At 57.9% G+C, this 57,671-nt stretch carries 54 protein-coding genes (1 of these 54 running past the window's edge); 38 read left to right on the plus strand and 16 right to left on the minus strand.

The genetic code is table 11. From position 1 onward, the window contains the following. Positions 1–460 precede the first annotated feature (460 nt). From UB23_RS27570 to UB23_RS27585, 5 genes are all read right to left on the minus strand, one after another. On the minus strand, positions 461–1,609 hold the full coding sequence (locus UB23_RS27570; RefSeq protein ID WP_045062739.1) for an HlyD family secretion protein: 1,149 nt from the start codon (positions 1,607–1,609) through the stop codon (positions 461–463). Next, positions 1,606–3,273, minus strand: a complete 1,668-nt coding sequence (locus UB23_RS27575; RefSeq protein ID WP_045062740.1) for an MFS transporter — start codon at positions 3,271–3,273, stop codon at positions 1,606–1,608. The genes UB23_RS27570 and UB23_RS27575 overlap by 4 nt, the downstream gene beginning before the upstream one ends. 340 nt (positions 3,274–3,613) lie before the next feature. Continuing rightward, a complete protein-coding gene (locus UB23_RS27580; RefSeq protein WP_045062743.1) occupies positions 3,614–5,065 on the minus strand; it encodes an MmgE/PrpD family protein in 1,452 nt (483 codons plus the stop codon). Positions 5,066–5,246: 181 nt separating this feature from the next. Continuing rightward, positions 5,247–5,438, minus strand: coding sequence for a hypothetical protein (locus UB23_RS29690; RefSeq protein WP_152644330.1), 192 nt, complete (start codon positions 5,436–5,438; stop codon positions 5,247–5,249). 44 nt (positions 5,439–5,482) lie between these two features. Next, on the minus strand, positions 5,483–6,403 hold the full coding sequence (locus UB23_RS27585; RefSeq protein ID WP_045062867.1) for a LysR family transcriptional regulator: 921 nt from the start codon (positions 6,401–6,403) through the stop codon (positions 5,483–5,485). 66 nt (positions 6,404–6,469) lie between these two features. Between UB23_RS27585 and UB23_RS29695 the strand changes: the two genes are divergently transcribed. From UB23_RS29695 to UB23_RS27610, 5 genes are all read left to right on the plus strand, one after another. Next, positions 6,470–6,862 (plus strand): hypothetical protein, encoded by a 393-nt coding sequence (locus UB23_RS29695; RefSeq protein WP_152644331.1) that lies wholly within the window; start codon positions 6,470–6,472, stop codon positions 6,860–6,862. Beyond that, positions 6,859–7,512, plus strand: coding sequence for an NADPH-dependent F420 reductase (locus UB23_RS27595; RefSeq protein ID WP_045062745.1), 654 nt, complete (start codon positions 6,859–6,861; stop codon positions 7,510–7,512). Before UB23_RS29695 ends, UB23_RS27595 begins: the two co-directional genes overlap by 4 nt. Positions 7,513–7,619: 107 nt before the next feature. Then, positions 7,620–8,189 (plus strand): isochorismatase family protein, encoded by a 570-nt coding sequence (locus tag UB23_RS27600; protein WP_045062747.1) that lies wholly within the window; start codon positions 7,620–7,622, stop codon positions 8,187–8,189. Between the two features lie 354 nt (positions 8,190–8,543). Continuing rightward, positions 8,544–8,873 carry a hypothetical protein gene (locus UB23_RS27605; RefSeq protein ID WP_045062749.1) on the plus strand — a complete coding sequence of 110 codons (330 nt, stop codon included), beginning with the start codon at positions 8,544–8,546 and terminating at the stop codon, positions 8,871–8,873. A gap of 254 nt (positions 8,874–9,127) precedes the next feature. Further along, on the plus strand, positions 9,128–10,558 hold the full coding sequence (locus UB23_RS27610) for an IS1182 family transposase (RefSeq protein WP_045062751.1): 1,431 nt from the start codon (positions 9,128–9,130) through the stop codon (positions 10,556–10,558). A 415-nt stretch (positions 10,559–10,973) separates the two neighbouring features. On the opposite strand, the gene UB23_RS27615 is transcribed toward UB23_RS27610, so the two are convergent. Next, positions 10,974–11,723 carry a glucose 1-dehydrogenase gene (locus UB23_RS27615; RefSeq protein WP_045062754.1) on the minus strand — a complete coding sequence of 250 codons (750 nt, stop codon included), beginning with the start codon at positions 11,721–11,723 and terminating at the stop codon, positions 10,974–10,976. A 205-nt stretch (positions 11,724–11,928) separates the two neighbouring features. Here UB23_RS27615 and UB23_RS27620 point away from each other — a divergent pair, with 205 nt between their 5' ends. Next, positions 11,929–12,810, plus strand: a complete 882-nt coding sequence (locus UB23_RS27620; protein ID WP_082069263.1) for an AraC family transcriptional regulator — start codon at positions 11,929–11,931, stop codon at positions 12,808–12,810. 16 nt (positions 12,811–12,826) lie between these two features. Here the strand turns inward: UB23_RS27620 and UB23_RS27625 are convergent, their stop codons facing one another. Genes UB23_RS27625 through UB23_RS27635 form a run of 3 tightly spaced genes read right to left on the minus strand, consistent with a single transcriptional unit; the run spans position 12,827 to position 14,964 of the window. Then, positions 12,827–13,804: a saccharopine dehydrogenase family protein gene (locus UB23_RS27625; RefSeq protein ID WP_045062757.1), complete on the minus strand. Its 978-nt coding sequence runs from the start codon at positions 13,802–13,804 to the stop codon at positions 12,827–12,829. After that, positions 13,801–14,202, minus strand: coding sequence for a VOC family protein (locus tag UB23_RS27630; protein ID WP_045062760.1), 402 nt, complete (start codon positions 14,200–14,202; stop codon positions 13,801–13,803). Before UB23_RS27630 ends, UB23_RS27625 begins: the two co-directional genes overlap by 4 nt. A gap of 18 nt (positions 14,203–14,220) precedes the next feature. After that, a complete protein-coding gene (locus UB23_RS27635; RefSeq protein ID WP_045062762.1) occupies positions 14,221–14,964 on the minus strand; it encodes an SDR family NAD(P)-dependent oxidoreductase in 744 nt (247 codons plus the stop codon). Positions 14,965–15,102: 138 nt separating this feature from the next. Here UB23_RS27635 and UB23_RS27640 point away from each other — a divergent pair, with 138 nt between their 5' ends. The 3 genes from UB23_RS27640 to UB23_RS27650 all read left to right on the plus strand — a co-directional run bounded on the left by UB23_RS27640 (position 15,103) and on the right by UB23_RS27650 (position 17,562). After that, positions 15,103–15,996: an AraC family transcriptional regulator gene (locus UB23_RS27640; protein ID WP_045062868.1), complete on the plus strand. Its 894-nt coding sequence runs from the start codon at positions 15,103–15,105 to the stop codon at positions 15,994–15,996. Between the two features lie 460 nt (positions 15,997–16,456). Next, positions 16,457–16,666: a hypothetical protein gene (locus UB23_RS27645; protein WP_045062764.1), complete on the plus strand. Its 210-nt coding sequence runs from the start codon at positions 16,457–16,459 to the stop codon at positions 16,664–16,666. A 266-nt stretch (positions 16,667–16,932) separates the two neighbouring features. Then, complete coding sequence (locus tag UB23_RS27650) at positions 16,933–17,562, plus strand: hypothetical protein (RefSeq protein ID WP_045062767.1); 630 nt, start codon at positions 16,933–16,935, stop codon at positions 17,560–17,562. A gap of 266 nt (positions 17,563–17,828) precedes the next feature. Here UB23_RS27650 and UB23_RS27655 read toward each other — a convergent pair whose 3' ends face one another. Further along, positions 17,829–18,986 carry a UvrD-helicase domain-containing protein gene (locus UB23_RS27655; protein ID WP_045062768.1) on the minus strand — a complete coding sequence of 386 codons (1,158 nt, stop codon included), beginning with the start codon at positions 18,984–18,986 and terminating at the stop codon, positions 17,829–17,831. After that, positions 18,979–20,640, minus strand: a complete 1,662-nt coding sequence (locus UB23_RS27660; protein WP_045062769.1) for an ATP-dependent nuclease — start codon at positions 20,638–20,640, stop codon at positions 18,979–18,981. The genes UB23_RS27655 and UB23_RS27660 overlap by 8 nt, the downstream gene beginning before the upstream one ends. Before the next feature lie 231 nt (positions 20,641–20,871). Between UB23_RS27660 and UB23_RS28080 the strand changes: the two genes are divergently transcribed. Beyond that, positions 20,872–25,215 (plus strand): DUF3883 domain-containing protein, encoded by a 4,344-nt coding sequence (locus tag UB23_RS28080; RefSeq protein WP_236695891.1) that lies wholly within the window; start codon positions 20,872–20,874, stop codon positions 25,213–25,215. Between the two features lie 92 nt (positions 25,216–25,307). Continuing rightward, positions 25,308–25,505 carry a hypothetical protein gene (locus UB23_RS30475; RefSeq protein WP_236695892.1) on the plus strand — a complete coding sequence of 66 codons (198 nt, stop codon included), beginning with the start codon at positions 25,308–25,310 and terminating at the stop codon, positions 25,503–25,505. 122 nt (positions 25,506–25,627) lie between these two features. Here UB23_RS30475 and UB23_RS27670 read toward each other — a convergent pair whose 3' ends face one another. Further along, entirely contained in the window at positions 25,628–26,500 is an 873-nt protein-coding gene (locus UB23_RS27670) for a DNA-binding protein (RefSeq protein WP_045062770.1), read from the minus strand. Positions 26,501–26,569: 69 nt separating this feature from the next. Here UB23_RS27670 and UB23_RS27675 point away from each other — a divergent pair, with 69 nt between their 5' ends. Beyond that, a complete protein-coding gene (locus UB23_RS27675; protein WP_045062771.1) occupies positions 26,570–27,682 on the plus strand; it encodes a site-specific integrase in 1,113 nt (370 codons plus the stop codon). Positions 27,683–27,839: 157 nt separating this feature from the next. On the opposite strand, the gene UB23_RS28085 is transcribed toward UB23_RS27675, so the two are convergent. Further along, positions 27,840–28,805 carry a DNA-binding protein gene (locus UB23_RS28085; RefSeq protein ID WP_052673027.1) on the minus strand — a complete coding sequence of 322 codons (966 nt, stop codon included), beginning with the start codon at positions 28,803–28,805 and terminating at the stop codon, positions 27,840–27,842. A gap of 24 nt (positions 28,806–28,829) precedes the next feature. Then, entirely contained in the window at positions 28,830–29,765 is a 936-nt protein-coding gene (locus tag UB23_RS27685) for a hypothetical protein (RefSeq protein ID WP_152644332.1), read from the minus strand. Positions 29,766–30,019: 254 nt separating this feature from the next. Between UB23_RS27685 and UB23_RS27690 the strand changes: the two genes are divergently transcribed. The 15 genes from UB23_RS27690 to UB23_RS27760 all read left to right on the plus strand — a co-directional run bounded on the left by UB23_RS27690 (position 30,020) and on the right by UB23_RS27760 (position 45,561). Next, the gene (locus tag UB23_RS27690; protein WP_045062776.1) at positions 30,020–30,688 is read left to right on the plus strand and encodes a hypothetical protein; all 669 of its coding nucleotides are present in this window, start codon (positions 30,020–30,022) and stop codon (positions 30,686–30,688) included. Further along, entirely contained in the window at positions 30,678–32,555 is a 1,878-nt protein-coding gene (locus UB23_RS27695) for a DDE-type integrase/transposase/recombinase (protein ID WP_045062779.1), read from the plus strand. Before UB23_RS27690 ends, UB23_RS27695 begins: the two co-directional genes overlap by 11 nt. A gap of 2 nt (positions 32,556–32,557) precedes the next feature. After that, on the plus strand, positions 32,558–33,511 hold the full coding sequence (locus tag UB23_RS27700; RefSeq protein WP_045062781.1) for a TniB family NTP-binding protein: 954 nt from the start codon (positions 32,558–32,560) through the stop codon (positions 33,509–33,511). Beyond that, entirely contained in the window at positions 33,504–35,234 is a 1,731-nt protein-coding gene (locus tag UB23_RS27705) for a TniQ family protein (protein ID WP_082069264.1), read from the plus strand. Before UB23_RS27700 ends, UB23_RS27705 begins: the two co-directional genes overlap by 8 nt. A gap of 685 nt (positions 35,235–35,919) precedes the next feature. Further along, positions 35,920–37,281: a cache domain-containing protein gene (locus tag UB23_RS27710; protein WP_045062783.1), complete on the plus strand. Its 1,362-nt coding sequence runs from the start codon at positions 35,920–35,922 to the stop codon at positions 37,279–37,281. 30 nt (positions 37,282–37,311) lie between these two features. Next, the gene (locus UB23_RS27715) at positions 37,312–37,944 is read left to right on the plus strand and encodes a response regulator (protein ID WP_045062784.1); all 633 of its coding nucleotides are present in this window, start codon (positions 37,312–37,314) and stop codon (positions 37,942–37,944) included. Positions 37,945–37,995: 51 nt separating this feature from the next. Further along, on the plus strand, positions 37,996–38,391 hold the full coding sequence (locus tag UB23_RS27720) for a hypothetical protein (RefSeq protein WP_152644333.1): 396 nt from the start codon (positions 37,996–37,998) through the stop codon (positions 38,389–38,391). A 248-nt stretch (positions 38,392–38,639) separates the two neighbouring features. After that, complete coding sequence (locus UB23_RS27725; RefSeq protein ID WP_045062786.1) at positions 38,640–39,230, plus strand: amino acid synthesis family protein; 591 nt, start codon at positions 38,640–38,642, stop codon at positions 39,228–39,230. Positions 39,231–39,273: 43 nt separating this feature from the next. Continuing rightward, complete coding sequence (locus tag UB23_RS27730) at positions 39,274–40,107, plus strand: alpha/beta fold hydrolase (protein ID WP_045062787.1); 834 nt, start codon at positions 39,274–39,276, stop codon at positions 40,105–40,107. Further along, entirely contained in the window at positions 40,104–41,585 is a 1,482-nt protein-coding gene (locus UB23_RS27735) for an aldehyde dehydrogenase (protein WP_045062788.1), read from the plus strand. The genes UB23_RS27730 and UB23_RS27735 overlap by 4 nt, the downstream gene beginning before the upstream one ends. 12 nt (positions 41,586–41,597) lie before the next feature. Beyond that, positions 41,598–42,083, plus strand: coding sequence for a flavin reductase family protein (locus UB23_RS27740; protein WP_045062789.1), 486 nt, complete (start codon positions 41,598–41,600; stop codon positions 42,081–42,083). 109 nt (positions 42,084–42,192) lie between these two features. Next, the gene (locus tag UB23_RS27745) at positions 42,193–43,644 is read left to right on the plus strand and encodes an NAD-dependent succinate-semialdehyde dehydrogenase (RefSeq protein ID WP_045062790.1); all 1,452 of its coding nucleotides are present in this window, start codon (positions 42,193–42,195) and stop codon (positions 43,642–43,644) included. Positions 43,645–43,762: 118 nt separating this feature from the next. After that, complete coding sequence (locus UB23_RS27750; RefSeq protein ID WP_045062791.1) at positions 43,763–44,152, plus strand: carboxymuconolactone decarboxylase family protein; 390 nt, start codon at positions 43,763–43,765, stop codon at positions 44,150–44,152. Between the two features lie 90 nt (positions 44,153–44,242). Then, positions 44,243–44,995, plus strand: a complete 753-nt coding sequence (locus tag UB23_RS27755) for a GntR family transcriptional regulator (RefSeq protein WP_045062793.1) — start codon at positions 44,243–44,245, stop codon at positions 44,993–44,995. A gap of 2 nt (positions 44,996–44,997) precedes the next feature. After that, positions 44,998–45,561, plus strand: coding sequence for an NUDIX hydrolase (locus UB23_RS27760; protein WP_045062796.1), 564 nt, complete (start codon positions 44,998–45,000; stop codon positions 45,559–45,561). Positions 45,562–45,604: 43 nt separating this feature from the next. On the opposite strand, the gene UB23_RS27765 is transcribed toward UB23_RS27760, so the two are convergent. Then, a complete protein-coding gene (locus UB23_RS27765) occupies positions 45,605–45,901 on the minus strand; it encodes a DUF1330 domain-containing protein (RefSeq protein ID WP_045062798.1) in 297 nt (98 codons plus the stop codon). Positions 45,902–45,964: 63 nt separating this feature from the next. Between UB23_RS27765 and ribBA the strand changes: the two genes are divergently transcribed. The 5 genes from ribBA (at position 45,965) to UB23_RS27790 (ending at position 51,206) form a co-directional block, all read left to right on the plus strand. Beyond that, complete coding sequence (gene ribBA / locus UB23_RS27770; RefSeq protein WP_045062800.1) at positions 45,965–47,074, plus strand: bifunctional 3,4-dihydroxy-2-butanone-4-phosphate synthase/GTP cyclohydrolase II; 1,110 nt, start codon at positions 45,965–45,967, stop codon at positions 47,072–47,074. 190 nt (positions 47,075–47,264) lie between these two features. Further along, entirely contained in the window at positions 47,265–48,290 is a 1,026-nt protein-coding gene (locus UB23_RS27775; protein WP_045062801.1) for an ABC transporter substrate-binding protein, read from the plus strand. Further along, positions 48,287–49,219, plus strand: a complete 933-nt coding sequence (locus UB23_RS27780) for an ABC transporter permease (protein WP_045062803.1) — start codon at positions 48,287–48,289, stop codon at positions 49,217–49,219. Before UB23_RS27775 ends, UB23_RS27780 begins: the two co-directional genes overlap by 4 nt. A gap of 6 nt (positions 49,220–49,225) precedes the next feature. Next, complete coding sequence (locus tag UB23_RS27785) at positions 49,226–50,035, plus strand: ABC transporter permease (RefSeq protein ID WP_045062806.1); 810 nt, start codon at positions 49,226–49,228, stop codon at positions 50,033–50,035. A 16-nt stretch (positions 50,036–50,051) separates the two neighbouring features. Beyond that, the gene (locus tag UB23_RS27790; RefSeq protein WP_045062808.1) at positions 50,052–51,206 is read left to right on the plus strand and encodes an ABC transporter ATP-binding protein; all 1,155 of its coding nucleotides are present in this window, start codon (positions 50,052–50,054) and stop codon (positions 51,204–51,206) included. A gap of 447 nt (positions 51,207–51,653) precedes the next feature. Here UB23_RS27790 and UB23_RS27795 read toward each other — a convergent pair whose 3' ends face one another. Then, positions 51,654–53,060 carry a purine-cytosine permease family protein gene (locus UB23_RS27795; protein ID WP_045062810.1) on the minus strand — a complete coding sequence of 469 codons (1,407 nt, stop codon included), beginning with the start codon at positions 53,058–53,060 and terminating at the stop codon, positions 51,654–51,656. 323 nt (positions 53,061–53,383) lie between these two features. Between UB23_RS27795 and UB23_RS27800 the strand changes: the two genes are divergently transcribed. From UB23_RS27800 to UB23_RS27820, 6 genes are all read left to right on the plus strand, one after another. Then, the gene (locus UB23_RS27800) at positions 53,384–53,869 is read left to right on the plus strand and encodes a flavin reductase family protein (protein WP_045062812.1); all 486 of its coding nucleotides are present in this window, start codon (positions 53,384–53,386) and stop codon (positions 53,867–53,869) included. A 203-nt stretch (positions 53,870–54,072) separates the two neighbouring features. After that, positions 54,073–55,116, plus strand: coding sequence for an LLM class flavin-dependent oxidoreductase (locus UB23_RS27805; RefSeq protein WP_045062814.1), 1,044 nt, complete (start codon positions 54,073–54,075; stop codon positions 55,114–55,116). A gap of 63 nt (positions 55,117–55,179) precedes the next feature. Then, positions 55,180–55,332, plus strand: a complete 153-nt coding sequence (locus tag UB23_RS29985) for a hypothetical protein (protein WP_163024304.1) — start codon at positions 55,180–55,182, stop codon at positions 55,330–55,332. A 90-nt stretch (positions 55,333–55,422) separates the two neighbouring features. Continuing rightward, a complete protein-coding gene (locus UB23_RS27810; RefSeq protein WP_045062816.1) occupies positions 55,423–56,100 on the plus strand; it encodes an isochorismatase family cysteine hydrolase in 678 nt (225 codons plus the stop codon). 5 nt (positions 56,101–56,105) lie between these two features. Further along, positions 56,106–57,473: a purine-cytosine permease family protein gene (locus tag UB23_RS27815; RefSeq protein WP_045062818.1), complete on the plus strand. Its 1,368-nt coding sequence runs from the start codon at positions 56,106–56,108 to the stop codon at positions 57,471–57,473. 78 nt (positions 57,474–57,551) lie between these two features. Continuing rightward, a protein-coding gene (locus UB23_RS27820; protein WP_045062821.1) for a DUF6555 family protein crosses the window boundary here: on the plus strand, positions 57,552–57,671 show its 5' portion. Its footprint extends 108 nt past the window's final position; only the first 120 of its 228 coding nucleotides appear in the window; its start codon is at positions 57,552–57,554; its stop codon lies beyond the right edge, outside the window.

Consider the following 57,671-nt stretch of genomic DNA (forward strand, 5'->3'; position numbering starts at 1 on the left):
TCATGAAACTGCCTTTCAACCAGTTACTAGAATTCGACCACGTCTAGCTCAATTTAATTCAAATTTAAATACCAGAAATAAATCATGCAGGCTGCATTAACCACATTGGATTAAAATTTTTTAAATAACTACGCGCTGCACCAAGCCTGCCTCGATCAACAAGGCATAGCGGCAGCAGTTTATATATAAAAGCTGACCCGACAACCAAAAGCCGTCGAGAATCAAAAAGTAACGTGTGGCCTTGAAGTACAATACGCGACGCGGCCACTATCGATACGCTTACTTACGCTTGATTTATCATTTCAGTAACTGAAGAAAACGAGTATGCGCCCATTGCAATATAGCAATTAGACTCTTTAGCTATTGCCGCCTGCTTAAAACCGAATATTGTAAATATCGCAGCCTCAACATAATGATATAACGGCTACACATGCTTCCTTCGGAAAACACGCGTCCTCGCTCACGGTTTTTCAATGACATCGGCATGCTCAGTTGTATCAATACTCACCACAACTGACATTCCAGGACTCAGTCGTTCGCTAAGTGTCTGATTAGAATCGACTGCAATACGCACCGATATACGCTGGGCAATTTTGACAAAGTTTCCGGTGGCATTGTCGGCCTGCAGAAGGCTGAATTCTGAACCCGTGGCCGGGGAGATACGTTGCACCCGGCCATGAAATTTTTGGTGATCGAGGGCGTCTACTGTGAAGGTTGCGGGCTGCCCGATGCGGATATCGTCCATCTGGGTTTCCTTCATGTTCGCAATCACCCACAGCGTGCTAGGCACCAAAGCCATCAACTGCGCGCCTGAGTTTACATAGGCGCCCAGGCGCACACCGATTTGTCCAAGCTGACCATCTTGCGGGGCCATTACGCGCGTATTGGAAAGGTCAATGCGCGCCAGTTCAACGGCGGCTTCAGCGTTGGCGACTGCTGCTTCCAGTGAGCCACGATTGACGATGACGGTCTGCAGATCCTGTCGTGAGATCTCAAGGTTCGCCGTGGCCTGAGCCACCCCAGCGAACGTTTGTGCGTTAGCGGCTCGGGTAACATCCAATTCTTTCTTGGAGATTGACCCGTCGCCGATCAGTGCTTCGTTACGCCATAAGTCGGCAGCACTTTTTTGCGTCTGGGCGTGACTGTCGGTCAACGCTGCCTGCCGCTGGTTGATGGTCGCCTCCGCGCTGTTGCGTTGTTGCACTACGTTGGCCAGCGCAGCTTTCTGCACCGCCAATTGCGCTAGCGACTGATCCAGACGTTGCTTGTAGATTCGGTCATCCAGTCGCACCAGCAGGTCTCCGGTCTTGACGAACTGAAAGTCCTGCACAGGCACTTCGAACACGTAGCCACTAAGCTGAGGGCCGATGACCGTCACCTGGCCACGTACCAGTGCATTTTCAGTGCTTTCAATGGCGCTGCTGAACGGTGGTAGCTCCCAGGCATACAAGACTATCAGCACCCCGGTAATGGCAATCGCGGCAAAGCCCAGTGACGAAACGATCCGTGTCGGTAACGGACGCGATGCAGTGCCGGAGGATGCGGGCGGTGTCGCTCCTTCAGGTGTCGAGGCAATATCATTGGTGGTAGCCGTCACAGGTTCGGTCATGGAGAAGACCCTCCGCTGAGTTGAACGGAAGTCGTTCTCGCAGGAGCGGGAGCGGCAATCTGGGCAGTTCTCATCAGCCAAAGGCTGCGAATGAAAATCCAGATCATGGTCAGTATCGCGATTACCGCGATCAGCATAAATACGTCGTTGTAGGCCATGATATTCGCTTCCCGGGTCGCTGCCATCGCGAGAGAACGTATGCCCTCGGCAGTGCGTGACGACGGATCTGCGATGCTGGAGGCATAACTCGCGCTGCCGCTTTGGACACGACTTAGCACTTGCGGGTCGGTCAGTACCAGACGGTCAACGATATAGCTGGAGTGAAATTTTTCCCTGACAACCTGGAATGTTCCCAGCAGCGCGCTACCGATCAAGCCGCCGAGGTTCTGGCAAATACCGAACATTACTGAAAAGCTCACCAGGTTTTGCGGATGGATTCTTACGTTACTGATTCCAAGCGCCAAGGTCGGCCCTAAGAAAAACGTTCCACCAAAGGCCAGAATAAACTGACTGAAGTACATATTGGCAGGACGTGTCAGGTTGCTCGAAAAACTGTCCATCACCGAGCCCGTTGCCATCAACGCCAGGGAAATGATCAACGGCATGAGCAAGTGTGAGGGATGGATGGTCAACGCGCTGCAGGTGAGACCCGCGATACTACCCAATAGCATGACCATGTACAGACTGTGTATCTGCTGACTTCCCAAATTAAAACTTTGGAGTAAACCCACGGCCCCAGTAGATTGTTCGGAGAGCACCATCCGAATCAAAATCCCCCCCAGCGCCAGACGAATTATCGCCCCACTCCCCAGCCAGCGAGTCATCACAAGGGGGTTGCTGCGGTTATGTTCAATAGCCAACCCGGCCATGATCAACACAATTGACGCGGCGGTGGCAATGCCAATCCACGGTGCCTCCAGCCACCAGTCAATACGACCCAAGGACAACACTGCACACAGCAGCGCGACGCCGACCGCCAACAAGGTAAAGGTCAGGAAGTCTAGTTTCTCAAACGTTTTAAAACGGTCACCCGGTGGAAGCTTCACCATCAACACGCAGCCGAGCGAGGCCAGCGCCATACCCAATTCAAACAGATAAAGCCCGCGCCATTCACCGATCTGCAGCAGATCTTCAGAAAACAGCCGAGCAACAGGCAACGCCAATTGCGAAGTCCCCAGGCCTAACACCAATCCCTTGATTCGCCATTTCGCGGGAAAGGCCTGAATCATGTAGTACACACCAAGCGTAGTTAACGCCGCCCCCACCATTCCGTGAGTAGCGCGCACTGCGATGGCCGAACTCAAGTCGTTGACGAACAGATGGCCGAATGTCACTAACGCATAAAGCACCAAGAAGGCCTGGGTGAACGCCGGCAGGCCGTACTGTTGACGAAACTTGACCAGCAGCAGGTTCATCGTGACATTGGTCATGAAGTACGCTGCAGGCAGCCAAGCCATCTCGGCTATTGTCGCCCCTAGTGCCCCTTGCAGATAAGGCAAATTGGCGATCACCAGCGAGTTGCCCAAACCTCCCGTTATTGCCACCAAAAAGCCAACGAGCGCATAAGCCAGACGCTTGGGCGTCGAGTGCATCGGGGTCGATGGGGAGCCGGGCAAAACTGGTCGCTCACCTGGCTGCCAGTCATGCTGTGCGTAGGGATCCATTCAGAAACCTCGTAAGAGACGAAATCTGATAACGACGGATAGACCTAAGCGCCACGATCCTCACAAACTTGCAGGCGCCACCCGTCTTGATGCCCTACTGCCACCGCTTTGCCTGCGACTAATCCATGCTGGGCCGAACGCATTCTGCTTGCCAGGCATAGCTTTGATCCTGCACAAGCAGTGGAAGTTTCATCGTATACCTATCCAGATAAAGGCGGATTTTGTGTTTTCGGACTTTTCGCTTCGAGACAGTGCCGCACCGCTGCAGCCAGAACGTGGCATGGCAGAACGACGCGTCGACCACTCATGCAGCCGACCGTTCTGTTCATGTGCGCATGGATCAGGCAAGCGCGTTCGACACTTCCCCCTCCAACAGTTTAAATAGGTCGACTGCCCTCTCCTCCTTGTCGATGTTCAGCAGGAATGCCTGAAGCTTGTCCATCCGGTTCTTGGCGGCGATACCCTCTGTCAGCGTGTTGAACTTGGTGGCAATTGTCTCGTTGCTGAGGGGACGGCCTTCACCACCGGTCGGCGTTTCGACCCTCTGCTCTACGTGGCTGCCATCTGTGAAAGTAATCGTCAGGCGAGTGGTGTAAGGCGTGTGCGGCTTCTGATCATAGGCGTCGTTCTTCTTCACATCCGTTTTGCCGACCAGGTCCCACACGTCAGCGGCCCCGATACGCGCGTGTGCAAACTGCTTGATCAGCACAGCACCATCAAGCAGCGCTACCGCAATGCTGTAACGCAGGCTCATTTGCGCGGTAATCGGCTCGACAGGTTTTTGGATCGGAAAACCGCCATGCGCAAAAGCCGCACTGCCGACCTCGATCAGAATGGATTTTACGTCCTCCGGTTTGATCTGCTTTTTGCTGCGCAGAGCGAGCGCGGCGTCAATCCCTGCATGCAACGCCGCCATGGCCGCATAAGGCTTGATGGCAATTTCAGTGGTGATCCAGCGCGAGCCAAGACAGGTTGTCACCTGTGAAGCATCCGGTTTGTGGCATTCGCCGAAGACGGGAAGGAAGCCGCCATACTCCCGCTCCAGCACGCGCTTGATGCCGACATAACCCCGTTCTGCCAGAACCGCACCATAGAGCCCATTACGTGCTGCAAAGCCATGCTGCATGCGCTTGATCATGGATTCGAACTGCGCAGACATGAGACCGCACGCCTGCGTGCTGCCGATACCGATCGCATCTTCTAAAGCCGCTGCAGTGAGGCCCATCAACTTTCCAGCAGATACCGCCGCTGCCGCACACCCGAACACAACACCGGAGTGCCAGCCACGGGTGAGCATTTCTGTGCCGTGCAGCGACAGCCCGATGCGAGTGCCGGTCTCATAGCCAAGGATGAGTGCCTGCAAGAACTGCCTGCCCGTCATCTCCGGATGCTTTTGAAGTACGGGCAACATGGCAGGCAGAAGGATGGCATTGCTGTGCAATGGTGCAGCAGGGTAATAGTCATCCAACTCGAAGCCTTGGACGAAGCTGCTGTTGAGCATTGCGGCGGAGTAGGCGCTGGTCTTCTTGCCGCCCCAGCCCACTATCATCGCTTCGCCGCCAGTGTCGAAATCAGTGATGGCGTGTACGCCAAGGTCGGACCAGTCCAAATGTGAGCCGACGAGCATGCAACCAAACCCATCCAGCAGCAGGTACTTTGCCCGTTCCTGCACGGCAATTGGAATGCTGTCGAGTGACGTCTCCGCCACCCACGTTGCTAGTGCGCCCGTAGGGCCCTTCGGATCAGTGGCCTGCGCGGTCGCAGAACGTTGGGGAGATTTTATGTCTGCCATGGCTTATACCCTTCTCTTCAATCCTTCTATTTCATAGAAAAATTGGGTTAATTAGCGGTAAGCGATGTAATCCAATCGTTGACCGCAACGTCGGTTGCCAATCGCGGAATCAGGTGGGTCAAAAGTTCGTGGTGAACATGGACATTCGGGGCAGCGCAAGCATCGAAGAGAATTGTCATTACTAGCTTGTTTTTTTGAAGGGCGCGCATGCCTCGTTGGTCAGGGCAAAGTCCGAGTCGTCAGGCAGGAAGTGAACCCCGCTGGAGATCTTGCGCAGGCCTGCTTTGTGGCCCGCCGCCGATGCTGGCGAAACAGAATAAGCAGCCAGGTCGAGCGCATTCCTTCCGATGGGCGTGGCGTTGATCCTGAACAAGCAACGCTGCTCTCAGCGTATACCTATCCAGAGATAAGTGTTTCCTACTCCTGGCTTGGGTGGGGAACAAGCGTCGGTTTGAAATAATCTGCTGCAGCATCAATGAAGCTACGTAACTTGGGTGTTTGACGCCGATCCGGGGAAAATAGTAAGTGCATCGGCCTGGATGGCAGTTCGTATTTCTGGAGTACACGAATTAGTCGGCCGCTAATCAGTGTGTCGTGGAGCAAGTCAACCGGCGCCAGTACAACCCCTGCCCCCTCGATGGCGGCCGATACCAGGGCGGCTCCGTCGTTGGACTGGAAGCGGCAGCGCACGTCTACCGTGTGTGTACGGCCATCGCGCTGAAATTGCCAGTATCGATCAAGGTTGCGAGACCGAGACGTATAAACCAGACAGTCGTGTACTGCGAGGTCGGCAGGATCCGTCGGAATGCCCCTTGTGCTGAGATAAACGGGCGATGCCGCTACGGCCAAACGATAAGGTGCAAGTTTGCGTGCAATCAGCCCGGAGTCTTCGAGGGGGCCAATGCGAAAAGCCACCTCAAAACCCTCCTCTATAAGGTCGACTATCCGATCAGTGAGAACGAGATCGACCTCCACAAGTGGATGTGTCATCAAATAGCGGGTCATTAACGGGACTAGCCCGTGTGCCCCGAACGTCAGCGGTGCGCTGATCCTCAAGCGTCCTCGTGGTTCCGATTTTAATTGTGCAGCCAAAGCGTCGGCTGCTTCCACTTCGGCAAGGATCAGTTTGCATTGTTCATGGTAGATCCGACCCAGTTCGGTGAGGCTCTGTTGACGCGTAGTACGCGCTATCAGCTTTCCACCCAATTGGTCTTCGAGAGCGACAACGTGCTTGGCCACCATCTGTGCCGACATGCCAAGCGAATTTGCTGCCGCTGTAAACGATCCCGCGTCCGCCGCTTTTACGAACGCCGACATGCTGGTTAGCCGATCTAACATTCTGTCCTCCCAGTTGGAGATGATCCTACTGTCTGCTTGTTTATAGATTGCGAGCAAGGGATTACTTTGGATGCTCAGGCGAGGCGGCACCCTAATCGTCCTGCCGGGAGAAAAAATACGGCGCCCCGTAGCCTCGCAAAACTACACGATGGAGCGAATCGTCGAAGGCTGGGGCTTTCACATGTCAACGGTGTTGCATTTGCTCCTGACCACCGGCTCTACGCCGACAGCGTGTTGGGTGAAAATATTTTCGCGCTCGACGTTGAGACCAATGCCATGGACACCGTAGTCGGTCCATTCGTTGGTGAGTCGGACGACCTCCTCTTTACGCAGGCTGGTGCCATGATCTGGAAGGCGTTGTTAGAAGGCGCCGTGCGAATGGTTTGTGTCGCGGCCGACCTCGAAAATGCGATTTATCGGATCACCTCACTTAAAGCCTCACGGGAGAAAATACGATGAAAATCGGAATATTGGGTGGCGGGCCTGTTGGCGCGGCGATCGCACGGTTGGCTGTGGAACAGGGCTACGAGGTGATGATCGGCTCGCGACATCCGGCCAGGCTCATCGAACTAGCCGAGGCTATTGGTTGCCTCGTCGATACCGTTGATGCAGCGGCCAAATTTGGCGAGATCGTGGTGGCAGCGATTCCCCTTGGCGCTATCGAAAGCCTTCCACGAGCCGCGATAGGTAACAAGATCGTCATCGATGCGATGAACTATTATCCGGAGCGCGATGAGGCCATCGCCGCTCTGGACTCGCGGACGACGACGACAAGCGAATTGGTTGCGGTCCAGTTGCCGCAAGCCAGAATCGTCAAAGCGTTCAATGCCATTCTGGCGCGCGATCTGCCTCTCCAAGCCCGACTGCCAGTAAAAGGCGGGCGTCGAGCTTTGCCGATCGCCGGTGACAATCCTGCGGCTAAAGAAGTCATCGCAAAACTTCACGATAAGTTTGAATTCGATGTGATCGACACGGGCCGACTTGAGGACAGTTGGCGCTTTGAACGCGCGAAGCCGGCCTACTGCATTCCTTTTGATGCTGTGGGACTACAGGGCGCGTTGAATCAGGCCAAGCGCGACGAGGAATTAAACGAGGGATCGTGGCGTTAATTGCTAGTGCGGTGATCTGCCATGGACTAATCAAGAGGTGCTGTCCGAAAAAGAGGTTGCGCAACGCAACATTTTTTTAAATTCCAATGAGCCCAGGAGCACAAATCATGAGTGTGGCAACCCTCGACCCAAGAACAGCACTGATCGTTATCGACCTCCAAAAAGGACTACTTGCCCTACCGACCGTTCATCCCATCAGTGCCGTTCTGGAATGCGTCTCAGGCCTGGCTTCCGCGTTCCGGCGACACGGGTTACCGGTCGTGTTAGTAAACGTCACCGGCGCACCAGTTGGTCGTACAGAGACAACGCTCAGCGTTAAAGACCTGCCGATTGATTGGGCCGATCTTGCAACGGAGTTGAACGCACAAACTGAAGACATATTGGTAACAAAGAAAACATGGGGTGCGTTTACCGACACCAACCTTGAAACGCGCTTAAAAAAACTAGGCATCACCCAAGTGGTGATAGCGGGAGTCTCGACCAGCATAGGTGTTGAATCAACCGCGCGGCAGGCCCATGAACTCGGGTTCAATGTCACTCTCGCGCTTGATGCTATGACCGATACAAATCAAGAGGCGCATGACAACAGTGTCACCCGGATATTTCCCCGACTGGGCGAAAGCGGGCCTACGAAAGAGATCATTGCTATTATCGATGGTGCAAATCGCCCCAAATAGCGTCCGCTCAATCAGAGCAATGGACCTGTTCGCAGGCTTAAAGCTAGCGAAGCATATTCAACCGGACGTTTGGGTGAAACGTTTATGGACTTGCCACGGCTCATATGTCCCCAAGGACTGACAATTCAGCATGTCAGGCCAATCACAGTGCCATCCTGGAGCATCGGCATCATCTCGAAGGCTGGCACGCCTGCTGTGCTTTGATCTCAGTTGCCGATTGATAAATAGTTCACCTGAATCCTTCAGTCTTTGTTTTAGGGGGTTAGACCTGAGCAGATGGGACTTTCGACTGGATGAAATCGCCATGCTGATACAATCGTGCCAGCAACTCATAACACCCCTGTGAGAATTGGCATGAGTAAAGACTTAACTGAAGAAGAAATGCGCCGGGCGCTTTTCGGTGGTGCCGAGCAAGCTGCGCAAGCCAGTGAGCCTCCATTGCAAAAACCTGCCTCGGATATCGTGATCACCCAGCCGGAGGTGGCAGAGAAAAAGAAAATCGCGAAAGCATTTACACCCAGGTTAAGAGTCACGCTTCGAGTGGGTAATGAATTTGAAGGTGAGATGCACGAGATGGCCCATGAGGCCGACACGCTAAGTCCCCTCCTCGCGGAGCAAGAAGCCACTAGGGCGGCCAAGAAAAAATTCCGTTTTGTGGAAGTGGTTTCGATCACCTCGATGTAAGGGACTTTTCAAGAGGATTGCCGGCTGGGGGCCAGCGTCTTTCATTTAGTGGCTGACCGGGGCGGTAAGATTGAATCGCCCAGAGTTTCGTAGTCACTGAATGACTGCATTTGGCGAATTTCCATCAAGGTCGACTGGCTGTAATGGGTCCGATTTCTACCCTTGGTAACAGACAGCAACCGGCCCAGAGTGTGTAAAAACGCTTTCGCAAACCCTTGCTATGATTTCTGAGGATTTCATCGCAGGGATCGCCCATGAAGCGCTTTATCCAAGGTGAACATCGAGGCCAAGAAACCTTCCTTCCCGCGAGCCTCGACGATTACGTCACGGATGCCAATCCGGTGCGCGTAGTCGACATCTTTGTCGACGAACTGGACCTGGTCAAACTAGGTTTCGAGGGCGCCTTACCTGCTGATACAGGCCGGCCGGCTTACCATCCCTCGGTCCTGCTGAAGATCTACATCTACGGCTATCTGAACCGCATTCCATCGAGCCGGCGTCTTGAACGAGAAGCCCAACGCAACGTCGAGCTGATGTGGCTGACCGGGCGTTTGATGCCCGATTTCAAGACCATCGCCAACTTCCGAAAAGACAACAGCAAGGCCATCCGAGGTGTCTGCCGCCAGTTCGTGGTGCTGTGCCAGCAGCTAGGACTGTTCGAAGAAAATCTGGTCGCCATCGACGGCAGTAAATTCAAGGCCGTCAATAACCGCGACCGCAATTTCACCAGCGCCAAGCTGAAACGGCGGATGGAAGAAATTGAATCAAGTATCAATCGGTACCTGACTGCGCTCGACGAAACCGATCGGCAAGAACCCTCGGTCGCTCAGCCCAAGGCTGCTCGTCTGCAAGAGAAAATCGACAAGCTCAAAGCTCAGATGAAAGAGTTGCAGGTCATTGAAACTCAGCTCAACGAATCACCGGATAAACAGGTCTCACTGACCGATCCAGACGCCCGTTCCATGATGACGCGCGGCACTGGAGTCGTCGGTTACAACGTGCAGACAGCGGTCGATACCCAGCACCATTTGATCGTTGCCCATGAGGTTACCAACGTCGGTTCCGGCCGCGATCAACTCAGCTCGATGGCCAATCAGGCCCGCGAGGCTATGGCGTCAGATACGTTGTCGGTGGTGGCTGATCGAGGTTACTTTAAAAGCGAGCAAATTCTGGCTTGTCACGATGCAGGCATCACCGCCTATGTACCCAAGCCGATGACCTCTGGAGCCAAGGCTGACGGGCGTTTCAATAACGATGCCTTCATCTATGACGCGGCAAAAAACGAATACATTTGTCCCGCTGGAGAGGCGTTGATCTGGCGCTTTTCCAGCGTTGAAAAAGGCCTGAAGTTGCACCGTTACTGGAGTTCTAATTGCCAGGGATGCGTGCTGAAATCGAAGTGCACACCGAGCAAGCAACGGCGAGTTCGGCGATGGGAGCATGAAGCCGTATTGGAGGAAATGCAGAACAGGCTGAGCAACGCGCCGGACATGATGCGAGTCCGCAAGCGTACGGTCGAGCATCCCTTCGGGACACTCAAACAATGGATGGGCGCCACACATTTCCTGACACGAAAGCTGAACGGAGTAAGTGCGGAGATGAGCTTGAACGTCCTCGCCTACAACTTGAAACGAGTCATGAAGATTCTCGGTACCAGCGGTTTAATGAAGGCGCTGTCGGCCTGAAGAGGTCTGTATTTTGGCCACCCAGCAAGGTAGAAGCGGCGCTAGGGGCTCCCAGGCCCTCGTGATGATCCGCGGGCCTGGTTGTGAGCAATTACTCAGCTAACAACCGTCAGCGCTGCGCGCCGACAGTGCATCCGCGCGTTTTTACACACTCTGGGCCAGAAGCGGACATTCATGGCCGTCTGCTCGCCAAGTCATTGGCTATTTGTGGCAAGAGGCCAACTGGCAAAAACTCTGCCGTGACCAAAGCGAAAGCGCCTACCCCGATGGCGACAACCGCGCTCCAGGGAGCAGTAGATTCATGCAGCGCCACAGGTGTGGATGAATCTGCTCCAACTACGTCATGCGTCATAATCTGAATTCCAAAAAACCTTCAGGCACACGCTTCCGTGCGCCTTCGGTTTAACCAGTCGTGTTAGTAACCAACGCCGCGAACACCGCCTGACGCTCGGATGGATTCGCCTGTCACCCAGTGCGACTCTTCAGAAGCCAAAAACACGGCCAACGGTGCGATATCTTCGGGCTCTCCAAAGCGACCCAGCGGTGTTCCGGCAAGAATTTTTTCGCCCAACTCGCCGGCAAAATTGCCGTCAGTAGCCGGGGTGTTCGTATGCCCTGGCAGGATCGAGTTGACCCTGATACCACGCGGCCCCAGCTCCCTGGCCAGTGCAAAGGTCAAGGTATCGACCGCGCCCTTGGTCGCCGAGTACACGCTTGAAGCTAGGTAGGGATCGGTGCTGAGGATCGAGCTGATATTGATGATGCTGCTTTTCGGCCCTAGCAATTTGACGGCCTCCCTAACCGCAAGAAAGTAGCCCAGCACATTCAGATTGAATTGCTTGTGGAATGCTTCTTCGGTCAGTTCATCGATCATCTGGAATACCGCGACGCCGGCGTTGTTGACCAGAACATCCAGAGTGCCGTACTTCGTCCGGACCGTGTCAAACAGGCGCACAACATCGGCTGCCTGGCTCATGTCTGCCTGTACGGCGAAGGCTGAGCCGCCGTGCTCTGTGATATGAGCCACCATGGCATCGGCGTCAGGCTTACTGGAGGCGTAGTTGACGATGACCGTTGCGCCTTGCTCACTCAATGCTTTGGCGATTCCGGCGCCTATGCCTTTCGACGCTCCGGTGACAACTGCTATTTTTCCTTCGAGTTTCATAACGTGACCTTTTTGAAGTTGATTGATATGAGGGGTTGTTGCTGTCGGATCGTGAATGACCGAAATGCAACGGACCGCGTGCCATCAGTATTCCGGTAACGGACACACCAACGTTTGCCGGTTATTCGCGCATCCTTGCCTATTCTTCTCAGTTGACTTGCAGTGCCCAGGGAAATGGCCCACGGTGGGCAGCATGGAAAAACCAATGGCAGAACTGCGCAGCATCGTGATGCGCGCACAAGACAAGTGGACCGAAACCGGATTGCCCCGTGTAGCCATGGTCCGGGCCGAGGCCTGCGCGGATCAGGTCTATCAGCCGATGCTGCATCTGGTGCTTCAGGGCACCAAGACTCTGTCGATAGGGGAGGAAGTTTCCAGGTATCCGGCAGGCAACTATTTTCTGGTGCCTGTCGATGTACCCGCTACGGGCCAGATTCAGGCCGGCGCAGCGGACCAACCCTATCTCGCGGTCAGCCTGACCCTGGACCTCGATGTGATCGCTACGCTGCTGATGGACGAGGGCAAGACGCCAAGGGCGCCGCAAAATTCGTGTTTCGAGGGTGTGCTCGCGCCGGCGGAAATGATTGATGCCTGGTTACGTATGATGCGGCTCATGGATCGCCCGCATGAGGCTGAGGTACTGGCGCCGATGATCGAGCGCGAGATTTTGTTCCGTGCATTGCAGGGGCCACTGGGCGGTATTCTTCGGGACGTTGCGCGACCGGATGGGCGGATGACACAGATCCGCCGTGCCACCCAGTGGATTCGTGAGCACTACACCGAGCCTTTTCGCGTTGAGCCGCTCGCGCTCATGTCAGACATGAGCGTGGCCGCCTTCTACCGGCACTTCAAATCGGTGACGGCCATGACGCCGATCCAATATCAAAAGCGCCTGCGCTTGCTTAGGGCTCGCTGGTTGCTGCTGTTCGATACGCTGGATGCGACGTCCATTGCCTATACCGTAGGTTATGAAAGCGCGTCGCAATTCAATCGAGAGTACGCTCGGTTATTTGGCCTGCCACCTGCGCGGGATGCGGCAAGATTCAGGTCGCCCGCCCCTGCCAATGAGCAAGCAGCCGCCTCTTGAGCGACCGCCTCCATTGTTACAGGTCGCTGATCAGCGTCCCCGCAATGCTCTCGGCAAATCCACCACCGAAGACCTGTGCTGGGGTTGCAAATCCAGGCCGTCGCTCACCTTCCAATACGCGACGGGCTGCTTCGACGGCCGCCAGCGGCGTATAGGAATAACCATTCACGGTTTCGATCACAGAACGTGCGGTTGCACCATCGGCGCCAGTGACCTCGACCACCGCACGCGCCCGATGAGCATCCCTCTCATCTGCCGTTGGACCATCCGGCAGTTGGGATAGATCACCTTCTGGAAACGCATCGCCCGAGATATGTACGAACATTGCAATATTAGGAATGCCGGTCGAATGCCAGCCGGTTACCAGATCACCGAAAGACAGCGGCACGCAGAGCACCGGACCGTCACCAAAATCAAAATGACGTGGTGTGGCATCGGGCTTTGCAATGAGTTCGCCATCGACCCTCGCAAGTACGCCTGCACTGATGATTTCGCTGACGCTCATGGCCGATCCACGGGACATCGACCCGGGGACTTGAAGCGCGATGCTCAGAGCGAGAGGCCCTTCTACACGCTTGGCGACATGCACTGCCAGCGAGTCGGTAGGGACAACATCCCAGCCAACGCCCGGCAACAGCATGACGTGATTAGCGGTCGCTTCAGCACCAAGCCTATCGGCTAGCCGGTAAACGTTGATCTCGGCGGTAATGTCTAGATAGTCGACCCCGGCCTTGATGCAAGCGCGCATCAAAGGCTCGGCCGTGTGCGCAAATGGCCCCGCGAAGTTGAGCAATACCGAGACGCCTGACAAAGCGTTCTCGGCATCCGCGCCGGCATCAAACACCCGGTAAGGCACCTGCAAATGCGCAGCGAGTGCCGCAAGTCGCTGGTGATTGCGCCCGGCGATTTCGAATGTCAGGCCGAGCGCTTTCGCCCGCTCTGCCGCCATTCGACCGGTATAGCCAGTGGCCCCGTAGATCAGAAGTGTACTCATTGGACGTGCTGCCATTTTTTGTAGACAAATTCGAGGCTGTACCCATCCGGGTCCAGCACATTGGCAGCGTAGTAATGGGGGTCGTAGTGCAAGCGTGCGCCAGGCGAGCCGTTGTCGACCGCACCCTGATTCATGGCAGCGGCGTAGGCGGCGTCAACTTCAGCCTTGCTGTTTGCGACAAAGCCAACATGTATCGCGCATCCTTCCACAACTCCCTCACGCAACCAGAAGAACATCCGGCCGTTGGCGCCGAAGCCTTTTAGGTCAGGATGGCCCGGGGGGCCATCTTTGCCGTCGTAGTCCAGGCGCGCGGTGATCCCCAACGGGGTCAGGGTAGCTTCGTAGAAACGGATGGACCGGGCGATATCGCTCACGGATAAAAAGATATGATCGAGCATGGCAATATCCTCAGGTATTCAGATGTTGTAGCCGCCGGAAACTTCGAGGGTCTGGGCATTGATCCAAGCGCCTTCCTCTGACAGCAACATGGCGATGACGCGCGCGACGTCTTCTGGCTCGCCGACCCGGCCGAGTGCGGTTTGCGCCGCCAGCATCGCCTCGAACTCATCGTTCAGGCCACCACCCAATTCGGTACGGATGGCGCCGGGGGATACGGCGTTGGCCCGTATGCGCCGCTCGCCGAACTCTTTGGCCATGTAACGGGTGAGCACTTCGAGCCCGCCCTTGAACGCCGCATAGGGCGCGACGCCAGCGGTGGCTACGCGGGTGGTGGCACTGGTCAGATTGACGATACTGGCGTTTTCCGCGAACAGCGGCAGTAGGGTCTGGGCGAGGAAAAACGGGCCTTTGAGGTGCACGTTGAACAGGCCATCGAACTGCGCTTCGGTGACACTTGCCAAGGGATTGAACAGACCGTAGCCGGCGTTGTTGACTAGGCCACTCAGTGTGGTGGCATCCCAGGTGTCCCGTAAGGTCTGTACCACTGACTGCCGAAACGCCTCAAAGCTGCCAACATCAGAAACGTCGAGCTTGAGCGCGACAGCCTTGCCACCAACTCGCTCGATGCGTTCCACGACCGTAGCGGCAGCCTGAGGATTAGCATTGTAGGTCAGGATGACCCCCATACCACGCTGAGCAATGTGCTCGGCGGCACTGGCACCGATTCCGCGGCTGCCACCGGTAATGACGATTACGCTCATCTGATGTTCCTCTGTGGTTCATATGTGGACCCACAGTACTCATCACGATCGCCAGGGTCGTACCCATTTCTACTCGAAACCTGCCTGTTTCTGCTTTTTGCTTGCATAGCGTTAGGTTCTGCCGTCAGCATGTCCAGCATGGACAATCAACTGAATGAACTCAGGTCGCTCGCGGCCAAGGCTGAAAATCGCCGTACCGAGACGGGCATCCCCCGAGTCGCCATGGTTCAGGGCAAAATCCCCGAGCACATGCTGGCGGCGGTCTATGACCCGATGATCAACCTGATCCTGCAGGGCAGTAAGAGCATGAACGTGGGGGATCGGACGCTTCGGTATGACCCTGCGACCTATTTCGTCATGTCCATAGATTTGCCAGCGGTGGGGTCTGTGCATCCGAGCGTATCGGGAGAACCTTACTTGGCAGTCAGTCTGACTCTTGATCCGGCCGTGTTGTCGACGCTATTTGCCGACCTGCCCAAACCTGTCGGCCGCGCTGAGAACAAGCTTGGATTTTCCGTAGCGTCAGTCACAACCGACCTGATGGATGCCTGGGTGCGAATGCTGCGATTGATGGGCGACCCGGACGCCATCGCAGCCCTTGCCCCGGTTTACGAGCGAGAAATTATCTTCCGTGTACTCCAGGGTCCCCATGGCTGGATGTTGCGGGAAATCGCAGCGCCGGATACTGCGATGGCCCGAGTCAACATGGCGATCCAGTGGATCCGCCGTGACTTCGCGGAGCCAATTGGGGTGGAACGCTTGGCGGAACGAGCATCAATGAGCGTCTCGGCGTTTCACCGCCACTTCAAGGCAGTCACCAATCTAAGCCCTTTGCAATATCAGAAACGGGTTCGCCTGCTCCAGGCCAGAACGCTGATGGTGGCCAATGCTAAGAGCGTCATGGCTGCTGCCTTCGAGGTCGGCTATGAAAGCGCGACGCAATTCAGTAGGGATTATGCACGGGTGTTCGGGCTTCCTCCTGCACAAGATGCCGGGAGGATCCTAGGGAAAACGAGCGCCATCAGACGCTAGTCAGCTAGATAATCGGCAAGAAGAGATCCATGACCGTCAGCTCAATCCGGATTTGCCGGTTCGCCTGGCTGACAGCCGGCTTCTTGACGGTTTCGAACCTTCGATTCTTGGGTCGCTTGCCAATATCAAGGACTGTGAGTTAGCCCTGCGCTGAAGCGAGCCACCCACGCAGCGCGGTTGATAAACGGGCATCGTTGATGACCGCTTTGGGTCGAATACGGTCATTGGAAAACCAATTACAGGATAGGGATTCGAACCCCTTCTCGCGCCCTTGCAAACCGCTTAAGGCCAGAAAATAAAGCGTTTCCTGCCTTTGTTAATGGCGCCATACGGTCTATGGAGGCCTCGAATCTGCCCTAATTTTGCCCTAAGCCCAGCCCCCTCCTCCTCCTGGGTCGATGGGTGCGGCGGTCGCTCTTCTTTTTAATGCTACGCTGTTCTCCTCACGGAGGAAATTTCAATGCCAAATTCAGACTTGCTCGCTTCCCTGATCTACAAGATCAACGAAAACCAGTTGGCTATTGAAGCCGCCATCCTTGAATTGTCCAATTGGGTCGAGGCTCGTGGCTCGGCCGATGTCGCGGTCAACGTGCGCGGAGCCCTGGACACCATCGACAAGAACGAAGAGTTCATCAAGCTGACGCTAGCGGTGCTGATGGCACCAGACTGAGGTCAAGCGCAGCAACCGGCCAAAACCGGACACTGGCTTCACATCATGAACCCCCAAAATCGCCTGTGACGCGCCGAGGTTCATGTCTATTTTTGGAGACTTGCGGAGATCTTTAGGATTCAAGTAACCTAGCAACAGGCACATTCGGTAGGTGCCCGCCGTCCACTCTGGCGAAGCGATAGCGCTATCGTGATTTCACCCGTTTCAAACCAACCCTGTATTGGGTTCTCTTAGTGGACAACAGGCCCAGCCTTTGGAGGCTGATCATGCAACACACTGCTACTTTCGCTGACGTACAGAGCGTCAAGCGCCTTGCGAAGCAACTCAAACAAACCCATCCTGAACTGTCTCACGGCAAGCGGCTCGACGTCGCTGCGGCTGAACTTCTTGGTCTTCGCAACTATTACGAGCTGAACCGCCGGTTCCAGGCGGTGATCGATCAGCACCTGGATTCACCAAGTGGCTCGAATGCTGTCGCGCATTGCCTCTACTGTGACTTCCGGTTCGCTGCTGATCTCAAGGAGGATCAGCGGGAGCATCGTGAGATTCACGAGAAGATCATGGAGGTCCACGAAATCACCGGCTATCGCCCGGGCACCTACGTGGAGCGCGAAATCTTGAAAAAGGATGGCCACACCAAGGCGCGCAGTGTCGTCCCCCTTGAAGATCGTATTGAAGGGGCACTGATGATTTTGCGCGGATGGTTTGATCGATCGTATCGCAACGCTATCGAAGTAGGCCAATGGCGCAAGCACCCATCCTTCGAGGTGTACGTGGCCATGATGGTCCCGTACATCGAAGACCTGCTTCCCGAATTGGCTCCCTCTCTTGCCCAGCGCTACGGTCGTACTCCTGGTGTGATTACTCACGGCCATACCAACTGGCCGCTGCAATAGTATGCAAACAGAGCCCAGCTTCGGCTGGGCTCTTTCGTTATGGAGGGATATGGGCAGCTTTGGGTCGAATCCAGCCCCTCACGACAGGCAGAAATCGGCCAGAAGCGGCCGGCCCCGGATCCACGGTATATCAGCGGGCACTGCAGTCTTTCTCGATGTGATGCCCCATTCCTCAGGTAGTACGTGAGCCCTACCCAAAACTTGAGGCGCCAATCAGAAACGCTATCCCGTTGGAGCCATCACTGCGTGGAGTCATTTAGTTTCCGTCAAGCAGGAGCTTTTGCCCAGACCGGGAACCGTAAGCCAGCGGCCTTCTTGTCTGGCACGATGAATCCCAGACTGTATCGCGCACGCGTGATGGCGACGTACATCTTGTTCTGAGCTGTTTCGTCTTTCGCGGGAAACGGCTTTCTGCCATCCAAGACGAAATGCAACTGGTTTTCTGTGGGGAGCACCAACACCCGATCAAAACCCAGCCCTTTACTCCCGCCAAAGTTGTAGCAGCGCGCCTCGGGGGGAAGAAGCTTCGCTCCTGACGTTACGCTCCAGCGCAGCACCATAGGGTCAAACACCTTGATATATTCGGCGACGTCCGACTCCTTGACGATGAATGTGCCGTGGTGTTGGACAAATTCAGGTGGAACTCTCTTCACCGCCGACTCCGTCACTTCATAGGCACCGTTGTGTACGGCATCGGCGACGTCACAAATCGGTTGAATGCATCGCCGGTTAAGCGTCAGTGACTCATCCTCAAAGCCCATGGACTTGAAGGCTGCGATCTTCTCAGCGGCCGTTTTAGGTGCTTTTTGGCCAAACGTCGTCTCGTACACCGTCTGCCGGAAATCCCCCACGCACGTGATGGGTGTCGGCATCACTTTGTTCAGCCCCTTGAGCACTTCGTAGTCCCACCCAACCAGATCTTGAACCTCATCAAAGAAGACCTGGGTATAAATCCCCCCTAGTCGAACTGCAGCAGAGTTTTTCGTGGCCTTCATGATTCGGCTCGCCAGTTTTGCGAGAAAGCCGGTATGAGCCTTGGTCTTGCAAGAAGTCAGAAAATGTTTTGGGTTGTAGCTCTTATCGTCAAGCTGCTCCGCGCACCCCGGGAGCATAAACGTTGAATCTGGCTTCATATGAGGATTGCGCTGGTTGAAACAGATGCCATCGATCCGCCGCGGGAACAACGCCTGCTGATACGGCCTCACCATGTCTTCCAGGTAAAATGAGAAAAGACCTTTGACCACGAACCGATCACTGTGCGTACCAAAGATCTCCAGAAATCGACGTCGCAGTTCCTGCTGATTACTGGTCGTATAGGTCACCACCAGAACCTTTCCTCCGCGCTTGATTTCGGCGATTGATTCGATAATGACCTTGTGAGTCTTGCCAGAGCCGGCACCCGCCATGCAGAGTTTGTTAGGCAAAATTCAGCACCTCAGCGAGGAAGGCTGGATATTTGAACTGCTCATCAGTTTCGAAAATTCGAATCGCGGTGTCGACCTTCTTCTTGCCTTTGCCGTTGCCGTCACCGCTTCTGAACCATTCCACGATAAATTCGAGCTTTTCAGCAAAGGTAGGTTTGGCAGTGAACAGCTTGATGGTTTTGGTTGAGAGGACAATTTCTGCAAATGCCTGCAACTCTTTTTCCGAATCCGCATTGGCCAGAATCATCGCTGGCTCCAGCGAAAACTCATTGTTGTCCGTTGAAGAGACCAGTTTTATGTTTGGGAAATCTGTGTATTCCTTGCGTGCTTCAACGACGTTATTTTCGTAATCGCCATCGTTATCTCGCAAGACATTAATCGCGGTACCGATTTCTTTGCCGATCGCAATGAACGTCTTGAACCCAACGCCGCGCACAACAATGATATCGATTCCGTCTTGCTCTGGTAGACGCTCCTTATGGGTGTCTTTGTAGATCTTTTTGAGAATCAACTCATCTGAGGGGCCTTCTACCAACACCACCTTCCTGGACAGCGCGACACGCAGCGTGTCGTAGCCTGGGAGCCGCTTCAGCGTCTTTACCACCCCCTTGTCCAGGAGGTGCAGTCGCTTGTATGTGTCATGCAGCAAGCAAATTTTATCGATGCTCAGTTTGTTCAGTACATAAGAACTGTGGGTGGTCAGGAATAGCTGCTTGCCGTCTCGCTGATCCTCAATGTCTTGCACCAACTTGCTTAGCTCGACATGCGACAGGTGATTTTCCGGCTCCTCCATCATTACCAGGTCGATATCTTTTGACTTGTTGTGTAGGGCCAGCTTGATTTGCACCTTGCTCTGCTCACCCTTGCCGATCATGTGGAACGGTACGGCATTTACTTCAAGTTGCAGACCATTCTGGATAGCGCCAGCGGGCATGGTGTTGGCGGCAATGGTCAGCTTCTTTTCCGTGATCCTGTTATCGGAATCCAAATCCTTGTTGACGGTGGTGACCTCATCAGTGTTGTTGAAGGATTGAAGGGTCTCACGGTAGTGCAAGCTCAGACGGTACTCTTCGTCCTTTTTGAGTGCGGTGCTCAGCACATTCGAGATGTACTGATTTTTGCCGAAGGTGGGATGAATACGAGTGGGGTCGATGTAGAGCGCTCTGAATTGCTTGGTCATCGGCTTGATAACATTCCAAGCAAAATCCATCCATTCGACTTGGTAGAACTCCACTGGGATGCTGGTTACCGCGGCACCGGAGGCTAGGTAATCGTTATAGGCATCAGTAAAATCTGGATCAAAGCTGACTTTGATCTGAACCCCCTGAGCATCTTTCTTCAGGCTGTTGTTCGCACCGCGATAGTCGGGCACGTTCTTCATATACGCCTCGATCACGAGGATCGGTAAGTCTGCAGGCGATTTTGGCGAGGCGCGGAACGCGGCCACTGTCTCGGAGTTAAAAAGATCCGGGGAAAACTCGCTATTGAATGGCCGACCGCGATACTGAAAATTGAGCACGATCTCCAAAGCCTCCAGAATCGTGCTTTTGCCTGCGTTATTGTCACCCACGAAAATATTCACATCTTCGTTGAAGTCAAAAGTTTGATCCTTGAACTTTTTGAAGTTGATCAGACGTAGCGATTCTATGAGCACGTTTCAAATCCTTATGAAGTAGCGGCGACCGGTGTGGCGTAAGGCCATTGCGGTTCACGCTATAGGGGCGTGGGTTCCCTGTCCAGTGAGAAGGCGAAGCAGCGACGGCGGTCTTGCGACAGAGTAAGTGGGCCCCCTTCAGCACACGCGGCTGGCCGCTCTGTACGAGCACGCCACGGAACGTGGCTAGCCTCGGCCTCTCGCACTAGAAAAGCACGTCGTTGCGCGAGTATGGTCCGTGCACTACGCTGCTCTGAAACTCCTAAGATCCTGGTGCGAAGTTTGGACAAGATATTGGCACCTGAGATATCAGAAAATCAGGTAGCAACGACTGACGTCGCAACACCAAGCCAGTCCGCACAGAATCATGGAAAGGCCCGCATCCTGCCCTCTTCGGTAAAAGAACCTGACTATGTGCCACCCGACTTCAGCGGTAGCCGGAGAACCAGGATCGGTTCGAGTTTTATTGAGCAGTTTGTAGCGGGGCACGATGCGAGCGACGTTCTGCGCGAGCTCGTCCAGAACGAATATGATGGCGGCGGTGAGACGCTGACGCTTACATTCGGGAGCCACTCGCTTGAGGTAACGGGCACGGGACGAAACATCGACCGCAACGGATGGGAGCGGCTTTCGGTGATTGTCGGTACCGGCAATGTAATGGGCAGCCGCCAAGCAGAGGTGGTGGCGCCAAAAGAAAACGGCATTGGGTCAAAGAATTTCGGCCTGCGATCCCTCTTTCGCTTCGGTGATGAAATCCACGTACGCTCTGGCGGACAGGTCGCGCTACTCGATCTTCAAACCCAGGAAACGGGACGCGAACGGGACCCGGCTTCTCTGAAGGAAAAAGGGGTTCGCGTCCACGTGCCTTACCGGAGGGAATCGACTGAGAGGCTCGAGGCTTTCACCATCGAGCGCGAGGAGCATGCCATCGAATTGATGGCGGCGGGGATGCCGGACACTCTGGTCAAACTGGCGCACAGCGGTAAAAAGCGCGGCTTGCGTGAGGTCAATGTTCGTTCGATCCGTACAGGCCGGATGCTGCGCTGGATGCAAGACGCGAAGCCAGAACGCTGTCGTGCCACCGGCGTCACTATGGTGGTGCGGACCGGAAGGCTTATCGACGGCGAAGATAAAGGCGTACCGTTTCGAGAGGAAGAATTCTCGCGAACGATTGAGATCCCGTCAGAGTATGCAGGACGACACTTCCCTGCGTATTACAAGCTGCCTGGCGGCAGGCTAAATATAGCGGTCTCTGTACCGATTACGCGCCGGCGGATCAATCTTGGCCAGCATGGTTTCTTCTACTACCCCCTGAAGACTCCGTCTTCACTCACCGGTTGCGCCGTCAGCGTCAGTGCGCCGTTCGAACTCAATACCGATCGCAGTGGGATCAACGACCTCGCCTGGAACGACTGGCTCATCGATCAGGCCGTCGTACTGACGATCGATCTGCTCAAGGCCGATTGGTTCAGCAGGTATGGTGCGGACGCTTTCAAGGCCTTGGTCGGCAACGGCACCGCCAATCCAAATCGTTTTTTCAGCAGAATCGCTGAGCGACTTGCAAAGGATGCATGTTGGCCTACGGCAGAAACGGCCAATACCCACTTCGCATGTGCGAAAGAGATTGTGCTTCCCGTGGAGGCGGAGTATTCCGGATTTCTCAGCGCTGAGTGCTATCTCGATCCGACGCTTGCCGGCGACAAGGCGTTGTGCGATCTAGTCGCGGAATGCGGAGCCAAGCGATTCACAATTTCATCGTTGGTCCGGCTGCGATGCGCTGGCGAGGACGCAAAGGGGCTCGAGACTAACGTTGGCGAGGACGCGAATTATCACTTCAAGAATTATACCGACGCCCTTGCTCGAATAGACTTACAGAAGCGCCAGGCCGCAGCCTTATCAGCCTATCCACGGCGTTTAACTAAGCAAAATAGGGCCGATCTCGGAAATACGCCCTCGACTCTGAGCGCGTCCGGCGAGCTCAGGCCCGCAGCTCAGCTCATGATAGTTAGTGCCGACCTCTGGCTCGACTGCCCAGAGCCCGAGGCCAACAGGCTCCATCCCGAACTCATTCCCCACAAGTCGATTTCAAGTCAATGCCGGACATTCAACGAAGCACAGTGGCTGATCGATGCTGCCAAGCGTTCCGCCACGGCCGCTCCCGATAATCGGGAGCGAGAAACCCTATACAAAAAACTCCTGACTCACGAGAGGCCGATCAGCCGGCCCGCTCTAACCGCGTTGCGTAACAATCCGGTAGTCAAGAACCAGCGTGGCCAATGGGTCGCTCCAACCACGATGGTGCATCTCAAGAAATCCCTCGCCCGCTTGGTTGATCCTGCGATCGACGCCCCGTCTAAAGAGATGCTGAATGCGCCTAGTTTGATTGCGCGTTTGCGGATCCGCGACTCACTGAACGGCTCGGATCTATTGCGCTATGCCCGCGCTTTGGCCGAGCGGCCTGAGATGGTGGAGCGGTTTGAAAAGCTGCTAACTGACAATCTCAAATTGCTGGCCCCCGTGATCGTCGAAGAACTTCGTGCGATCCCGTGCCTTAAAGCGCGGTCGGGCCAGCTTGTCGCACCGGCTACACTACATCTTGACACAACAACCAATCGTTTATGCATCGACGACAATGAACGGATCGTCGGCGGGACCAACGAGCTCCTCTATCGTAAGCTGAAACTCAGAATCGCACCCGACTCTGAAACTCTGCTCAATCTCATCAGGTGGCGGCAAGCAGAAGGTCGCGCGCCTAATCGGCCAGAACTACTTTATCCCGCGCTAGTGGAGGCGATAGTGCGCGAACACCGCGCAAAGTCTGAGATTGCCAAAATGCCGATCTGCTGGGTGCTAGACGGATACTATGCGCCCTCGGAGATCCTTGTCGGAGCTCGGACAGCGGCACCGTTAGCCGAAGCGATTCCGACATACTACGCCTCCGACGCAATCGGCCGCGCTTATCAGGATCTGGGCGCCCCGGTCCAAGCCACCGAAGGTCACTGGGCCCGCTTCTTCCGGCACGTGGGAACCGACTGGGCCAGGCACACGCCGCTCTCCCCTGATCGTCGGCGCACCCTACTTGAAGCCTATAGAGCGCGCAAAGGCTCTGGGCTGCCACAGGGGTTGGAGGATGTCCGCTGCTTAATCGATGATCGAAGGCGGCTCTTCACTCTTCGCGAATTGCGTGTTGGTAAGCTCGTTGAACCGGACTTTCAGGCGCTAGAAGAGGCGCTTCGTGATGCCAACAGCGAGATCGGGGTTATCGAACGGTCGGAACAGTCTCGCGCTTTTTTCGTAAGTTTCGGCATCCGCCCACTGTCTGCGATCGTAGGCGTGAGTGAGACGGTGCTCGCTCCCTTGGGTCGAGCACCTCTCTGGTACAAGCCTAAGCAATGCGAACGGGTCCTCACCATGCTGCGCCGCCCGCTTTTTGCGCGAGCGTTGTATGAGGTCGCCTACCGGAACCGACATGGCCATCCGGGTTTCGATCCTTCGTCGCAGGCAATGATCGAAGCACGTCTTGCCGCCATCCGCGAAATTGCATTCTTCCAGGGCATGGAGCGGCGATACAGTGTGGGTGGCGCAAGCATTCTCGTGCCCGCGCAGGTCGCTGTCAGCGGAGTACGGATCGGATTCGTTCCTCCGAAGACCAAGAATAGCTTCCAGTTGTTGCTCGCCGAAGCACTTGCCGAGATCGCAGGAGCGACCAGTGTGGCGACGATGCGCAGCATCGCCAACGCCTTCCTTCCGCTTGTTCTTTGCGGTACCCATGACGAGCTCACGGATTATCTCGATCGGATGGGCATTCCTCGTGGCCGCCAATGGGCAGCTGACCATGACGACGGCAAAGATCTCGACAGCGATGACGATGACGATGACGAAAGTGAAGAAGACGCTGAGGAACTCGCATTGCGCCAAGTCTTCGACAGTCTCGACACAAGGGGCTCTACGGATGTAGAAGCAGTCGGCCCCATCGATCCGGGGGTGCCGCTCTCAATTAATTCACCGCAGCCCCCTCCAGCCAAACCTCTACCCTTCGAATTGCCAAATCTCGGTGACGTTTCGCTGACTGTCGCATCGAACCAGGGCACTGAAATTGAACCGCGCGGTCCGTCGGGCGGCGGAGGCGGACCTTCAAGTGCCTGGCTTCCACCGACGCCAGCCGAAATTGAACGTGCGAGCCTCTTGGGTCGGCGTGGCGAAGAGCTCGTATATCGTATGGAGCTACAGAAAGTGCGCGATATGGGATATTCCGAGCCCGAGCGTTACGTTATTTGGACATCACGTGACGAACCTGGTGCCGACCACGACATCCGCTCAATCGACGCCCACAAGCGACCGCGTTGGATTGAAGTAAAATCGACGACAGGTGTCGATGGTCGGTTCGACTGGTCGCGTAAGGAGTTCGAAAAGGCTCTACGCGAGCGTGAACGCTACGAATTGTGGCGCGTCTATCGCGTCGCCGATCACGCACCAATCGCAAAGTGCTTCCCCAATCCTGCACGCATGCTTGGTAGGCGCCAGATAACCCTTGAGCTCGGCATGTTGCGCGCCAACATTGAGAAGCTAGATTGAAGCTCTCAAAACGAGCCACGAATAGGTGTTTCGGTAAACATGGGGGGCGGCTGTAATCGGTAGCCGACCTGCCTGGCGCTTTCTAGCGTGTCATGCAGCATCTGTCGACTGGTGGACGGGGATTCTACAACTACACGCAACATGCTCTTGCATACGCCTTTGTATTGGCCATGAACGGCAAGCCCGACACAGCCGAAGAAGAGTTTCAACGCTATTCACAGCGTCTTTCAGAGGCGGCTCGAAAAAAACTCCGCAAGCTATTCATTGATGCAGGCGGTCACCTTGGCTAAGCGAGTACGACTTTTTCAACAGAATCGGCCGATTGCTGCCTGTCGCGAAGATGTTCATTTAGAGGTGGCCCTTGATGGGAGCGCCCGGAAACCTGCATTGACGGTCAGCGCAATCATTTATTTCAAGGGTCACTCTTCGACTCCGTGGGTTTTCGACTCCGCGGCTTACGCTTGGCAACAGGAGCTTGGCGGACCTGCAACAGTTGCTGCTCCAATGTTTCGGCCCGAGCCTGCTGGGCTGCGGCACGTTGCTGGGTTTGGCTAAGCTCGGTTTGGATCGACTCCAGCCGTCGTTGCAATTGCTCGACATGCCGACCGGCCTCTTTGAGCTGAGTCGATACGACCTTGCCCTCCTCGCGCGCGCGGTCGACCTCACGGTGTGCACGATCCTCGACCCCGCGCACGTAGTTCTCCTGAGCAACGCGCTCCTGCTCGGCCTTGAGCCGCAGCGCCCGGAGTTCCTGCTGCAGTGTCTGGTTATGCTGCTGAGCTTCACGACGCTCGTGCAACCAACTTTCACGCTGCAGCTGCAGATCCTCGATCTGCAGCTGGCGCTGGGACAGTAACAATTCCAAGTCGGCCAAGCGCGCCTCGGCGGCCTGGCGCCCAGCAACGGCCTCCGTCGCCTGCTGGCGACACTGCGCCGCGTCCTGGCGCGCCTCATCCTCAATCTCGGCGACCCGGTCACGTTCTGCGATCAGCACCTCGCGCTGGTCCACTAGCGCCTGTTCGGCGACACCTTGCGCCAGGTGAATGGCCTGCTGCCACACCGTGACAAAGGCCTGCGACACCTCGCCCGGCAGTGCAGGCAGACGGGTCTCACCGTTCAGGCGTTCGGCCAGGCGGGCCCACCATTGATCGAGCAGACCGCCGACCCGCGCCGGGCTGCCACGGCCCAGCTCCAGGCGCACGCGCTCCACTGTCGGTCGTTCACCGCGGGCCAGCACTGCATCCGCAGCGACAAACACGTCGTTTTCCGGCACCCCTACCGCCATGCCCCACCTCCAGCTATATTAGGTCTGATAATAGAATGTTATCCGACCTAACAACTTTAGGAATATACGGTGGACGTATCAAATAATACGAATCAACCGATTTCAGCGACGGAAACGCCGCTCGAACCCACGAAACTGGCCCAACACACGCAAGCGGCCGCCGAGGCGTTTATTGCCGCCGGCACGGCCGCCAATACCGTGCGCAGTTACCGCAGCGCCTTGGCCTATTGGGACGTCTGGTTGCACCTGCGTTACGACCGGGCGCTGGGCGATGGTGCTCTCCCCGCGCCGGTCGTCGTGCAATTCATTGTCGATCACTTGGCGCGCCCCACACCTGACGGGACTTGGCACCACCTGCTACCACCGAACATAGACTTGGCCTTGTGCCAGGCCCGGGTCAAAGGCAAGCCCGGGCCTTTGGCCTTCAACACCGTCAGCCATCGCTTGGCCGTCCTGGCCAAATGGCACAAGCTCCAGCACTGGGACAACCCCTGCGCCGCCTCTGCGGTCGTCACCTTGCTCCAAGAAGCCGGCAAAGCCCAGGTTCGCCAGGGCGTCGGCGTCCGCAAGAAAACCGCGATGACCCGCGAGCCTCTGCAGGCGATGCTCGCCACCTGTACCGATGGCCTGCGCGGCGTGCGGGATAAGGCTTTGCTGCTGCTCGCGTGGAGCGGGGGTGGTCGCCGAAGGTCGGAAGTGGTGACCTTAAGAATAGAAGACCTGCGCCGACTGGACGAGGACACCTGGCTGTATACGCTGGGGGCCACGAAAACCGAGACCAGCGGCCAGACCCGCGAAAAGCCGTTGCGCGGTGCCGCGGCGCGTGCCCTCGACGCCTGGCTCGAAGCCGCGCCCTGCCCCAGCGGGCCGATCTTCCGTCGCCTGCGCAAATACGGTCAGGTGACGGAGACCGCCCTGTCAGGCGATGCGGTGGCCCGGATGATCAAGCGCCGGGCGACGCTGGCCGGCTTGACTGGGGACTGGGCGGCGCACAGTTTGCGGTCCGGCTTTGTCACCGAGGCGGGGCGCCAGGGAGTCCCTCTGGGCGAGGTCATGGCCATGACCGAACACCGCAGTGTCGCGACCGTCATGGGCTATTTTCAAGCCGGTTCCCTGTTGTCCAGCCGGGCCACCCGACTGCTGGAGGAGGAAGACACCGATCCATCCGTCGAGCGTGGGTAGTCCGCCAGCGATGGCTGACGAAGCTTGCTGCAGAGGCGGCAGGTGTTTGACCAGCGTCTTCACGCCTAATCAACCGAGCTCGAGCCATCGCTCGGTCACCCTGTGACTCAGCGGGCCCTGCGAACCCGTGCGCCGCGTCACCACCGCGGTGTTGGTGCTACCGCGTTGAACGCCGCAAAGGTGCGTCAACCCCTAACTTTTTCCTCATTTCCAAAAACAGCGGCATAAAGTAAAAAAAGAGATGATCGACCGTACGCTGGTAAACCGTTGCCTGATGCCGAAGCTCGTCAAGTAAATGCTGGTCAACCAGCAACTGCCCGAGGCACCGGTCTCGCTCGGTTTTGCTCAACGCAGAACCTTGCTCTGTGGACTCTGCACTTAACAGGCGACGCAACTCATCGAACCTCGGTTCAAAAATGCATTGCGTCGCTTCCAACAGCGGCATGAAGTCCCGCCACAGGTTACCGCCGGCGCCCTCTGGCGTGAATGCGGCGGCCGAAGGATCTGTGACCAATAAGGGACGACTAAACAGTTCTAGTTTCATCGCGTGTAACTCCACCGCTTGCTCGTGATCATGCCGACGATGCTGCGCCTCGACGGCCTGAGCAAACGCCAATTGCCGCTGCGCCTTGTCCAGATTCCTCTGCGCGCCCCGTGTGGCGCGTTTCGCGTCTTTGGCGGTTTCGCGTGACTGCCGAAGACGTTCGCGCCACTGCTCGTTGCTTCTCAGTAAGCGTTGGCGTTGATCGGCGAGCGCCTGTCGCTCCTGGGTCAAGCGTTGCTCAAGGGCCTGACGCTGCTTGGCGAAGGCTTTCTCCATCACGCAGCGATCTTCCACCCACGCCTGTCGCTGGTGCGCTAAAGCCTGTTCGGCGTCCTGACGTCCTTGTGCAGTCGCTTGCTCCCACAGCAAGCCCAAGGCCTGTGTGAGCGTGGCGGGAAGCGTATCCTGGCGCAGCCGACCGAGCAGTTGCGCCCACCATTGGTCCAGAAGCGCGCCGATCCGTACCGGGTTGCCGCGTCCCAACTGCGCGCGCACGCGCTCGGGGGTGGCATTGCGGCCGCTGGCCAGGATCGCGTCGGCGGCGGCAAAAATGTCTTCATCGCTCACATCATTGGTCATTTCTGCTCCTTTTTGGCAAGACGCTCACGACCCGGCTATGACCCAGGCGTAAGGGACCGTGTTGCCTCGCGTGGGATCGCACCAGCACCAAGTCCCCGGCGGAGCTTCGGCAAAGCTGACACGATTGCGTTGGGCCTGGCGAAACCAAGAACGCGCTTGTGCGACGAGATCACGTCTCGCCAAATCGACAGATGGGAAACCGCTGAGCAACCGCAACAACGTGGCCCGGTTCCACAGCACATGCCAAAACAACAGCCGCTCCTTGAGCCCCCACCCAACAATCCAGCCTCTGGCCTGCAGACGCTGCCGGATGCGTTTCAACCGACCCAGCTGATGTTGGAAGTCTGCGGCTGAGCTCGGCCAGTCTTCGAGTCGGCCCAATTTGCCCAGACGGTTCGCCTGGTCCAGGACTCGGTACAACGCACACGGATCGGTCCGTCCAGGCAAATCCAGGCAAGCGCACAGCAGGTACGAGGTGAACACCTGGCGTAGCCATGACCGCGAGCGGGAGTCAGCACTGCGCTCACTGCCCAGCAGCGCCAGCAGGCCTGCCAGTCGCCGCCAATCCGGCACGCCGCACAGCCGTAGCAGGCGCGCAGTGGAATAGTAGCGAAGCGGGCGTCCGTTGAGGCGGAGTTGCGCGGCCCAACAGCCAGTGTCCTCCAACGGGTGCACCATACGCTGCAACAGCGGCCAGAGCGGATCGTCCAACACCGTTTGTAACATCGGGAAGTCCGCAATTAGTGCCGCGCGCAGCGGGTCTCTTGGCAATCGGCCGGTGAGGTAATCGGGCCATTTGTGATTGAACGTCTCGGGGACCGCACGTCCCCTGCGCCGCGCCCACCACGGGTCACCCCAACGCGAGATGGCCGGCCCCGTGGCGGCACATCCCGCCACTTCGGTCAGCGTTTGACCAAAAAAAATCGCCCGAAGCTGTCCAACAGATTTGTTGTCCGACATCAGATGAGCCCCTCGCCTAGGTGCCATCACCGCCGTTAAATCATGGACCCTACCGACGACTTTTGCTCACGGCTGGCTACCCGCTACCCGAGGCGTGGTCGATGCGAAATCTTTTAGTGAGTCTGAAACAGCTGAATCAGAGCGATTGTTGCGTTTTTTTACATGGTTGGAGTCGGTTAGATTTTTTGGATCAACCGTTAAATAATATGAACACTGCAGGCCCCAAGCTCTTCGGCACCTAAAGGAGGTCGGAAATGTTGGCCAGTATTAACAGCATGCCGTGTGATCCATTACTCGCCTTCCCTTGGCCGAAAGCGGGACATCGCAATTTTTCGACGACCTTTCCGTCACGCAAAAATCGCCGCTCACTGCGTTGTGGGACCCGCTTGCAGGCCGATTACTGTGTGCGCCTGGAGCATGACTCGGACATTGAGCAGTACTGGGCGCTCCCCCATGCGTTCGCTTGGGCAGCAGGCACTAACAAACACCGCTACGCCCCCCATTTCTTGATTGCGCACAAGGATGGCGGTGGTTGCTATTGCGAGGTGCAGGAGAGTTTCGCCAACCTGACACCGCAACGAACTGAAACCCTGATGGCTTTCGACGCTCTGTGTCAGGAGCATGGCTGGCGGTTCCACTGTGTCACGGGGGCCACTGTTCACGGGCCGACGTTTGCTACGATGCAGTCGTTGTATCTGCGTAGCTTGGCTACTACGCCTGACGAGTACCGGAAGTGCCTGCAACTGGTGCAAGAGTTGAGTTGGCCGGCGACCGTGAGGGAGGTGTTGAATAGCATCCCGGCGCCCTCCCTCGCGGCTCTGTGTAGCTGCCTGTTCTTTGGACGCCTTCAAGCCAACCTGAGTCAAGCGCTGAACCTGAACCTGGTCATTCAAGGACCGGATACGGATTCAGATGTTGTCTAAGGAAATAGCCGTCCCACTCGTCGGTGCGCAATACCTTATCGACGACATCGTCTATGAAGTGATCCAACTCGATGACGACTTGGTAACCCTCTCGACCGTCACGCACCTGCGGGTCATACACATCTGCTTTGACTCTTTTATGAGCGACCTCAAGCGGCGCAACATCACCTTGTTCGCCGATCAGCCTGGACATGGCTCCAATGCCATCGCCTTTCTGCATCCCGAGGACCCCAAAGTCATCGAAGCGAAACGCAAAAAGCGCTATATCGTCACAGCATTAAGCGAACAGGGTAACTGCTTACCGGAGCAGGCAACCAAGGACATCATCGCTCGGATAGCGGTTGAAACCGACGACCCCCATCCCCCCGCCTACAAGACGCTGTGCCGTTGGGTCCAGCGTTTTCGAGCGAACGCTAACGACGAATTTTCACTGTACAAACAGCCCAGCACGCTGCCACGCGGACGAAAGCTCTCCGCTGAAGTGCAGGCCAAGCTCGACGCGATCATTGAAGACCAATACATGTCTCGCGCGGAGCGCATCACGGTCCACCGTGTCTTTGAGTTATTGGACGGTTACGTCGAGAACATCAACCGTCAACGCGCCGGAGGCTGCGAACCGTTGCTCTGCGCCCCCTGTCGCTCAACCGTCGTCCGCGCGATCGCTAAACGCGCCGGCTATCGGACTGATTATCGGCATCTCGGCGCAGAAGCCGCTAATAAACGGCATCAGTTCAGCGGTAAGCAAGCGCGGCCCAGCGTGCCGCTGGAGGTGTGCGAGATCGATTCACACCCCTTGGACATTGAAGTCGTTGACCGAAATGGCCGTGTATTGGGCAAGATCGCAAGCCTCACCGTCATCTTTGACCTGTGCTCGGAAATGGTCATCGGTTGGGAATTGTCACTGACGCCGCCGTGCGGCGAGAAAACGCTGAGAGCGATCCGGATGGCAGTGGTGGCCGTCCCGGGCGAGGAGTACCAACGCGGAACTATGGAGGTTCTGGTCAGTGATGGTGGTCCCGAAAACGCCAATAGCCTCTTCTTCACGATCGTTGATCGCCTGGGTATCAAGTGGATATTGCCGCCGCCAAAAAGCCCCAACACTCGCGCGCGCATCGAGCGCTTCTTCCGAACCTTCGAGTTTTGGCTCCATGAGCAGTACGGCACCACCTTCTCCAACCCCGAGGCGTGCGGCGATTATGACTCGACACGCCACGCCTGTTTCACCGTAGAGTCCTTAGCAGATTATTTTCACGAGTGGCTGGAAGACGTTTACCACAACAAAAAGCATGGCACGCTGCACATGCCCCCCCGGGTGGCTTGGGAGCGTGCGATGCAAAATCAACTGCCCCCGCGGAAATTCAAGCCTAAAGCCCTGGAGGCGCTGTTCCGCGGAATCGAATATTCCGCACTCAGCGGCAACCGCGCCCAATTCTTCAAGCTGTCCTGGACCGGAGCCAATCTGGGCAGGATCAAGGCCAAGCTGCGAAAGGGCGAAAAAGCGATCTGCTATTACGACCCGACTGATCTGGGTGTGATCTGGGTCGCGGCACCCATTGCACCGCGCGATAAGGTACCCGCTTGGGGTACCGCAAGAGACTATCAACCAGGCCTGACCCTGTTCGAGCATCAACTGCTACAGAAAGAGATAGCGGCTGACGGTAAACAATTTGATGACCACGAGGCGCATATCGCTTTGGAGCATTTACGCCAACGCATGCAGAAGGATCACGACCAGTTCATCGCGGCTAAATCAAAGCGCGTGCGTAGCCAGAAGGCACCCCCCAACGCGCCTCCACCAAGCGTTGAACTCACCGACTTTGAAGATCCTTGGGATGCCGACGACCCAGAACCCTGGAGGGTAGACTGACCATGACAACAAGTACCGAGCGCCAAGCCCGAGTACTTAAAGCGCTTGCACAGTGTGTTGTGTGGCACCCCGAATTCGCTCGGGCTTACGCACTGGCTCAAAAAAGCATGGGCGCGACCAAGAACCGGCAAGCAGCGACTTCGATAATGCTACTGGGTGATCAAGGGGTCGGCAAATCCACGCTGTGTGAACGGATCGAACAGGAAGTCAGAGTCGCCACCGAACTCGATACTGAACAAAGTCATATCCTGATAATGCCCTGCATACTCATCGAGTTGCCATCGACAGCCACCATCAAAGCCGTGGCTGTAGAGCTACTGCTGAAACTTGGCCTTGAGGATCGTGAGCGGCTAGAGCGCTTCAGTAGCCCCTCCTTGACCGGAATGATCATCCAGCGCTTGATCGTCACCCAGACACAACTGATTATCCTGGACGAGTTTCACCGCCTCCTTGATCAGGGATCAACTGAGACAAAAAAAAGGGTATGCCGGTGGATCAACCATCTCCTTAATCAGACAAAGATCCCTATCTTGCTGGCTGGACTGCCGAAAATTGAAACACTGATAGATACCATCCCTGAACTGAGCGACCGTTACCCTTATCGCAAACGTCTGAGGTATTTCGACTTTGCTGACAAAGCTGCCACGGCCCAATTTCATAGAGTAATTGAAGCGATTGAGCAAAAAGTCATCGAGCCGGCAGATTTCGCTGAACGGGTCAGCCTCACCCAAGAGGCTACATTCAAGGCGATTTGCTTAGCCACTGACGGAAGCTTCCGCCATTTGAATATGCTTTTGAATGACTCCCTGACACTCGCCCTGGCGCGCGTGGACAATACATTCACCCTTGAAGACCTCGCCCGCGCCGCCGACGACCTCCATTTCTGTCGAGCACGCAATCCCTTCCGCATGTCTTCTTCAGAGGTTAGTGCCAAGCTGCTAAAAAAATATGAATAAACTCTGCTATATACCAAAACCCGCCGAATTCGAGAGCCCCAAAAGCTTATTGATGCGTATGGCACACTACAACGGATTTGGTACGGTGAGTAACATGTGCACCTACTTCGCCTCAATACCGCACCACTGGAGCGATTTGCTTGGCCAAAGCTCCCCACTGCTCGACATCGTGGATAAGCAAGCGCCATTACTCGCTGGCGACTTACGTAGAGTCTTTTACTCCATACTACCGCAGCCACGCAGTTTCAAGGTGGACAATATCTATTTACCCCGCGGTGCTTGCGGCAACAGCTTACGCTATTGCCCCCAATGTATTGACGCCGCACGGTCGCCCATCTTTCACGACCTTCCTGATCTCGAAGTGTGCCTGCTGCATGGCATAGTATTGGTCAGCTCCTGCCCACACTGTCACACTAAAGAGTTATGGCACCACGCCCAGTTGGTCAACTGCCGGTGCGGCTTCCAGCGCAGTGCGGCTTGCCGGGTAATCGGTGATTTTATGCCGGCCGTGGCCGATCCGTTTGAGTCTCATCAGGTCGTCGAAGAAATTTCATCCAAGTATGCCCTTTCCAAGCTTTGTGCCAGTCTGTGGGACGCGCGCCGACGGGCTGATAATCACAGCTGCTGCATCCTACCGTTACAAGTCATCGAGCATATTGAGATGACCGTTGCATCACAGGTGGCACGCTATCCGGGATTTATCAGGTCGTTACACATGGCCCCGTGGATAAACTCCGGCACTGCATCGGTCGCCTGGCTTGCCAATCGTGCTCTGCACCGGCTTTACACCGATAATTCATCCTGTCAAATGCATGACTGCTGCCGATTCGCGACGATTAGCCGCCGAAATATGCTGCGCGCGGTGTTTGGTGATGAGCGGGAAGATGTAGAAACCGTCTTAGACTACAATCTTGACCGTTGGATGGAACAGCAATCCCCTGATCATTACAACGCAACCCGACGCTGCCAGATCATCCGTCAAGCTAACGCCGGGTACTGTCCGGCCTATCAACGATCCGCAGAAAATCTGGCTGGCCTTACAAAGGATGAGGTGGCCACACTGCTACAGTGTTCATTATCAACAGTTGATCGATTGCAAAATCAGGGCTGGTTTGTTCGTCCTGTACAAGCAATGCCTATTCGATCATTCCTTCCCGACGTTCTCGATCGGACCGCGACCGAGCAATTCGCGAAGCAATACATTCTGTTAGATGAGCTATGCACTTTACTCGGCTTACCCACCTATTTGGGCGACCACCTTATGAGAACAGCCGGAATACGATTAATAAATCCATTTTTTGAACCAAAATTGTACCATCGAGCCACGGTCTTCGTGATGCTTGGCCATCTTCAACGCCATCATTTAGTCTGCGAAACAGACACCCAGCAATCGACTAATGTAATGGCACCTGCCACCTTTGGAAATATACAATATACATTCATCCTGACTGGAGCACTTCGTAAAACGCAGCCAAACTACACGTCATATCAAATGCAGAACTACGTGCGCCCAATTACAGCGCCATCTGATATCGAGAGGGCTGCCGCGGACTCGCATCTTTTCAACATCAACGAAGTCTTCGAAATTCTGAGAACCCCTCTGACCGACGGGCTCAAAGCGTTACTTAAGGTCGGCATTGATCTCCAAAAGCTGCCTCACGTAAGCTCAAGGTACAGCCTACTGGACATTGAGATTATTCGCGACATCATAGGGAGTACCTGAAAACTCAAACCCGGCGTAAATGCGCGATGAATTCCTACTGACCAGCCACTGCACTTCAATTACTTCTTTTAAAAATCATCTTAACAGACAAGTTAAGAGCTCCATTACGACGGAGCTGTTACATCAGAAGCCACTGCGGTAAATGAGGCGTGATGATTTCGTTGACGGTTAACTCATTTATACAAACCAAATTTTAATGGTTGCTGTCTGCTCCCTAGATGGGCTGGCTCGACGCCCAGGTGACCCTGCCCACGATCTCTAGCATCCCAGCAAAATGTTGGCGCTACAGCTTGGTCGCGACAGAGTTTTTCGCTCACGATCCTAATTGTATTGGCCATTCTCGATACTGACGACGTCTGCGGGCTGATTCTCTAATCTAATGCAACGCGCCTCTCATTTCTAATGGATCTACTTGCTTACAAGCACCGTGTTTCCGATGTGAGATTCTCATTTCTGTGGGTTACCTAGGGGAGCGAGCCTGCTCGCGATAGGGTGTGTCATTCAACAATGATGCTGGCTGATCCACCGCTATCGCGAGCAGGCTCGCTCTCACAAGGGGTTTGGCATTTCAATTGATCGAAATCCCCGCTACAGGTCATTCCGTCCAGCAGCGCTACAGAACCCGCGTATCTTTGGCATATGATGCCGGGCCCTCGCTTTCCCCTCGGCCCGGACAGGAGCCCAGATGCAGCTCAAACACAAAATCGTCGCGCTCGGGATCCTGCCGCTGGTCCTGGCCATCGCCGTCATCTGCGCCCTGGTGATCTCCCTCAACCGCCAACTCGGCGACCAGCAGGCCCAGCTCATCGAAGACAGCATCCTGGCCAGCAAGCGCGCCGAACTGAAAAACTACGTCGAAATGGCGCAAAGCCTCATCGCCCCCCTCTACGACGACGGCCACGGCGACGCCCAGGCCCAGCAAAAAGTCCTGGAAGAACTGCGCAAACTCAGCTTCGGCATCAACGGCTACTTCTTCGTCTACGACCGCGAAGGCCGCAGCCTGATGCACGCGCGCCAGTCCGAACTGGTGGGCAAATACCTCTGGGACATGCAAGACCCCCACGGCCTGCCGGTCATCCAGACCCTGCTGAAAAGCGCCCAATCCGGCGAAGGCTTCCAGCGCTACGCCTGGAACAAACCCTCCTCCGGCCAGGTCACCGACAAACTCGCCTACGTGATCATGCTCGACCGCTGGGGCTGGATGCTCGGCACCGGCATCTATCTCGAAGACGTCGAACGCGCCACCCAGCAAGCCCGTGACGAAGTTGCCCAAGGCATCCGCAAAACCATGCTCGCCATCGCCGCCGTGGCCCTGGTCGCGGTACTGCTGGTCTTCGCCAGCGGCATGACCCTCAACGTCAGCGAACACCGCCTCGCCGACAAAAAACTCCAGCGCCTGACCCAACGCATCGTCAGCCTGCAGGAAGAAGAACGCTCCCGGGTCTCCCGTGAACTGCACGACGGCATCAGCCAGGTGCTGGTGTCGATCAAGTTCCAGTTCGAACTGGCCAGCCTGGTGCTGGAAAACGGCCAGGACCGCGGCCTGGGCATCCTGCGCGAAGCCACCGAACGCCTGGGCGAAGCCATCGGCGAAGTGCGCAGCCTGTCCCATGACCTGCGCTCATCCCTGCTCGACACCCTCGGCCTGCCCGCCGCAATCGGCCAGCTCGCCGCCGAATTCGAACAACGCAGCGGCCTGAAAGTGAACTACAACGACAACGAATTCGCCTGCGACCTTGTCGACGGCGCTGCCGTCTCGCTGTTTCGCATCGTCCAGGAAGGCCTGACCAACATCGAACGCCACGCCCAGGCCAGCAACGTCGACATCACCCTGCACGGCTGCCCACAGGGCGTGCGCCTGACCCTGGTCGACGACGGCATCGGCTTCAACGTCGCCCAGGTCGAACGTCGCCACACCGGCATTGGCCTGCGTAATATCCGCGAGCGAGTCGACCACTTCGGCGGCCAGTTCACCCTGACATCGACACCGGGCCGCAGCGAACTCGACGTACTGCTGCCCCTCAAACCCACCGGCGCTCCCCGCTGATCACCACCACAACAAGAGTGAATAGCCGCGATGAACCTGCCCTCCCCGATCCGCGTCGCCCTGGTCGACGACCACTCCCTGGTCCGCGACGGCATCAAGGCCCTGCTGTCCGTCATGGCCAACCTGGAAGTCGTCGGTGAAGCCGAAAACGGCGCAGACGCCATCGACATGATCGGACGCTGCCAACCCGACCTGGTACTGGTCGACATCGGCCTCAAGGACATGAACGGCCTGGAACTCACCCGGCTGCTGCGCAACCGCTACCCGGCGCTCAAAGTGCTGGTGCTGAGCATGTACGACAATCACGAATACGTCAGCGAATCTGTGCGCGCCGGCGCCAGCGGCTACGTCCTGAAAAACTCACCCTCCCGGGAAATCATCGCCGCCATCGACGCCATCACCAACGGCGGCTCCTTCTACAGCGCCGAAATCGCCCAGCGCCTGATCGCCGACAAAAACACCGACACTGAGTTGACACCACGGGAGAGTCAGGTGCTGTACAAAATGGCTCAGGGGTTGAACAACAAGGAAATGGCAAGGGAACTGGATATCAGCGTGCGGACTGTTGAGACGCATCGATTGAGTATTCGTCGCAAGTTGAATATCGATAAGCCGGCGGCGTTGGTGAAGTACGCGATTGATCATGGGATTATTTCGCGGTAGGCGTTCCGACGGACGAGGGCATCGCCCACCGTTCGTGGTGCAACGCAAAACGTGTCTGTAGAGCGAACATCCGCCGCCTCAAGTACCGAGCTGTACAACAGCACCTCTTTACGCGGCAGTGGGCAGCGAGCCCCGCGCTATTCCATCTCCGAGATGGCGCCGTCGAAGCCAACCGAAGTATTTGTCAATAAATTTGCCCCTGCTACAGAATTGAGCGGCGCGATCCAGCGCACCGGCGAAGCATTCCAGTACCTGCCCCTAGCCGTGCCGAGTGGGGACATTCCCGGACGCTACCTGTTCACCGAAGAAGGTTTGCAGCAGTACGCCGCACTGGAGCATGCCTTTGCCGAGTTTAAAATCGAATTGACCGGCGGCGAATCGCCGACACTGCGGCGACTCAAGGAACAGATGGGAGAGCAGAAGAAAAGCGATTTGAAGCCTGACTGATATCAGTGCGAGCACCGGCGGCCTCGTTTCACTCGACAGCTCCTACGCGGCTCCTCCGCTGCTAACAAAGCTTGCTCGCGATAACGCACGTCCAGCCACGATATCCATCATCTGTCCCCTTCCTGCAATCCCCGCTAATCCCCTCTTTCAAACCATCCGACCAGAAACTCGCTCCAGGGACTTGTGCTTCCAGTATTATGGTATACCATCAGACGCACAGACACTCTCACCCTATTACGGAGCAGCTCATGAGTTTCGAAATCCGCAAGATCGTCAGCTACGTCGAAGAAACTTTCATCGAAGGCGGCAAGGCCACCGACAAACCCGTGACTATGGTCGGCCTGGCCGTCGTCATGAAGAATCCCTGGGTGGGCAATGGCTTCGTCGAGGACCTGAAACCGCAGATCCGCGAGAACTGCTCCGACCTCGGCGCGCTGATGGTCGAGCGCCTGGTGGGCATCATCGGCGGTGCCGACAAGATCGAAGCATACGGCAAGGCCGCTGTAGTCGGCGCCGATGGCGAGATCGAGCACGCCTCCGCCGTCATCCACACCCTGCGCTTCGGCAATCACTACCGCGAAGCCGTGAAAGCCAAGAGCTACCTGAGCTTCACCAACAAGCGCGGTGGCCCGGGCACTTCGATCCAGATTCCGATGATGCACAAGGATGACGAAGGCCTGCGTTCGCACTACATCACCCTGGAAATGCAGATCGAAGATGCACCGCGCGCCGATGAAATCGTCGTGGTCCTGGGCTGCGCCGACGGCGGCCGCCTGCACCCGCGCATTGGTAACCGCTACATCGATCTTGAAGAACTGGCCGCTGAAAACGCCCAGTAATCGCACAGGGCAACTACAACAAAAAGGCATGCAGGAGCGCTCCATGATTCGGCTCACCGCTGAACGCACCCCGGCTGGCACCAGTTACCTGGCGACCGGCCAAGGCCAGCCCGTGGTTTTGATCCACGGCGTGGGCCTGAATAAAGAAATGTGGGGCGGCCAGGTCGTTGGCCTCGCCACCCAATACCGCGTGATTGCCTACGACATGCTCGGCCACGGCGCCAGCCCGCGCCCGGCAAGCGGCACGCCGCTGCTCGGATATGCCGATCAGTTGCTGGAGTTGCTCGACCACCTGCAATTGCCCAAGGCGACGGTGATCGGCTTCTCCATGGGCGGACTGGTAGCGCGGGCGTTTGCCCTGCACTACCCGGAGCGCCTGGAGGGCATGGTGGTGCTCAACAGCGTGTTCAACCGCAGCCCCGAGCAGCGCGCCGGCGTCATTGCCCGCACCGCGCAAGCGGCCGAGCACGGCCCGGATGCCAACGCCGAAGCTGCCCTGTCGCGCTGGTTCAGCCGCGAGTACCAGGCGGCCAACCCGGCGCAGATCGCGGCCTTGCGCCAGACCCTGGCGAACAATGATCCCCAGGGCTACCTGACCACCTATGAACTGTTCGCCACCCAGGACATGTACCGCGCCGACGACCTGGGCAGCATCCAGGTGCCGACGCTGATCGCCACCGGTGAGCTGGACCCCGGTTCCACCCCGGAAATGGCCGAGCAACTGGCGCGGCGAATTCCCGGTGCGACCGTTGCCGTGCTCGCCGAACAACGGCATATGATGCCCGTAGAATCGCCGCGCCTGGTCAACCAGCTGTTGCTGGAGTTTCTCGACACGGCGCACTCCCGACAAAATCAAATAAAGGGGATCGTTGCATGACACTCGCACGCTTCCAGATGTGCATCGGCGGTGAATGGGTCGATGCCCTGTCCGGCAAGACCTTCGAAAGCCTCAACCCGGCGCTGGCCCAGGCCTGGGCCGAATTGCCCGATGCCGACGAAGCCGATGTCGAACGCGCCGTCCAAGCTGCACAGACCGCCTTCGACAGCCCGGCCTGGCGTGGCCTGACCGCCACCGCCCGGGGCAAGTTGCTGCGCCGCCTGGGTGACCTGATCGCCGAGAACAAGGAACAACTGGCGCAGCTGGAGAGCCGCGACAACGGCAAGCTGATCCGCGAAACCCGCGGCCAGGTCAGCTACCTGCCGGAGTTCTTCCACTACACCGCAGGCCTGGCCGACAAGCTCGAAGGCGGCACCCTGCCGCTGGACAAGCCCGACCTGTTTGCCTACACCGTGCACGAAGCCATGGGTGTGGTGGCGGCGATCATTCCGTGGAACAGCCCGCTGTACCTGACCGCCATCAAGCTGGCCCCGGCCCTGGCCGCCGGCAACACGATCGTGATCAAACCGTCGGAACACGCCTCGGCGACCATCCTCGAACTGGCGCGCCTGGCCCTCGAAGCCGGCATTCCACCGGGCGTGGTCAACGTCGTCACCGGCTATGGCCCAAGCACCGGCGCAGCGCTGACCCGCCATCCGCTGGTGCGCAAGATCGCCTTCACCGGCGGCGCGGCCACGGCCCGTCACGTGGTGCGCAGCAGTGCCGAGAACTTCGCCAAACTGTCCCTGGAACTGGGTGGCAAGTCGCCGAACATCATTTTCGCCGACGCCGACCTCGACAGCGCGATCAATGGCGCGATTGCCGGGATCTACGCCGCCTCCGGGCAGAGCTGCGTGTCGGGCTCGCGCCTGCTGGTGCAGGACGACATCTACGACGAGTTCGTCGAGCGCCTGATCGAGCGCGCCAAGCGCATTCGCATCGGCAACCCCCAGGAAGACAGCAGCGAGATGGGCCCGATGGCCACCGCGCAGCAACTGGCGGTGGTCGAAGGCCTGGTGGCTGACGCCATTGCCGAAGGTGCCCGCCTGCGCCTGGGCGGCAAGCGCCCGCAGAACCTCGGCGACGGCTGGTTCTACGAGCCGACCCTGTTCGAATGCGACGCCAACTCGATGAAGATCATGCAGGAAGAAGTCTTCGGCCCGGTGGCTTCGGTCATTCGCTTCAAGGACGAAGCCGAGGCGTTGGCGATAGCCAACGACTCGCAGTTCGGTCTCGCCGCCGGCATCTGGACCCGCGACCTGGGTCGTGCCCATCGTCTCGCCCGGGATGTTCGTTCAGGGATCATCTGGGTTAACACCTACCGCGCAGTGTCGGCTATGGCGCCGATCGGCGGCTTCAAGAACAGCGGCTATGGACGCGAGAGCGGCATCGATTCGGTGCTGGCCTACACCGAGCTGAAAACGGTGTGGATCAACCTCTCCCAGGCTCCGATGCCTGATCCTTTCGTGATGCGCTAAGAGACCACAGACATGATCGAACCCGGCATTTACAAAGACGTCATGAGCTCATTCCCGTCCGGCGTCACGGTGGTCACCACCCTGGACCCGGATGGCGGCATCGTCGGCATCACCGCCAGCGCCTTCAGTGCGCTGTCGATCGACCCGGCCCTGGTGCTGTTCTGCCCCAACTATGCCTCGGACACCTACCCGATCCTGCGTGACAGCAAGCAGTTCGCGATTCACTTGCTGTCCGCCGACCAGACGGCCGAAGCCTATGCCTTTGCCAGCAAGGGCAAGGAAAAGGCCAAGGGTATCGAGTGGCACTTGAGCGAGCTGGGCAACCCCTTGCTGGGCAAGGCGACGGCCATCATCGAGTGCGAGTTGTGGCGCGAGTACGACGGCGGTGATCACGCGATCATCGTCGGCGCGGTGAAGAACCTGATCCTGCCCGAGCAGCCGGTCACGCCGATGATCTACCACAAAGGCAAGCTGGGCCCGCTGCCCACCCTGGCCTGACATTTTTCCCGCACTCAGATCCACCTGTGGGAACGAGCCTGCTCGCTCCCACAGGGCGAAGACTGTTCTCGCTCCTACAGTTGATTTACTCATTTTTTCAGGAGTCGGCATGAGCCCAGCATCCTCCCCCCTGTTCCGCCAACAGGCCTACATCGACGGCCAGTGGCTCGATGCGCCAGATGGCGCCGTTCAGGAAATCTTCAATCCGGCGAACGGCGAATTGATCGGCCAGGTGCCCAACCTCGGCGCCGCCCAGGCTCGCCAGGCGATTGAAGCCGCCCACAAGGCCTGGCCGGCCTGGCGTGCACTGACCGCCAAAGAGCGCAGCAATATTCTCAAGCGCTGGCACGGGCTGATGATCGAAAACGCCGACGCCCTGGCCCACATCCTCACCCTCGAACAGGGCAAACCCCTGGCCGAAGCCAAGGGCGAAATCCTCTACGCCGCCAGTTTCATCGAATGGTTCGCCGAGGAAGCCAAGCGCATCTACGGCGACACTATTCCAAGCCATAAAGGCGACGCACGCATCGTCGTCAGCAAGGAACCGATCGGCGTTGTCGCGGCCATTACCCCGTGGAACTTCCCGGCCGCGATGATCACCCGAAAAGCCGGCCCGGCGCTGGCGGCGGGTTGCCCGTGCATCGTCAAGCCCGCCCCGGAAACCCCATTCTCGGCCCTGGCCATGGCCGCGCTGGCTGAACAGGCGGGCATTCCACCGGGCATCTTCAATGTGATCACTGGCGACGCTGTCGCCATCGGCGCCGAACTCACCGCCAGCCCGCTGGTGCGCAAACTGTCGTTCACCGGCTCCACCGGGATTGGCAAACTGCTGATGGCGCAATGCGCGCCGACCCTGAAAAAAGTCTCGCTGGAACTGGGCGGCAATGCACCGTTCATCGTCTTCGACGATGCCGACCTGGAGCGTGCGGTGGAAGGCGCATTGATCGCCAAGTTCCGCAACGCCGGGCAGACGTGCGTGTGCGTCAACCGCTTCCTGGTGCAGGCCGGCATCCACGACGCCTTCGTCGCCCGGCTGGCCGAGCGCGTGGCGCAGTTGAAGGTCGGCAGCGGTTTCGACAGCGGCATCACCCAGGGCCCGCTGATCAACGAACGCGCCGTGGCCAAGGTAGAAGACCATGTGCAGGACGCCCTAGCCCACGGTGCACAGTTGCTCTGCGGCGGCGAACGGCATGCCCTCGGCCACGGCTTTTTCCAGCCCACCGTGCTGGCCGGCATCACGGGTACGATGAAAGTCGCCCGGGAAGAAACCTTCGGCCCGCTGGCGGCGGTATTCCGTTTCGATACCGAAGCCGAGGCGATCCACCTCGCCAACGACACCGAGTTCGGCCTGGCCGCCTACTGCTACACCCGCGACCTGGGCCGCGCCTGGCGCATGAGCGAGGCGCTGGAGTACGGCATGGTCGGGATCAATGAAGGACTGATCTCCACCGAGGTTGCACCGTTTGGCGGTATCAAGTCGTCGGGGCTGGGCCGCGAGGGCTCCAAATACGGCATCGAAGATTACCTGGAACTCAAATACACCCTGATGGGCGGCCTTTGAATCAAGCCCTGTAGGAGCTGTCGAGCGAAACGAGGCTGCGATCTTTTGATCTTGCTGTTCAAAAGCAAGATCGCAGCCCGCGGCAGCTCCTGCAGGGGTAACGCTGGAGACAAGTGAAATGAGCAACGTAAAGTACGAAAAAGGCCTGAAAATCCGCACCCAGGTGCTGGGCGAGGCCTATGTGCAGCGTTCCATCGAGAACGCCGACGACTTCACCCGTCCGCTGCAGGAGATGGTCACCGAGTATTGCTGGGGCCACGTCTGGGGGCGTGAGGGCTTGTCGCTTAAAGAACGCAGCATGATAAACTTGGCGATGATTTCGGCGCTCAACCGGCCGCACGAACTCAAGCTGCATGTGCGCGGTGCCTTGCGTAACGGGCTGAGTCGTGAACAAATACGCGAAATTCTGCTTCAGGTCGGTATTTATTGCGGCGTTCCCGCTGCCGTAGACAGTTTCCGGCTCGCCCGTGAAGCCTTCGCCGAAGCCGATGCCGAGGCCTCCAGTTAACCCTTGGCTGTTTGATCTGACCGGAGCACCGATGATCGTCATGATCGCAGTGCTCCTTTTGCATGGACAGCCACACTCAGAGCGGACCCCATGAAACGCCTGCCACTCGACGACAGCTTCAAGGTCAATCGCAACCCCGTTACCCTGCGCGAAATCGTGCTGGATAAACTGCGAAGCGCCATCATGAACTTCCAGCTCCTGCCGGGAGACCGTCTGGTTGAGCGCGACCTGTGCGACCGCCTGGGCGTGAGCCGCACCTCCGTTCGCGAAGCCTTGCGTCACCTCGAATCCGAAGGCCTGGTGGAATTCGCCGATGCCAAGGGCCCGCGGGTTGCCATCATCACCCTGTCCGATGCGGGAGACATCTACGAGCTGCGTTGCGTGCTCGAAGGCCTGATCGTCCAGCTGTTTACCCTGCGCGCCAAGGCCAAGAACATCAAGGCACTGGAAAAAGCGCTGGAGGAAAACCGCAAGGCCCTCAAGGATGGCGAACTGCAACAGGTCATCGATTCAGTGCAAGGGTTCTACGACGTCTTGCTCGAAGGTTCGGGCAACCATGTCGCGGCCACCCAACTGCGCCAGTTGCAGGCACGGATCAGCTACTTGCGGGCGACCTCGGTGTCCCAGCAGAACCGCCGCGGCGCGAGCAACCAGGAAATGGAACGCATGGTCGAGGCGATCAAGAGCGGCGATCCACTGGCCGCGCACCAGGCCTGCGTCGACCACGTTCGCGCAGCCGCCGCCGTGGCGCTCGATTACCTCAAGCGCAAGCAGGAAGAAACCGGTGAAGTCCCGGTCATTACCCTGCCGATCGCCCTCAAAGAACCTCGCATAGGTCGCTAATCATGTTCAGCCCGAGCTATTGCCCAAAGTGTGGTGCCAGTGATCTCAAGTCGCAGCTACCGCCGGGTGATACGCACGAGCGCCTGATGTGCTGTGGTTGCGGCTACATCCATTACGTCAATCCGAAGATCATCGCCGGCTGCATTATCGAGCAGGACGGCAAGTACCTGTTGTGCCAGCGCGCCATCCCGCCCCGTCCTGGCACCTGGACACTGCCAGCGGGTTTCATGGAAGGAGGCGAGACCACCGAGCAGGCTGCGTTGCGCGAGGTCTGGGAAGAAAGCGGGGTGCGTGCCGAGATTCTGTCGCCCTACTCGATTTTCAGCGTGCCAAAGATCAGTGAGGTGTACATCATCTTCCGCGCCATTGCCCTGGACATTACCGGGCAGTACGGGCCAGAGACCCTCGACTACAAGTTCTTTGCGCCTGAGGATATTCCTTGGGAGAGCATCTACTATCCGGCGATCCGGCAGATTCTCGAGCGCTATATCGAGGAGCGTCAGGCTGGGGTATACGGAATCTACATCGGTAACGACGATACCGGGAAGATTCACTTCATCCGCTGATAGTTTTTTAACGACCAGACACAAGCCCCCGGCATAACCCGGGTCATGCCGGGGGGATTCCTTCGACGATGATCACATCTGCCTCTGCTACGCCCTCACGATGGGCCCGCGCCTGCTGATATTCCTCTGACCGATAGCACGCCACTGCCTGCTCATACGAATCGAATTCGATGACGACGCTGCGTTGGGGGGTCGGTCGACCTTCCATCGCTTCATTGCGTCCTCCCCGGGCCAATATTCGCCCCCCATACAACGCAAACGCCGCCGGCGCCCGCTGGGTGTATTGGCCGTATTGAGCGGGATCTGTAACGTTTACGTGTGCAATCCAGTACGCCTTCATGGTGACCTCTCAATAGTTATGTATTATGGTATACCACATCCCATTAACCATTGAGAATCCCCCATGGCCTTCAACAGCATCGAAGAAATCATCGAAGACTACCGCCTCGGCAAGATGGTGCTGCTGGTCGACGACGAGGACCGGGAAAACGAAGGTGACCTGTTGCTCGCCGCCGATTGCTGCACCCCCGAAGCTATCAGCTTCATGGCCCGGGAAGCTCGCGGGCTGATCTGCCTGACGCTGACCGACGAGCATTGCCAGCGCCTGGGTCTTGAACAAATGGTGCCCAGTAATGGCAGCGTATTCAGCACCGCGTTCACTGTTTCGATCGAAGCCGCCGTCGGCGTTACCACCGGTATTTCCGCGGCAGACCGGGCCCGTACCGTCGCCGCTGCGGTGGCGAAAAATGCCGTGGCGACGGATGTGGTGCAACCCGGCCACATCTTTCCGCTGCGAGCCAAGGAAGGCGGCGTGCTGACCCGCGCCGGCCATACCGAAGCCGGCTGCGACCTGGCGCGCCTGGCCGGTTTCACGCCCGCATCGGTGATCGTCGAAGTGATGAACGACGACGGCACCATGGCCCGCCGGCCGGACCTTGAAGTGTTCGCCCGCAAGCACGGGATCAAGATCGGCACCATCGCCGACCTGATCCACTACCGCCTGAGCACCGAACACACCGTAGTGCGCATTGGCGAGCGGGAATTGCCCACGGTGCATGGCACCTTCCGCCTGATCACCTTCGAGGACCGTATCGAAGGCGGCGTGCACATGGCCATGGTAATGGGCAAGTTGCAGCGCGATGAGCCCACGCTGGTCCGTGTGCATGTAATCGATCCCCTGCGTGACCTGGTGGGCGCCGAGTACAGCGGCCCTTCCAACTGGACGCTGTGGGCGGCGCTGCAGCGAGTGGCCGAAGAAGGTTGCGGCGTGGTGGTGGTGCTGGCCAATCATGAATCTTCCCAGGCCTTGCTCGAACGCATTCCGCAACTGACCCAGGCACCACGCCAGTTCAACCGATCGCAATCGCGGATCTATTCTGAAGTAGGCACCGGCGCGCAGATCCTGCAGGACCTGGGCGTGGGCAAATTGCGCCACCTGGGGCCGCCGCTGAAGTATGCAGGGTTGACCGGCTACGACCTGGAGGTGGTGGAGAGCATTCCTTATATCGAGTGAGCGCGCTCTGCCTGAATGGCGCTGCGCTCCCGGCAGATAGCCGGTAAGGCAAAGTGCTTGCACAAAGTTTGGAATACCATAATATGATATTCCATAGACCGGACGATCTTACAGGCTCGACGGACCTACTGCTCCCGATAGGCGGGCACTGCAAAGCCCCGCTCATAAACACAACAATGAGGGCGTAAAAATGGTGTTGAACAAACGTGCAACCGCAATTCTTTTTGCGGGACTGCTGAGCGCCACCAGCCAGGCGTTGCTGGCGGCTGAAAGCGTCAACTTCGTCAGCTGGGGCGGTAGCACCCAGGATGCGCAGAAGCAGGCCTGGGCCGATCCGTTCAGCAAGGCCAGCGGCATCACCGTGGTCCAGGACGGCCCGACCGACTATGGCAAACTCAAAGCCATGGTCGAAAGCGGCAACGTGCAATGGGACGTGGTCGATGTCGAAGCCGACTTCGCCCTGCGCGCCGCCGCCGAAGGCCTGCTCGAACCCCTCGACTTCAAGGTCATCCAGCGCGACAAGATCGACCCGCGGTTCGTCTCCGACCACGGCGTAGGCTCGTTCTTCTTCTCCTTCGTGCTCGGCTACAACGAAGGCAAACTGGGAGCCAGCAAGCCCCAGGACTGGTCCGCGCTGTTCGACACCAAGACTTACCCCGGCAAGCGCGCCCTCTACAAATGGCCAAGCCCCGGCGTGCTGGAACTGGCATTGCTCGCTGATGGCGTCGCCGCCGACAAGCTGTACCCGCTGGACCTGGACCGCGCCTTCAAAAAACTCGACACCATCAAGAAAGACATCGTCTGGTGGGGCGGCGGAGCCCAGTCGCAGCAATTGCTGGCCTCCGGTGAAGCGAGCATGGGGCAGTTCTGGAACGGCCGCATTCATGCCCTGCAGGAAGATGGTGCACCGGTGGGCGTGAGCTGGAAACAGAACCTGGTCATGGCCGACATTCTGGTCATTCCCAAAGGCTCGAAGAACAAGGACGCGGCCATGAAGTTCCTGGCCAACGCCAGCAGTGCCAAAGGCCAGGCCGACTTCTCCAACCTGACGGCCTATGCGCCGGTCAACGTCGACAGCGTGGCGCGCCTGGATTCGGCGCTGGCACCTAATCTGCCGACTGCCTATGCCAAGGATCAGATCACTCTCGACTTCGCGTACTGGGCCAAGAATGGTCCGGCGATCGCGACACGGTGGAACGAATGGCTGGTCAAATGAAAATGACGGCAAGCGCATCCAGCTCGTCTGCGCCAGTCGGCAGCGCCATGAGCGCTGCCGCCAAGGCCGCCGCGATGACGCAAACCCCGACGCTGGCGCAGCGTTGGCGTGGCGCCAGTAACCTGGTGCCCGCCCTGCTGTTCCTCGGTCTGTTCTTCCTGGCTCCGCTGATCGGCCTGTTGCTGCGCGGCGTGCTGGAACCAACCCCGGGCCTGGGCAACTATGAACAACTGTTCGCCAACTCGGCCTATGCCCGAGTGCTGCTCAACACCTTCTCGGTGGCGGGCCTGGTGACCCTGTTCAGCCTCTTGCTGGGCTTCCCGCTGGCTTGGGCGATCACCCTGGTGCCCCGTGGCTGGGGGCGCTGGATCCTCAACATCGTGCTGCTGTCGATGTGGACCAGCCTCCTCGCCCGCACCTACTCCTGGCTGGTGCTGCTGCAAGCATCCGGGGTGATCAACAAGGCGTTGATGGCGATGGGCATCATCGATCAGCCACTGGAAATGGTGCACAACCTGACCGGCGTGGTGATCGGCATGAGCTACATCATGATCCCGTTCATCGTGCTGCCGCTGCAGGCGACCATGCAGGCCATTGATCCGATGATCCTGCAGGCCGGGTCGATCTGCGGTGCCAGTCCGTGGACCAACTTCTTCCGGGTGTTCCTGCCGCTGTGCCGGCCAGGGCTGTTCTCGGGCGGGCTGATGGTGTTCGTGATGTCCCTCGGTTACTACGTCACCCCGGCATTGCTGGGCGGTGCGCAGAACATGATGTTGCCCGAGTTCATCATCCAGCAGGTGCAATCCTTCCTCAACTGGGGCCTGGCGAGCGCCGGCGCCGCGTTGCTGATCGTCATTACGCTGGTGCTGTTCTACTTCTACCTGAAGCTCCAGCCGGAATCCCCGGTTGGCGCCAGCAACGCGAGGTAAGCCGTCATGCTGCTGACTCCCAATGCGATGAGCCGACGCATGCGTTTCGGCCTGTACTTCACCACGGGTGTGATCGCGCTGTTCCTGCTGCTGCCGATTGTGTTCATCGTGCTGCTGTCGTTCGGCTCCTCCCAGTGGCTGGTGTTCCCGCCACCGGGCTGGACGCTGAAATGGTACGGCCAGTTCTTCTCCAACCCCGATTGGATGAACGCGGCGCTGGCCAGCCTCAAGGTCGCGGTGCTCACCACCTTCTTCGCCGTGGCGCTGGGCCTGCCCACTGCTTTTGCCCTGGTGCGCGGACGCTTCCCGGGACGGGAAATGCTCTATGGCCTGTTCACCCTGCCGATGATCGTGCCGCTGGTGATCATCGCGGTGGCGGTGTACGCGCTGTTTCTCAAGCTGGGCTACACCGGGACGATGTTCGCGTTCGTGGTCAGCCATGTGATCGTGGCGCTGCCGTTCACCATCATCTCGATCATCAACTCGCTGAAGCTGTTCGACCAGTCGATCGAAGACGCGGCGGTGATCTGTGGTGCCTCACGCCTGCAGGCGGTATTCAAAGTGACGTTCCCGGCGATCCGTCCGGGCATGGTCGCCGGCGCCCTGTTTGCGTTCCTGGTGTCCTGGGATGAAGTGGTGCTGAGCGTGATGATGGCCAGCCCGACCCTGCAAACCCTTCCAGTGAAAATGTGGACCACCCTGCGCCAGGACCTGACGCCCGTGATCGCCGTCGCCTCGACGCTGCTGATCGGCCTCTCGGTGCTGGTCATGGTGATCGCCGCCGCCGTTCGCCGGCGTAATGAAATCAGCGCGTGAGCGCGAGGAGTACGACATGAGTGCCGTGATCAAAGACAGCGCCCAGCACACCGACAAGCCCTTGGTGAGCCTGCGTAACCTGAACAAATACTACGGTGATTTTGCCGCCGTGGACGACATTTCGCTGGACATCAAGGACGGCGAATTCCTCACCTTCCTGGGCTCCAGCGGCTCTGGCAAAAGCACCACGCTGTCTATGCTCGCCGGCTTCGAAACGCCGAGCAGCGGGGAAATCCTGGTGGAAGGCCAATCGCTGGTCAATGTGCCGCCGCACAAGCGTGACATCGGCATGGTGTTCCAGCGTTACTCGCTGTTCCCGCATCTGTCGGTGCGCGACAACATTGCCTTCCCCCTGGCCATTCGCAAGCTGGCCAGCGCCGAACGCGAGCGTCGGGTCGATGCCATGCTCAAGCTGGTGCAGCTGGAACAATTCGCCCATCGCCGCCCTTCGCAACTGTCTGGCGGTCAGCAGCAGCGCGTCGCCATCGCCCGGGCGCTGGTCTACGAGCCACGAATTCTGTTGATGGACGAGCCGTTGGGGGCCCTGGACAAGAAGCTGCGTGAAGACTTGCAGGATGAACTGCGTCAGCTGCATCGGCGCTTGGGCATCACAATCGTTTACGTGACGCACGATCAGGAAGAGGCGATGCGGCTGTCCCAGCGCATTGCGATTTTCAGTCATGGCAAGATTGTCGGGCTGGGCAGTGGTTACGATCTTTATCAGAATCCGCCGAATGCGTTTGTGGCGTCGTTTCTGGGTAATTCGAATTTCCTCAAGCTCAAGGCGCAGGGTAACGCGGTCGCCACGTTTGAGGGCCAGGCGCTGTCGATTCGGCTGACGGCCGGGTTGCAGACGGATCAGGATGTGTTGTTGATGGTCCGTCCGGAGAAGGCGCTGGCATTGAGTGTCGATGAGGCTATCCGCGAGCCGTTGGCGGCGGGTTGGAATGAGGTGTCGGCGAAGGTGGTTGAGGTGTTGTTCCTGGGTGAGAGCCAGACTTGCAGTGTGGTGACCGCTGGCGGGACTTCGATGACTGTGAAGGCGCTGTCGGCTGCGGGCATGCCCCTCAAGGCCGGTGATCCGGTGCAGGTGCGCTGGGCTACTGCGGATGCTTGTGTTTATACGGAGTGGGCTGAGAGTGATTTGAACAAGGCCGCTGGGGCCCATTGATGGTTTTTTGATGTTGGTAGGGTGTGTGTATTTGGTAATCAAGGTCACCCTCGGGGTCGCCGCAACGTCGGGTTGCGGCGGCCCTTTTTTTGGGTTCTGTTTTCTGGATCTGGACTGTGAAAACGGACGCCCCGTTAACCACGCTGGCCGAACGCAGGCGTTGCGCAGCGGGGAAACCGGCAAGGATGCCGGAGTGAGGGCACACCGAGCCTGGGCGAGGTGCCGAGTGGTGGGGCAAGAGCGCTTTGGTTACTTTTCGCCGGGCCGCGCAGGCTCTTCGAAAGTGACCCGCCGTAAGGGCGGAAGCATAAGAAGCCGTGACCGCAGCAATGGATATGTACACAAAGCGAGGCAGCGCCTACGGGATAATCGATCATGTCCTATCGCGCCGGCCAAAAAAATGCCCGGCAACAACCAGGCATTTCCAGACAAACTTCTAACCAGAAATCAATCGGTAAAGCCCAAACGCCCCGCCTTCACCGCCTGAGGCTGCCCCCGAGTCGCCAGGCAGTAATACAGCGGACAAGTCACCACCAACCCCACCAGCCAAGACAAATCCGCACCCTCCACCAGATTGGCATAAGGCCCGACATACAACGACGTATTGGCAAACGGCAACTGCACGATAATCCCGATGAAATAAGCCACGATCGCATGCACATTAAACTTCCCATACACCCCGCCATCGGCCCGGAATATGGAAGCAATGTCGTAGCACCCCCGCTTGATCAGGTAGAAATCAATCAGGTTGATCGAAGCCCAGGGCACCAACACCAGCAACAGCGCCAGAATCAGCCCGATAAACTGCGAAATGAAATCCGCCGAAGCCCCCAGCGCTACCATGCAGCAACCCGCCAGCACCACGCTCGACAACACCACTCGCACCTTGATACTCGGCGTCCACTGACTGGCGAAGGTCTGGATCGAAGTAATGATCGAAAGCACTGCGCCATACAGGTTCAACGCATTGTGGCTGATGATATTGAGCAGGAAGAGCACCATCAGGATTGGCCCCAACCACCCGGTTGACTGCTTCACCGCCGTCATCGCTTCAGTGCCTTCCGGGGTGGCCAGTACTGCCACGGCGCCAAAGGTGAAGGACAGGATAGTGCCCAGCGTCGCCCCCAGGTAGGTCGCCAGGAAAGGCCGGGCGATGCCGATGTCTGCTGGCAGATAGCGGGAGTAGTCCGACACATAGGGCGAGAAGCTGATCTGCCAGATGATCCCCAACGATACCGTCGCCAACCAGCCGGACAGGTTGAAACTGCCGCGAGTGAAGAAATCCGCCGGCAGGTCATGGGCGAAGATGTAGAGGAAACCGGCGAGCAAGGCGCCGCCCATGACCCAAGTGCCGATGCGGTTGAGGGTGTGAATGAATCGGTAGCCGATAACCCCGATAGCCGTGGCACCCAACGCCCCGATCAGGATGCTGAGCGGTGCCGGAACCGCCGGCGCAATGCCGACGATCGACTTGCCTGCCAGCACGATGTTGGAGATGAAAAAGCCGATATAGATGATCGCCGCAAAGAACACGATCAGCAGCGCGCCGTAGCGGCCGAACTGGCCGCGGCTCTGGACCATCTGCGGGATGCCCATGCGCGGCCCTTGGGCCGAGGCCAGGGCAATCACCAGGCCGCCGATCATGTGCCCCAGGGCAATGGCCAGCAGTCCCCAGAACAGGTCGAGATGGAATACCTGGACCACCATGGCGCCGGTGACAATGGGCAGTGGCGCAATGTTGGTGCTGAACCACAGGGTGAACAGGTCGCGGGCCTTCCCGTGGCGTTCCGCGAGTGGGACATAGTCGACCGTGTGATTCTCGATCAGGGGGTCTTGCCGGGACATCTGGGACATATTCATGAACTCGAGTTTGTCTGATCTTATATTTGTATGAAGCCAAACCGGGGGCACTCGGTGGCAGCCCCTCAGATGCAGGCCATATTATGGTATTCCAACATTTACACAAGACTGATCCGCTGTTTAAAAGCCTGTCTGATGCGGTCCAATGCGCCCCTCGCACTGGTTTAAAATGCCTGGTAACCCAGTATTTGCTGGGTTAAACGGTACAGATGTACGTTTATCGGGTGATGCAAAAAGCGCTTGCAAAGGATGTATTACGGTATACCATCGGACCTATAAACCCATAAAATCCAGCTCCACCGCCAGAGGACCGTCCCATGATCGATGCCGCCATCTACAAACAAGTGATGGGTTCGTTTCCGTCCGGGGTCACTGTGATCACCACCCTGGATGACGACGGGCAAATCGTCGGCCTGACCGCCAGCGCATTCAGCTCGCTGTCCATCGACCCGGCCCTGGTGCTGTTCTGCCCCAACTACAGTTCCGACTCCTACCCGGTACTGATCAAGAACAAACGCTTTGCCATTCACGTCCTGTCCGGCGGTCAGCAAAGCGAAGCCTACGCGTTCGCCCGCAAAGGCAAGGACAAGGCGCAGGGTATCGAGTGGACGTTGAGCGAGTTGGGTAATCCGATCCTGGCGAACGCCACGGCGGTCATCGAATGCGAGTTGTGGCGCGAATATGAAGGGGGCGACCACGCCATCATGGTTGGCGCAGTGAAGAACCTGATCGTGCCTCAGCCAAACGCCGGTCCGCTGGTGTATTGCCACGGCAAGATGGGTGCACTGCCGGTTCTCGCGTAAATCGACAGAAAAAAATGATCAAAAGATTGCCGCCTGCGGCAGCTCCTACGGCGTGGTTTAAAAAAACTGTACCACTACACCGCAGGCTGCGATCTTTGCGTCTGGAACCCTAAATATTTTGCACTCACACCGTATTATGGTATACCAATAATCATCAGGCCCGCAGTCGACAGGCCGACAACAATAGATCCGAGGTAAGCGTCATGAAGTTTTCCCTTTTCGTGCACATGGAACGTTGGGACGAAAGTGTCAGCCACCGCCAATTGTTCGAAGACTTGACCGAACTGACCCTGATGGCCGAGGCCGGGGGCTTCAGCACCGTGTGGATCGGCGAACACCACGCCATGGAATACACCATCTCGCCCAGCCCGATGCCGCTGCTGGCCTACCTGGCCGCCAAAACCACGACCATCCATCTCGGCGCCGGCACTATCATCGCGCCGTTCTGGCACCCGTTGCGGGTGGCTGGCGAATGCGCCTTGCTCGACGTGATCAGTAACGGGCGCATGGAAGTCGGCCTGGCGCGCGGCGCTTACCAGGTCGAGTTCGACCGCATGGCCGGCGGCATGCCGGCCTCCTCCGGTGGCCAGGCCCTGCGGGAAATGGTGCCGGTGGTGCGCGCCCTGTGGCAAGGCGACTACGCCCACGATGGCGACATCTGGAAATTCCCCACGTCCACCAGCGTACCGAAGCCGATCCAGAAGCCGAACCCACCGATGTGGATCGCCGCCCGCGACCCCGATTCGCACAACTTTGCCGTGGCCAACGGCTGCAACGTCATGGTCACCCCGCTGATGAAAGGCGACGAGGAAGTCCTGGACCTGAAAAACAAGTTCCAGGCGGCCCTGGACAACAACCCGGACGTGCCGCGCCCACAACTGATGGTGCTGCGTCATACCCACGTACACGCCGCCGACGACCCGGATGGCTGGAAAGTCGGTGCCAAGGCGATCTCGCGTTTCTACCGAACGTTCGACGCCTGGTTCGGCAACAAGACCGTGCCGGTCAACGGCTTCCTCGAGCCGAGCCCTGAAGAAAAATTCACCGGCCGCCCGGAGTTCGAACTGGAAAGCCTGCACAAGACCGCGATGATCGGCACCGCCGAAGAGATCATTCCGCGCATCAAGTATTACCAGGAACTGGGCGTCGACGAGTTCAGTTTCTGGTGCGATAACAGCCTGCCCCACGCGGAAAAGAAAAAGTCCCTGGAGTTGTTCATCAAACAGGTCGTGCCGGCGTTTCGCTGAGTTCGCCACCCTGCCCCTCGGACGCGAAGCCCAGGGGCATTCCTGATGCGCAGGTCGATTTTGATGATCACTGATCGCCTCCCGTTTGCTTCCCCCACCTCCGGCGCCGAGCAGGCTTACCTGCGCGGCGAATGGACGGCTTCGCATATCCGCATCAAACGCCTGCGCGCCAGCGTCTCGGCCAAGCAGAATGGCTTCTGGCAAATAGTTCACTGAGCTCACCCGAACAGCCCTTCACCACCCACTGCCTTGCTTAAGCCAGGCGCGTGCGGTGCATTGTGATTTGCCCATGATCAGGTTTGCCCAATGAACAATAACAACGCGCTGTTGATCATCGACATGCAGCAAGAGGACGGTTTTGTCCTGGAACACTTCGACTCGACGGTGAATAACATCGCCGCCCTGCTCGACACCGCCCGCCAGCAGCGGGTGCCGGTCATCTACACCCGCCACATTAACCAGGCCGACGGCAGTGACATGCCCCGCGGCGAACCCCGGGCGGCCGATGGCGGGCCGAGCAGTTACCGCGCCGGCACCCGTCAGGTGGAAATCCTTGAACGCCTGGCGCCCCGCGCCGACGAACTGATCGTAGACAAAGGACGCTACAGCGCTTTCCACCGCACCGACCTGGATGCCAGGCTAAAGGCGCTGGGGGTCGAAACCTTGATCGTCAGTGGCGTGCTGACCGATGTCTGCGTGCTCAGCAGCGTGCTGGACGCTTTCGCCCTGGGCTATCACGTCCGGCTGGTCAGCGACGCCTGTACCACGACCACCCTGGCGGGGCATTATTCGTCGCTGCTGATCATGGCCAACTGGGTGTATGCGCTGGAAATCCTCACCTGCGCCCAATGCCTGCGCGCCCTGTGCGACCGCGCTTACGTGAGCCTGGTGCCACAGCAGCCGGACCAGTTCGCGCACCAGCCCCATGAGCTGGAAAACACCATCGCCCGCCTCCACAGCCACCTCGTCCGGACCCAGGAGTGATCGCCATGCAAGTCGAAAAAAGAAGCATCGATTTCATCCCGCCGTCCGAGCGCCACGGTCAACCGGGCTCGCTGTTTTTCATTTGGTTCGGCGCCAACATGAACATCACTACCATAGCCTCCGGCGTGTTGCCGGTGGTGCTGGGTTTGAACCTGTTCTGGAGTGCCGTGGCGATCATCGTCGGCTCACTCCTGGGGGCGATATTCATGGCTTCGCATTCCGCCCAGGGCCCGAAGCTGGGCATCCCTCAGATGATCCAGAGCAGGGCGCAATTCGGTGTGCTGGGCGCAGTGCTGCCGCTGCTGTTCGTGATGCTGATCTACCTGGGGTTCTTCGTCAGCAATACCCTGCTCGCGGCCCAGGCCGTGGAGTCGGTCAGCCCACTGCCGGCGACCGGTAATATCTACCTGATCGGCGCGTTGTGCTTCGTCGTCGCGCTGTATGGCTACCGGCTGATCCATCGCCTGCAGAAGCTGTTGTCGTTGCTCTCGCTGCTGATATTTGCGGCCGCCACCCTGTTCGCGCTGCAACTGCCGATCCCCGGCGAGCAATGGCTGCCGACGGGCTTTGTCCTGTCGAAGTTCCTGGTGGCGGTGAGCATTGCGGTGACCTGGCAACTGTCCTATGCGCCTTACGTCGCCGACTACTCACGCTACCTGCCGCAGGAAACCTGCAGCGCGAAAGTATTCTGGTACAGCTATGCGGGCACGGTCACTGGCGGCGCGTGGATGATGATTCTCGGCGCGATCCTGTGCGTCGGTATCGACGACTTTTCCAGCAACGTCGGCGGGCATGTGGCCGGATTGTTCGGCAGCGGTGCGGTGTTGCTGTTCATCTTCATACTTTACGGCCAGGTAGCGATCAACGTCTTCAACCTGTACGGAGCGTTCATGTCGACCATCACCGTGATCGAACCCTTCGCCCGGTTCAAGGTGACGCCGCGGGTACGGGGGCTGTTCTTGCTGGTTATCAGCCTGGTGGCCACGGCGTTGTGCACCATCAGCCAGGACGACTTCATCACCTTCTTCCTGAATTTCATCTTCTTCATGAGCTACTTCCTGATCCCGTGGACCGCGATCAATCTGGTGGACTACTACTGCCTGCGCAAAGGTCAGTACCGGATCGATGACATCTTCGACATGAACGGCATTTACGGGCGCATCAACTGGATCGCCTGTGGCAGTTTCCTGCTGGCCATCGCCGTGGAAATTCCGTTCATGAACACCACGTTCTATGTCGGCCCTATCGCCTCGGCGCTGGATGGCGTGGACCTGGCCTGGATCGTCGGGTTGCTGGTTCCGGCGCTGAGTTACTTCAGCCTGATGAAGCTGGGCAACAGGCATCAACCGGCGCTGGAGCAGATTTCGCGCTAGGCCCTCGGGGCGCATCGGAAAAGAAAAGGAACTGGCGATAAGCCATTAGAGTCGTAATGGCTTCGCCTGGAGAATCGGATGCGCCCCCTGCATTTTCAAATCACTTACCGCTTGAACGACGCTCGACAGGTCTTTGTCCAGCCCGATTCACACATGACCGATGCCGATGCCTGGTATTACGCCTGCCTGCACGCGGGT

Source organism: Pseudomonas sp. ES3-33 (genome assembly GCF_000952175.1).
Classification (GTDB): domain Bacteria; phylum Pseudomonadota; class Gammaproteobacteria; order Pseudomonadales; family Pseudomonadaceae; genus Aquipseudomonas; species Aquipseudomonas gregormendelii.

Coding starts and splice junctions, on each gene's coding strand:
- UB23_RS27570 (WP_045062739.1), bottom strand. CDS start 1,609: ATGACCGAACCTGTGACGGCTACCACCAATGATATTGCCTCGACACCT.
- UB23_RS27575 (WP_045062740.1), bottom strand. CDS start 3,273: ATGGATCCCTACGCACAGCATGACTGGCAGCCAGGTGAGCGACCAGTT.
- UB23_RS27580 (WP_045062743.1), bottom strand. CDS start 5,065: ATGGCAGACATAAAATCTCCCCAACGTTCTGCGACCGCGCAGGCCACT.
- UB23_RS27585 (WP_045062867.1), bottom strand. CDS start 6,403: ATGTTAGATCGGCTAACCAGCATGTCGGCGTTCGTAAAAGCGGCGGAC.
- UB23_RS27595 (WP_045062745.1), top strand. CDS start 6,859: ATGAAAATCGGAATATTGGGTGGCGGGCCTGTTGGCGCGGCGATCGCA.
- UB23_RS27600 (WP_045062747.1), top strand. CDS start 7,620: ATGAGTGTGGCAACCCTCGACCCAAGAACAGCACTGATCGTTATCGAC.
- UB23_RS27605 (WP_045062749.1), top strand. CDS start 8,544: ATGAGTAAAGACTTAACTGAAGAAGAAATGCGCCGGGCGCTTTTCGGT.
- UB23_RS27610 (WP_045062751.1), top strand. CDS start 9,128: ATGAAGCGCTTTATCCAAGGTGAACATCGAGGCCAAGAAACCTTCCTT.
- UB23_RS27615 (WP_045062754.1), bottom strand. CDS start 11,723: ATGAAACTCGAAGGAAAAATAGCAGTTGTCACCGGAGCGTCGAAAGGC.
- UB23_RS27620 (WP_082069263.1), top strand. CDS start 11,929: ATGGCAGAACTGCGCAGCATCGTGATGCGCGCACAAGACAAGTGGACC.
- UB23_RS27625 (WP_045062757.1), bottom strand. CDS start 13,804: ATGAGTACACTTCTGATCTACGGGGCCACTGGCTATACCGGTCGAATG.
- UB23_RS27630 (WP_045062760.1), bottom strand. CDS start 14,202: ATGCTCGATCATATCTTTTTATCCGTGAGCGATATCGCCCGGTCCATC.
- UB23_RS27635 (WP_045062762.1), bottom strand. CDS start 14,964: ATGAGCGTAATCGTCATTACCGGTGGCAGCCGCGGAATCGGTGCCAGT.
- UB23_RS27640 (WP_045062868.1), top strand. CDS start 15,103: ATGGACAATCAACTGAATGAACTCAGGTCGCTCGCGGCCAAGGCTGAA.
- UB23_RS27645 (WP_045062764.1), top strand. CDS start 16,457: ATGCCAAATTCAGACTTGCTCGCTTCCCTGATCTACAAGATCAACGAA.
- UB23_RS27650 (WP_045062767.1), top strand. CDS start 16,933: ATGCAACACACTGCTACTTTCGCTGACGTACAGAGCGTCAAGCGCCTT.
- UB23_RS28080 (WP_236695891.1), top strand. CDS start 20,872: ATGGTCCGTGCACTACGCTGCTCTGAAACTCCTAAGATCCTGGTGCGA.
- UB23_RS30475 (WP_236695892.1), top strand. CDS start 25,308: ATGCAGCATCTGTCGACTGGTGGACGGGGATTCTACAACTACACGCAA.
- UB23_RS27670 (WP_045062770.1), bottom strand. CDS start 26,500: ATGGCGGTAGGGGTGCCGGAAAACGACGTGTTTGTCGCTGCGGATGCA.
- UB23_RS28085 (WP_052673027.1), bottom strand. CDS start 28,805: ATGACCAATGATGTGAGCGATGAAGACATTTTTGCCGCCGCCGACGCG.
- UB23_RS27685 (WP_152644332.1), bottom strand. CDS start 29,765: ATGTCGGACAACAAATCTGTTGGACAGCTTCGGGCGATTTTTTTTGGT.
- UB23_RS27690 (WP_045062776.1), top strand. CDS start 30,020: ATGTTGGCCAGTATTAACAGCATGCCGTGTGATCCATTACTCGCCTTC.
- UB23_RS27695 (WP_045062779.1), top strand. CDS start 30,678: ATGTTGTCTAAGGAAATAGCCGTCCCACTCGTCGGTGCGCAATACCTT.
- UB23_RS27700 (WP_045062781.1), top strand. CDS start 32,558: ATGACAACAAGTACCGAGCGCCAAGCCCGAGTACTTAAAGCGCTTGCA.
- UB23_RS27705 (WP_082069264.1), top strand. CDS start 33,504: ATGAATAAACTCTGCTATATACCAAAACCCGCCGAATTCGAGAGCCCC.
- UB23_RS27710 (WP_045062783.1), top strand. CDS start 35,920: ATGCAGCTCAAACACAAAATCGTCGCGCTCGGGATCCTGCCGCTGGTC.
- UB23_RS27715 (WP_045062784.1), top strand. CDS start 37,312: ATGAACCTGCCCTCCCCGATCCGCGTCGCCCTGGTCGACGACCACTCC.
- UB23_RS27725 (WP_045062786.1), top strand. CDS start 38,640: ATGAGTTTCGAAATCCGCAAGATCGTCAGCTACGTCGAAGAAACTTTC.
- UB23_RS27730 (WP_045062787.1), top strand. CDS start 39,274: ATGATTCGGCTCACCGCTGAACGCACCCCGGCTGGCACCAGTTACCTG.
- UB23_RS27735 (WP_045062788.1), top strand. CDS start 40,104: ATGACACTCGCACGCTTCCAGATGTGCATCGGCGGTGAATGGGTCGAT.
- UB23_RS27740 (WP_045062789.1), top strand. CDS start 41,598: ATGATCGAACCCGGCATTTACAAAGACGTCATGAGCTCATTCCCGTCC.
- UB23_RS27745 (WP_045062790.1), top strand. CDS start 42,193: ATGAGCCCAGCATCCTCCCCCCTGTTCCGCCAACAGGCCTACATCGAC.
- UB23_RS27750 (WP_045062791.1), top strand. CDS start 43,763: ATGAGCAACGTAAAGTACGAAAAAGGCCTGAAAATCCGCACCCAGGTG.
- UB23_RS27755 (WP_045062793.1), top strand. CDS start 44,243: ATGAAACGCCTGCCACTCGACGACAGCTTCAAGGTCAATCGCAACCCC.
- UB23_RS27760 (WP_045062796.1), top strand. CDS start 44,998: ATGTTCAGCCCGAGCTATTGCCCAAAGTGTGGTGCCAGTGATCTCAAG.
- UB23_RS27765 (WP_045062798.1), bottom strand. CDS start 45,901: ATGAAGGCGTACTGGATTGCACACGTAAACGTTACAGATCCCGCTCAA.
- ribBA (WP_045062800.1), top strand. CDS start 45,965: ATGGCCTTCAACAGCATCGAAGAAATCATCGAAGACTACCGCCTCGGC.
- UB23_RS27775 (WP_045062801.1), top strand. CDS start 47,265: ATGGTGTTGAACAAACGTGCAACCGCAATTCTTTTTGCGGGACTGCTG.
- UB23_RS27780 (WP_045062803.1), top strand. CDS start 48,287: ATGAAAATGACGGCAAGCGCATCCAGCTCGTCTGCGCCAGTCGGCAGC.
- UB23_RS27785 (WP_045062806.1), top strand. CDS start 49,226: ATGCTGCTGACTCCCAATGCGATGAGCCGACGCATGCGTTTCGGCCTG.
- UB23_RS27790 (WP_045062808.1), top strand. CDS start 50,052: ATGAGTGCCGTGATCAAAGACAGCGCCCAGCACACCGACAAGCCCTTG.
- UB23_RS27795 (WP_045062810.1), bottom strand. CDS start 53,060: ATGTCCCAGATGTCCCGGCAAGACCCCCTGATCGAGAATCACACGGTC.
- UB23_RS27800 (WP_045062812.1), top strand. CDS start 53,384: ATGATCGATGCCGCCATCTACAAACAAGTGATGGGTTCGTTTCCGTCC.
- UB23_RS27805 (WP_045062814.1), top strand. CDS start 54,073: ATGAAGTTTTCCCTTTTCGTGCACATGGAACGTTGGGACGAAAGTGTC.
- UB23_RS29985 (WP_163024304.1), top strand. CDS start 55,180: ATGATCACTGATCGCCTCCCGTTTGCTTCCCCCACCTCCGGCGCCGAG.
- UB23_RS27810 (WP_045062816.1), top strand. CDS start 55,423: ATGAACAATAACAACGCGCTGTTGATCATCGACATGCAGCAAGAGGAC.
- UB23_RS27815 (WP_045062818.1), top strand. CDS start 56,106: ATGCAAGTCGAAAAAAGAAGCATCGATTTCATCCCGCCGTCCGAGCGC.